Origin of the sequence: Blautia sp. MCC283, from assembly GCF_018785565.1 — a bacterium.
Classification (GTDB): domain Bacteria; phylum Bacillota; class Clostridia; order Lachnospirales; family Lachnospiraceae; genus Blautia_A.
Window position 1 is genome coordinate 57,672 of sequence record NZ_WQQB01000001.1, and the last position, 57,671, is coordinate 115,342.

Genomic DNA, 57,671 nt, shown 5'->3' on the forward strand with positions numbered 1-57,671 from the left:
GGATGAAGCCATCCGAAAGAAACAGCAGGCAAGAAGAGAGGCGGCAGCTGCCTGTGATGGAAAAAAGAATAAAAGAAACAGAAAAGGCTGCCGGTAAACCGGCAGCCTCATTCGTTACGGTAGCTTATCAAGCAAATGGTGCATTACTCAGCAGAGATAGCACCAACTGGACAGGCCTCAGCGCATGTTCCGCAGTCAACACAAGCGTCTGCGTCGATTACATAATGCTCATCTCCCTGAGAAATAGCTTCGTTCGGGCACTCACCCTCGCATGTTCCACAGCTAACGCACTCGTCAGAAATTACATATGCCATAATTGATATCCTCCTTTAAAATGGTGTATTGTATGTATCCCCTACCAGGGATTCTATTCCCATTCTAATATATATGTACAAAGAATACAAGTATAAATTTATATACAAAATAAAAATCAGAGAACCAGAGAAGCGCCGGTAAATAAAGGAAGCGATAAGGCGTTGATTCCCCTGGGATTTCGTATTATAATAGCAGAACGAAGTGGAAACATTTCGATAAATCAGTAAAGGAGAGTACGCACATGGCAAAGGTTACAAAGAGTATGCTGATCGGAGAACTTCTTACAGTAGACCCTAATATTGCACCAATCCTGATGCGGGCAGGAATGCATTGCCTTGGATGCCCGTCTTCTCAGATGGAATCTCTGGAAGAGGCAGCTATGGTTCATGGACTGGACGCAGATGTTCTTGTAGCACAGATCAATGATTTTCTCGGAGAGTAAGCAGTATCTGCTGTTTTACTGAAAAAAGACCGCTGTTGGAAATATGGATCAGCCATATCAGGGATGATCGTATTTCTGACAGCGGTTTATTTTTTGAAAATTTAAAGTTTAAGAAGTTTCTGAAGGGCATCATCTGCGATCAGTGTACCATGTTCACGAAGATAAGCCTCCGCGGCAGGAGTAAATGCACGACCAACTCCGTACTCAGAAAGAATGTTGCATACTTTATTAAACTCTTCCGGAGTGCAGTCAGACTGATGGAGAACAAGCTGGTATACTCCATCCTCGCCTTCGCGATAAAGGGTATTGTTTCCGGTAAAGAAACCGTTCATACCATGAGAAGCAGCGATAACATCGTCAAGTCCTGGGAAAGAGTACAGACGGATAAGCCGTACAGAATTCTCGGAAGCCTGTGAAGCATCCGGATTTTCCGGATTCGGTGATGCTGCGGGTTCGGATTTCTTTTCTTCCGGCTTCTGGGGAAGATTCTTAAGTTTGGATTCACAGAGTTTCTGGAAGATATCAATGATATTATCGGCTCCGTCAATCTCAACGGTATCCGAAGGCTTATTTCCTTTAAATGGAGCAAATTTGGAAAAACGGGTATCCAGTTCTTCAGGATCTTCCACCTTGGTGATGATAAGAATGATACTTTCCGCACTTACGGGAATTGCTTCGATCATCAGTGGAATGTTATCAGCTTCAAAACCAAACTGTATCTGAGCCTGCTGCATCATATCACGGAAGAGACGTTTGGCCTTCTCTGTTCCGTAAGCAAGTTCACTGATACGGATCTGGTGACTGTCCAGATCTTCCTTCGTCAGTGTGCAACGGATCTGATTGTCGTTGATCTTTTCTATTTTCATATAATCACATCCTATGGTCAATAAATTTAATCTTTTACATACTGTATTATATAACAGTTATATACAAGATGTAAAGATGCAGAATCTGATGAAAAAATAAAATTTCCGGATAAAAATAAATTTTTTTTTATAATCGGATAAAAGACTTGCATCTGAAAAGAAAAACGGTATAATAAAAACAGAAAAGCTGTCCGATCCATAGAAACAGGAAGACAGTAAAGATAGCTTAAAGTCATACTTTTTCTGAAGATAAGATCTCTGTGCAGATTTCATCGGCGTTTCTGCCGCAGCACAGAATAAATTTTTCCCCCTTTTTATTTATGTTTATGCAATATAAATTGGATCAGGACAGCTTTTCAAGAACCGTTGCTGGTGTTTTCTGAAAATCAAACCAGGAAAGGAGGTCGGGATACGGAAAATATATCACAGGTAAAAAAGAAATCCGCAAAAACCCTTCGCAGGGAACTAAAGCTTTACCGTGAAAACGGAGTTTCCCTTTATCTCAACGGTGAGCCCAGTACTCCGAAAAAAATCGCAAAAGCCTGTCAGATTGCGGAAGATGGAGTTTACATGCGGGATTATACGGAAGATGAAGAAGGCCATATTGCCTGTGTAAGCTTTGATTTAATTCGAAAAATGTAATACAACTTAAGAGAAAGCGGTTCCCCGGACGCAGAAGTTCCCCGGAACTCATACATACCATGTGGGGAACCGAAATTATAAAGAAACTGTGAAAATTTATTAAAAGTCGATTTTTGTAACGAAACGCAGAAGAAATATGTTATAATGAAAAAAATTATGACATTTATACCGAAAGGAAAAAAACAATGATAAAAAAACATATGCCGGTCCTGGTGGTATGTCTGCTGATCGTTCTGGTTTCTCTTATAGGAGGAGCCGTTTATGGAATTAACAAACTGATTCCGACCAGTAAGCAGATGGATCTGACAGAGTATTACGGTCAGAATGCAGATGGAGAGGCTTCACTGGTAGCAGGAACACAGAAACTCGAACAGAAAGCTCTGATCTCAGGAGATGAGGTTTATATTCCGCTGGATGTGGTAAATGGATATCTGAATCAGAGATATTATTGGGACAGTGCAAATAAAAAGATCCTGTATGCGACACCAACCAGTCTTACAGAGGAGGCAGCATCGGATCAGCCTGGCGGAAACGTATGGCTGAAGGAGAGTACTGTTTATCTGAAACTGGATTATGTGAAGAAATATACAGATATCGATTCATATATATATAAAGACCCTGCGAGAATAGCAATTCAGTATAAATTCAGCAATGTGCAGACGGTAACTGTAAAGAAGGATACCGTGATCCGGTACCGGGGCGGGATTAAATCCAAGATCCTGACAAAAACAGCAAAAGATACAGTTCTCAGGCTGATGAACGAAGGAGAAGACTGGGATCAGGTAGCCACAGATGACGGATATATTGGATACATCCAGAAAAAGAAAGTAAGTGCAGCGGATACAACCGACTATAAGCGGAGTTTTAAAGCTGAAGCTTATTCTTATTTTACGATGGATGAGCCTGTAAATCTTGCATGGCATCAGGTTACGAGTACAGACGCCAACAACTATTTCGCGGATACTACCCAGAATATGACAGGGGTGAATGTGATCTCACCGACCTGGTTCTCTGTTTCGGATAATGATGGAAATGTGAGCAGCCTTGCATCAGGGGAATATGTGATGCAGGCACATGAGAAAGGCCTGAAAGTATGGGGCCTGGTGGATAATTTCAGTGAGAATATGAGCACAACAACGGTTCTTTCCAATACAGCCGCAAGGCAGAATCTGGAGAACCAGCTGGTTACATATGCACTGAAGGCAGGTCTGGATGGAATTAATGTTGATTTTGAATCCCTGAGTGAGGATGTGGGAATCCATTTTCTACAGTTTCTGAGAGAACTTTCCATTCAGTGTCATGAGAATAATCTGGTACTTTCTGTAGATAATCCGGTTCCGGAGGATTTTACAAGTCATTATGACAGAGCGGAACAGGGAAAAGTTGTGGATTATGTGATCATTATGGGATATGATGAGCATTATGTAGGATCCGATGCAGGATCCGTGGCTTCTCTTCCATGGGTGGAACAGGGAGTCAAGGATACACTTGCGGAAGTCCCGGCCAAGAGAACTATTCTTGCAATTCCGTTTTATACAAGACTCTGGAAAACAACAGATGGAGGAGCTCTGACCAGTGAAGCAATCGGAATGGATCAGGCACAGCAGGCAATCAGTGATAATGGAGCGGAGACTTACTGGGATAAGACAACCAGCCAGAATTACGGAACCTATGAAGGAGACGGCGCTACATACCAGATCTGGCTTGAGGATTCCAAGTCGATTGCGGAAAAAGTAAAACTTATCCCCAAATATAAACTGGCAGGCGTGGCGGAATGGAAACTGGGATTTGAGAACAGTGGAATCTGGAGCGTCATTACAGAAAATCTGTCCTGACAAAAGAAAACAATATATTTTATGCAATGAAAGCACTCCTGGCGACATATATTAAACTAAATACGCCGGGGGTGTTTTGCGTTGAAAAAGCGAGGGATAGAAATCGGAATGGCAGTTCTCATGCTGGTCTGCTTTTATATTCTGTCAAGGGAGGCAGCAGAGGCAACGGAGAAACTGAAAGATGTATCAGGGAATATACAGGCCGGACAGGTGATTCTGGTAGATGCCGGGCATGGAGGAATTGACTCCGGGATGGTAGGAATAGAGGGACTTAAAGAGAAGGGAATCAATCTGGAAATAGCAATAAAACTGAAAGCAGTTCTTGAGAAAAGGGGCTTTACGGTTATGATGACCCGGGAGGAAGATAAAGGCCTTTATAAAGATAATACACAAAATATGAAAGCGCAGGATCTGCAAAATCGGATTGCAATGATAAAGGAATATGCACCGGTGCTTTCTGTGAGCATCCATCAGAACAGCTACAGTGATCCCCAGGTAAAGGGACCACAGGTATTTTATTATGCGGATTCTGAAAACGGAAGAAATCTGGCTCTGGCAATCCAGGAAGAACTGAATCGACAGCTTTCAGTTGCACGTCCACGTGAAGCGAAAGGAAACAGGACCTATTATCTGCTGAAAAGAAGCCCCAGTGTGATCAATATTGTAGAGTGTGGATTTCTGACAAATCCGGAAGAAGCACAGCTGTTAAAAAAAGAAGAGTATCAGACGAAGATTGCCATGTCTGTGGCAGACGGTATTGATACATATCTTGCCAGCCAGGAAGAACACGAAAAAAATTGAAAAAAATGTGAATAGCCTTTTCACAGGAAGGCTATTCTGCTATACTTTACGTGAATTGAGGAGAATCTTATGTTTGGAATCTTTTATCTTATATTATGCGTGTTAACAGGAATGGAAATGGCGGGGTGTCTGTTTCCGCAGCAGATAACTGAAAAAGGAAATCGGATATGGGTGATCCTTCCGGCGGCTTTTGGAACGGGAGTTCTGATGCTGACTTGGGCAGTATATGTGGTTTCCTGGATGTTCAGTGTATGTGCGGGAGCAGAACATCCTCTTTTTTATGGAAATATTATTGTGATGTCGGTGACTGTGCTGTGTCTTCTTGGAATTTTCATCCGGAAGCGAAAAAGAACAGAAAAAATGTTTCCGGTATCGGAGAAGATGATCAGTAGAAAATGGATCCTGCGAAAAGAAATTTTACTTTTTGTGGTTCTGACGGCGTTTGTAACAGTAATGATGTTTTATGTCTTCCATATGAAAGACGGTCTTCTGTATTCGGGATTTTCCGTGTATGGTGATTATGCACCTCATACCGCAATGATGAGATCTTTTTCCAGAGGAAATAATTTTCCTACGCAGTATCCGCATTATGGAGGGCAGGACGTAAAGTATCATTTTATGTTTCAGTTTCTGGTAGGAAATCTGGAATATCTGGGGCTTCGGCTGGATCTGGGATATAATCTGGTAAGTATCATGTCTCTTTCCGGTTTTCTTATGGCCCTTTATGGAATCAGTTATCGGATGTTCCGGAGTTTCTGGGCCGGTGCTGCTGCTATGGTTTTCTTTTTCTTTCGCAGCGGAACTGCGTTCTGGCAGTATCTGTGGGAAAATGCGAAAGCAGGGAATCTTATCCAGGCACTGAAAGAGAACACAGCGTTCATTGGTTATACCACAAATGAAAACTGGGGATTATGGAATTTTAACGTATATCTCAATCAGAGACATCTGGCATTCGGGCTTCTGATCGTTGCAGTGGCTGTATGGATCTTCATGGACTGGGTAGAGGCTGGCTGCGGACACAAAGAGCATGGCTGGCTGTGGATCAGAAAACGTATTTTCTCAAAAGAAGCATGGGCATTCCGAAATGTGGAAATTGCAATTTTGCTGGGACTGTTCCTGGGTCTGACCGCTTTCTGGAATGGAGCTGCACTGATCGGGGGACTTTTGATCCTGGCTGGTTTTGCTGTATTTTCTGATGGAAAGCTGGATTATGCGGTGTGTGCGGCGCTGGCGGTATTCTTTTCGGAACTGCAGTCGAAGATTTTTGTGTCAGGAAGTGTGATGTCCCCTTCCTTTTACTGGGGATTTCTGGCAGAGAACAAGAGCATTTCAGGGGTACTCTGGTATCTGGTGGAGATCAGTGGATTTTTCTTTGTAGGACTGGTCGTGGCATCTGTATTTTTTAAAAGAAATGAGAGAGTGGTACTGGGGGGCTTTTTGCTTCCGGCAGTATTTGCGTTTGTGGTGTCCCTGACCCCGGATATCAATGTGAACCACAAATATATCATGATCTCCTATGCATTTGCGGCAGTGCTGTGGGGAGGGATACTCCGAAGCATATTTTTCGAGTTCAGAAAGAAAAGAATAAAATGGGCAGGCGCGGCCGTCTGTATTATTATGAGCATCTGTCTGACTGCAACCGGAGTTTACGATTATGTGATCATTTTGAGGGATAATGATTCCGGACACAGAATGACAGTAAACATGGAAAGCAGTCTTACAGACTGGCTTTCTGAAAATCTTGGGAAAAATGATCTTCTTCTGACCCCGGAATATACGATGAACGAGGTTACAATGTCTGGTGTGATGATCTACTGCGGATGGCCGTATTACGCCTGGTCGGCAGGATATGATACCAATTACCGCGCCGGACAGGCTGTGCTCATCTATACGACAGATGATCCGGAGATACTGAAAGCGACTGTGAAACAGGAGAAGATCACGTATATTCTGTTTGAGGACAACATGGAATTTGAGCAGCAGGAGTGTCGAGAGGATGTCATCAGGGAGACATATCCGCTGGTGTATACCTCGGAAGATGGGAGAATAAGAATCTATGAAACATGACAGCTTATATATCATTATGCCGGCATACAATGAAGAAAAAAATATCGGGACAGTGATCGAACAGTGGTATCCGGTCGTGGAGAGGATCGGAGGAGAAAGCCGCCTAGTGATCCTTAATGATGGAAGCAGAGATGGCACTTATGAAATGATTCGGAAATATCAGAAAAAATACGAGCGTCTTATCGGGATCGACAAACCAAATGAAGGACACGGGGGAACTATCCTCCGAGGATATCATTATGCAGTGGATGCCGGAGCGGATTATATATTTCAGACCGATTCCGATGGCCAGACACTTCCTGATGAATTCTGGCAGTTCTGGAAAAAGCGTAAAACATGCGGGTTACTGATCGGTTACAGAAAAAAAAGAGAAGATGGTTTTTCCAGGCTTTTTGTGACAAGAGTGCTGAGACTGGTACTGTTTCTGACCTTTGGGACATGGGTAAAAGATGCGAATACACCGTATCGTCTGATGAATGCGAAACAGTTGTCGAAAGTGCTGAAAAAGATCCCGGACGGATTTTTTCTTTCCAATGTTCTGATGACGGTAATTTATGAGAAGCATCATCTGCATGTGGAGTATATACCGATTACATTCCGTCCGCGTCAGGCAGGTAAAAATTCTATTAATATGAAACGCATCATAAAGATCGGCAGACAGGCATTTGGAGATTTTATCCGCCTTCGCCACAGAATCTGATACAGGAGGAAGAACGATGAAAATACAAATCAGAAAAATACTTCCGGAATCCATTGCGGCGGTAATTCTGATCGCACTTTCCGCATATCTCCTCGGAGGAGATGTGTGGACATTCTGGACCTGGTGGCTCCTTGCACTGTTTATGGGAATGGTTGCCATGCCAGTGACGGGAAGACTTTTTGAGGGATTTGAAGATAAAGGATGGCTGTTTTCAAAAGCACTGGCGATTGCAGTAACCGGATTTTTAACCTGGTTTCTGGCGGCAGTAAAACTTCTTCCGTTTACAGCTGCAACCTGCATAGGAGTATCTGTGATCTGCGGGATCTTCTGCGCCATTCTTTTTCATGTACAGCTGAAAAAGGGGATAGAATGTTACCCATCCGGAAAAATCCAGCTGATTGTTCGTGAAGAACTTCTTTTCTTCGGAATTTTTCTTCTCTGGACTTATCTGGCGGGATTCCGTCCACAGGCATATGGAACAGAGAAATTTATGGATTATGGATTTATGGAGGCGATGATGCGCAGCAAAACACTTCCTGCCCGTGATCTGTGGTATTCTCAGGGAACCATTAATTATTATTACGGAGGGCAGTATTTTGCGGTATTTCTCACGAAGCTTACAGGAAGCAGAGTAGAAGTAACCTACAATCTGATGCGTACTTTTGTAGCCGCTTTTGCATTTGTATATCCGTTTTCCCTGGTAAGACAGATGGCAAAGGACAGATTGTACGGACGCATGTCTGGGATAAAAAAATATCTTCCGTCACTGGCTGGAGTGACAGGTGGAATTGCGGTTTCCATTGCAGGAAATGTGCATTACATTGTATATCGCTGCGTGCTGCCTCTGATCCATAAAATTCAAGGAGTGGCAGAAACTGCCAGCTACTGGTTCCCGGATGCAACCCGATATATCGGTTATAATCCGGTGAATGAAAGTGACAAGACCATTCATGAATTTCCATGTTATTCCTTTGTACTGGGGGATCTTCACGCTCATGTGGTCAATGTAATGTTTGTTACCTTTCTTGTAGGGATGCTTTATGCATGGATGAAAAAAATCCGAAGTGCAGGTCCGGAACCGGAAAAACAGGATGTCAGGGATTTCTGGCTGAAGCAGCTTCTGATGCCGCATATCCTTCTGGCCGCAGTTCTTCTGGGAATGTTCCAGTGGACAAACTACTGGGATTTTGTGATTTATTTTGTTGTGACAGGCGGTGTCGTTCTGATCGCAAATATTATTCGATTTGAGGGGAAAGTAACCAGGATTCTGGCAGTAACAATTGCTCAGGCAGTGGAGATCATTGCGGTTTCCTATCTTGTGATCTTACCGTTTACTCTGAAATTTGAAACCATGGTTCAGGGAGTGGCTCTTGCACAGCATCATTCTCTGTGGTACCAGCTTCTGATCCTCTGGGGACTTCCGGTGTTTCTTACTGTGCTTCTGATCATCTCTGTTCTTACAGAAAAACTGAAAGGAATGAAGCACAAGAGCCTGTACAGACTTCTGGAGGCAGTTTCGGCTCCGGATCTGTTTGCTGTGATCATGGGACTTTGTGCGATTGGATTGATCCTTATTCCGGAAATTGTTTATGTAAGGGATATTTATGAGAATGGTAATGCGCGAGCCAACACCATGTTCAAACTTACCTATCAGGCATATATTCTGTTTGGGATGACTATGGGATATGGGATTTACCGGATGCTTGTAGTATCGAAGCAGAAAATCATCCGGATCTTTTCCGGTATTGGCCTTTTTGTGCTGATCTGGACGGTAGGATATTTTGGAAATGCTGTGCACTCCTGGTTCGGGGAGGTATGGAATCCTTCAAATTATCAGGGATTGAATGCTACTACATTTCTGGAAACAGATTTTCCGCAGGATGCGGCGGCAATCCGCTGGCTGAAAGATAACATTGAGGGATCGCCTGTGGTGCTGGAAGCTAATGGAGACAGTTACACAGGATATGAGAGAGTTTCGGCCACCACAGGACTTCCGACAGTGCTTGGCTGGTATGTTCACGAATGGCTTTGGAGAAATAATGTGCCGGATCTTAATGAGAAGAGTGCTGATATTCAGACAATTTATACTTCCACAGATGAAGAAAAGGTGAAGGAACTGATACAGCGATATGATATTTCGTATATCTTTGTAGGCGGACAGGAAAAAGAAAAATATGGCACAGAGCTGAATGACAGTCTCCTCCAGAGTCTTGGCAGTATTGTCTTTGAAGATGATACATCAGGAACTTATATTGTGAAAGTGGAGCAGGATTGACAATTTTTCCATAACAACGCTATAATAAAGTAACTATATGTATGGCAGCGAGAGGAGGATATTATGAACAGAATTGACAGGCTTTATATGGAAATGATACGTTACTATCAGGGTGACCCGAAGCATATTCAGCACTTTGTAAAGGTTCACAGCTTTTCAAGGCTGATCGGACAGGGAGAGGGACTGGACGAAGATACAATGTATATACTGGAAGCTGCAGCCCTTGTTCATGATATTGGAATCAAGGTTGGAATGGAGAAATATGGACGGTCTGACGGAAAGACGCAGGAAGCAGAGGGACCGGCAGCAGCCAGGGAGATGCTTACACACCTTGGATTTAAGGAGCAGGTGATCCGTAGAGTGGAATATCTGGTGGGACATCATCACACCTATAAAGACATTGACGGGCTGGATTATCAGATCCTTGTAGAAGCGGATTTTCTTGTAAATTACTTTGAGAACGGACTTGATAAAGAGCACATTAAAAAAAGTGCAGAAAAGATATTTAAGACAGAAACCGGTAAAAAAATTGTAAAAGAGATGTTTTTCCCGGAAGCTTTTCAGAAATCAGAGACCTGGGCACAGGATGCGCTGCAGGATCTGGAGGATTTTATTGAAGAACAGGGGATTTATATCAGACAGTAATGGAGTGTAAGATGAAAGCAGAAATAGCAGTTATGACAGCGGAAAATATAGACAGGGATGCGATAGCCAGAGGTGGCGAGATCCTGAAAAAAGGAGGTCTCGTGGCATTTCCGACAGAGACGGTATACGGCCTTGGAGGAAATGCGCTGGACCCGAAGGCATCCATGAAAATATATGCGGCAAAGGGCAGGCCTTCTGATAATCCTCTGATCGTACATATTGCGGATATTCATGATCTGGATAGGATTGTTACAGAGGTTCCCGAAAAAGCAAGGATCCTTGCAGAGAAATACTGGCCCGGTCCGCTGACTATGATTCTGCCGAAAGCAGATATCGTACCAAAAGAAACGACAGGCGGGCTCGACAGTGTAGCGGTACGTTTTCCAAGTGACCGTATCGCACAGGAACTGATTCTGGCGGCAGGAGGATATGTGGCAGCGCCAAGCGCCAATACTTCCGGAAGACCAAGTCCCACCACAGCAGGACATGTAGTGGAGGACCTTGGAAATGCCATTGATATGATCATTGATGGTGGACAGGTAAATATCGGACTGGAATCTACGATCGTGGATTTTACAGAGGAAGTGCCGGTTGTCCTGCGTCCGGGATATATTTCGCTCGAAATGCTGCGTGAAACGCTGGGAGATGTCCGGATGGATAAGGGTCTGATCAAACCGGACAGTAAGGTACATCCGAAGGCTCCGGGAATGAAATACCGTCATTATGCCCCAAAAGCAGATCTTGCGATCGTGGAAGGCCCGGACGAGAGAGTGATCGCAGAGATTGAAAATAGAGCGCTGGAAGCGGAGAAAAATGGAGATACAGTGGGAATTATCGCAACCGATGAAACAAAAGACAGATATTCCCATGGAATCATAAAAAGTATTGGAAGCAGAGAACAGGAAGAAACCATCGCACATCATCTTTATGAGGTGTTGCGTGATTTTGACAGCTGTAATGTAAGTGCCATTTATTCTGAGGCATTTTTTACACCCAAAATGGGACAGGCGATCATGAACCGCTTACTGAAGGCGGCTGGTCATAAAATTATTAATGTTGAGGAGGAAACAAAATGATAGCACTGGGATGTGATCACGGCGGGTACGAGCTGATGCAGGAGGTCAAAAAACATCTGGAAGAGAGAGGACTGGAGTATAAAGATTTCGGATGTAATGGCCCTGAATCTGTAGATTATCCGGTTTACGGAAAAAAAGTTGCCGAGGCTATTGTAAACGGTGAATGTGAGAATGGTATTCTGATCTGTGGTACAGGAATCGGAATTTCCATCACGGCAAACAAGTTTAAGGGAATCCGTGCAGCACTTTGTACGGACTGCTTTACAGCCGAGGCTACCAGACTTCATAATGATGCCAATATCCTTGCTATGGGAGGACGCGTGGTAGGTCCTGGACTTGCTCTGAAGATTGTGGATACATTTCTGGATACCCCGTTTTCCGGCGATGAGCGTCATATCAGAAGGATCAATATGATCGAGGACTAAGCTTATGGATAACAAAGGACAGAAACGGCAGGGATATCTTTCCTGGGATGAATATTTTATGGGTGTTGCCATGCTTTCCGGCATGCGCTCCAAAGATCCTCATTCACAGGTTGGTGCCTGTATTGTAAGTGAAGACAATAAGATCCTGTCAATGGGATATAATGGCTTTCCCAAGGGATGTTCCGATGATGAATTCCCGTGGGGAAGAGAAGGGGAGCCACTGGATACCAAATATCTTTATGTGACTCACAGTGAGCTGAATGCCATCTTGAATTACAGAGGCGGAAGCCTGGAGGGAGCAAAGCTTTATGTATCACTGTTCCCGTGTAATGAATGTGCCAAAGCCATTATCCAGGCAGGAATCAAAACAATCGTGTATGACTGCGACAAATACGCAGATACACCTTCAGTGATCGCATCAAAAAAAATGCTGGATGCGGCAGGCGTACGGTATTATAAATATAACCGGACAGATCGGGAGATTACGATCAAGGTGTAAAAAATAACAGAAATAAGAAAAAAATAGCAGCTGGACACCGGATGTATATATCATCAGGGTTTCAGCTGCTGTTTTTATGTGTATTTAGAAGAGCGGATCATCTGACCCGGATAAATCTGCGGGAGATATTTTCTGCGGAAACTTCAGGCATACTTTAAAGAGATCACCGTCCAGATAAAGCTCAAAAGTTCCACCCTGAAGCTGAGTCAGGCTCTGGGCAATGGACAATCCAAGTCCGCTGCCCTCTGTATTTCTGGCAACATCGCCGCGGATAAAACGTTCGGTCAGTTCTTCGGCAGGGATATTCAGAGGCTGTGCAGAAATATTTTTCAGAGTAAAGATAACCTGATCATGTTTCAGAAGTACTTCGGCATAGACTCTTGTATTTTCCATGGCATATTTCAGGATATTGCCGAAAAGATTTTCAAGAATACGCCACATACGTCTGCCGTCGGCAGAGATCATGGCCGGAGTATCCGGGAAATGCGTCATTAACGTCAGATGCCGGTCTGACAGACGTTCTTCAAATTCTCCCATCACCTGATAGAGCATTTCCACAAAATTGATATCAGTCATCTCCAGAGTCAGATTTCCGGTGCTTGCTTTGGAAGCTTCCACCACATCTTCTGTAAGACTTTTCAGTCGGTGAGCTTTTGCGTCCAGGACTTCCAGATATTTCAGGACTTCCGGATCTGTAAAATTTTTTCGTTTCAGAAGATCCACGTAATTGATGATGGAAGTCAGTGGTGTTTTCAGATCATGAGAAACATTGGTAATAAGTTCTGTTTTTAAGCGCTCATCTTTCAGACTTTTTTCTACGGCAGCATCCAGGCCGTCACCGATACGGTTGATATACTGGGCCATTGTTTTCTGATCTCCATGAAGCTTTTCTTTCGGGATCTTGTAAGAGAGTTCTCCATCCGTGATCCGCTTCAGACCATCAAGGAGAAGTTCCCGGCCAAGGGCTGTTTTGTAGACGAAGAAAAGTGCACCAAGATCCAGAAGAAAGAGAAGCAGAAATATCACAAACCAGCCATCAGATGCAGAAACCAGGATACTGAGGAAAAATTCAAGAAAAAGAAATATGCCAAGTGCCAGCAGCATACGGATCCGGCTGATGGTGTTTCTGGAGAAAAATTCGATCAGTTTACCGGCTTTCTGAAGGCACAGAAAGAGAAAATGCAGGCATTTGCGAAGCAGGCTGTTTTTCCAGAGGGTGTGTGCCTTGACTCTGCGGATCAGGCTTAAGTAACCGGTCCAGAACAGGCAGGAAATCAGAAAGATGATTATTCCAATGATGATCATGGAAGCGATATGGTTACTGGTGTTATACTGCAGATTTAGCCCTGTGGTTAATATGCCAAGTGCCGGGATACATACAAGTACTGTCGCTATTTCGGTATAGATCCGGTCAAAAAAGTTCAGATCCGGTTGCGTATTGCCTGTATTGGAGTTATCGGAATTCCTTCTTCCTGTATGGACAGTAAGCCAGATAAAATCTGCGATAAAGAGAAGAAAGCTGATCACGGAGATTACAGCAGCCGGAATAAATAAAGTACGGTAAGTCTGAAAATACTGTTTCGCAGTCCGGATGGAATCATATGCAGGAAGGCTGGTGTCTTCAATCCAGGCAAGGAAACTGCAGTTTTCATCATATGTGGAGTTTCGAAGGCAATCGATCCAGTTCCCCACAGAGGGGCTTGCAGCTGCGGAAAGGTTCAGATTTGTAAGACCGCCCTGAGTATCTTTTTCATCTCTGGCAGTGTCATTGACATTAAGGAGCACATAAGGCTTTTTGATTGAAAAACCGGAAATATGAGTCAGATCGGAAGTATAGCTGGCATCTGTGTTTGTGAAGATTTTTTTTGATATATTATCCGTATAGGCATAACGGATATTGGATTGCGCACTGTTGTATTCATCCAGTGCCTGAGAGGCCACAGTCCAGTTGGAAAAAAGCTCCCGGGCATTAGCAAGCTGCTCAAAGGCATCGGTCAGAGTTCCTTTGAATCTTCTGTTTTTTGATGAAGTGGAATTCATATAATCCAGAAGACTGTCATATCCTTCCGGTGCACAGGGAATTTCAAGGCTTGGAGTGAGCATATCTGCCACATCGGTGTAAACTACATTTCCATTTTTGCCGGTAATGTTTTTCAGAGGTTCCTGTGACTGAATTCCTTCGTCTGTATATTCAGCTTTCAAAGAAGAAAGAATCCGTTTTGTCCAGTCATTGTGGGAAATTCCTTCGGATTTCAGAGCACCTGGAGTGGCGTTTAACTGCAGGGTTCCATTTTCCAGAGCTTTTTTGAAATCAGAATAGTACATATATTTTGTTTCGCCTTCCGGGGTGGTGAGCCCCAGGACGATCCAGTCATCATTGGAAGTGATAATCTGCGAGCTCCATTCCTTAAGATCGTTGAAGGAGTAGGCAAGTCCGGAAGTGTTTTTAAAGGAGAGAGAATCTCCGTTATAAAGTTCTCCGAGATCAATGTATGCGCTTTCGGCTGTTTTATCCAGGATTTCCCTGGCAGAGATTCCGGTCAGGATCGCAGAAGCTTTTGAGTAGAAGTTGTCAGCAAAAGCAGAAGTCTGGAAATAATCTTTTGTTTTCAGATCATCCACAGAGTCCATCTGGATACCCGCCCGAATCACCAGTGTCGCTGAAAAGAACATGATCAGAGGCAGGATCAGAGCAAGGACAAGAGCAGGAATTCCCATGAGCGATCTGCTTTTTCCTACAGGTTTGTTTGTATTCATAATACCCCTTTCTGAAGTGCGAAGACTTCATGTACCGGATGGTTTACCGGCTCAGTTTTTCGATTTTGTAACCCAGTCCCCAGACAACTTTCAGATAACGGGGTTCTCTGGGATTGATCTCGATCTTTTCACGGATATGGCGGACGTGGACAGCTACTGTGTTGTCTGCTGCCAGAGCGTCTTCATTCCAGATACTTTCATAAATCTGTGTTGTGGAAAAAACACGTCCGGGATTTTTCATGAGAAGAAGGAGAATGTTATATTCAATAGGTGTCATACGTACAGGCTCGCCGTCTATCAGAACTTCTTTTTTATCGTCATTTACAGTAAGTCCGCCAGTTGTATAGATATGTTCTGATGTGGCAGATGCGGCTGAACCAAGCTGTGTGTATCGACGCATCTGAGATTTCACTCTTGCGATCAGTTCCAGCGGATTGAAAGGTTTGGTGATGTAGTCATCCGCACCGATGTTAAGTCCGAGGATTTTGTCCGTGTCCTCAGATTTTGCGGACAGGATAATAATAGGCAGCGGATTGCTTTCCCGGATCTTCACGGTTGCCCGGATCCCGTCAAGACGGGGCATCATTACATCAATGATAAGAAGATCCACTTTTTCTGTATGGAGGATATCCAGGGCTTCCTGCCCGTCATAAGCTTTCAGAATGTGATATCCCTCCTGTGTAAGATAGATTTCAATTGCCTCCACGATGTCTTTGTCATCATCGCAAACAAGTATGTTAGCCACTTTTTTGTACCTCCCTGATGTTCTTAGAATAGCAGCCGGAAATTAAGACGAAAGGGGTAAATTCTTAAGATTCCATGAAATCTATTGTACTATATCACATAGGGAGTGTAAATAAAGCGCATGGATTGTTTGTGAAATGAGAAACTCATAGTATGCACAGCAACTCTCAAAAAAATATGAAAGTACAGAACAAACATTCGGTTTACCCTGTACTTTTTTTATATAGGATGATATACTGAAAATATAACCATACTAAAAGAAAACTACCTTAATTTTGGATAAATGAAATTTGATTAAAACAGGAGAAATCACATGGATCATTTCAAATTACACTCCGAATACCAACCCACCGGCGACCAGCCTCAGGCAATCGAGAAACTGGTCAGGGGATTTAAAGAAGGCAACCAGTTTGAGACTTTGCTTGGTGTCACCGGCTCCGGTAAGACCTTCACCATGGCGAATGTCATTGCCCAGTTAAACAAGCCAACTCTGGTACTTGCCCATAATAAAACACTGGCGGCACAGCTTTACGGCGAGATGAAAGAATTCTTCCCGGAAAACGCAGTAGAATATTTTGTCTCCTACTACGATTACTATCAGCCGGAGGCTTATGTCCCGTCCACAGATACCTACATCGCTAAGGACGCATCCACTAACGATGAGATCGATAAGCTCCGTCTCTCCGCTACAGCAGCCTTATGTGAGCGCAAGGATGTGATCGTGGTTTCGTCGGTATCCTGTATCTATGGCTTAGGTGCACCTCAGGAGTTTTTTGATATGATGATCTCTCTTCGCCCTGGAATGGAGAAGGACCGTGATGAGGTTATCAAACAGCTGATCGATATCCAGTACACAAGAAATGAGATGGATTTTCATAGAGGAACTTTCCGCGTGCGTGGCGATGTGCTGGAAATCTTTCCAGCTAACTCTACAGACCGGGCAGTGCGTGTGGAATTTTTTGGCGATGAGATCGAGCGGATCACAGATATCGATGTGCTTACCGGTGAGATCAAAAGTGTGGAAAGCCATGCGGCGATTTTTCCGGCGTCCCATTATGTTGTGCCTCAGGAGCAGATCCGTCGTGCAGCAGATGCCATTTTGGAAGAGATGAAGCAGCAGGTGGAATACTTTAAAAGTGAGGATAAGCTGATCGAGGCTCAGAGAATTGCGGAGCGTACCAACTTTGATGTGGAAATGATGAAGGAAACGGGATTCTGCTCCGGGATCGAGAACTACTCCAGGCACCTGACAGGGCTTGCACCGGGGCAGCCACCGTATACACTGATGGATTACTTCGGAGATGATTTTTTACTTATTATAGATGAGTCCCATAAGACAGTTCCCCAGGTTGGCGGTATGTATGCCGGTGATCAGAGCCGTAAACAGACACTGGTGGATTACGGCTTCCGACTTCCGTCTGCCAAGGATAACCGTCCATTGAGCTTTGATGAATTCGAGAACAAGCTTGACCAGGTAATGTTTGTATCTGCGACACCGGGAGAATATGAATATGACCATGAGCTTCTCCGCGCAGAGCAGATCATCCGTCCTACAGGGCTTCTTGATCCGAAGGTGGAGGTGCGTCCGATCGAAGGACAGATCGATGATCTTGTAGCAGAAGTAAATAAGGAAATTGAAAAGAAAAATAAAGTCCTGATCACGACCCTGACCAAACGTATGGCAGAGGACCTTACCGATTATATGAAGGATCTGGGAATCCGTGTCCGATACCTTCATTCAGACATTGACACTCTGGAACGTGCGGAAATCATCCGCGATATGCGCCTGGATGTGTTTGATGTGCTAGTCGGGATCAACCTTCTGCGAGAAGGACTGGATATTCCGGAGATCACGCTGGTAGCGATCCTGGATGCAGATAAGGAAGGCTTCCTTCGTTCGGAAACATCCCTGGTACAGACTATCGGCCGTGCTGCCCGGAACAGCGAAGGCCATGTGATCATGTATGCAGATAATATGACAGAATCCATGGAAAAAGCAATCTCGGAGACAGAAAGAAGGAGAGCGATACAGGAGGCTTACAACAGGGAGCATGGCATCACTCCAACCACGATCAAGAAGGCGGTCCGTGATCTGATCGCTGTTTCGAAGAAGGTGGCAGAGACAGAAGTGAAGCTTAAAAAGGATCCGGAATCCATGAACCGAAAAGAACTGACGAAGGTGATCGCTCAGGTAGAGAAGCAGATGCGTGCTGCGGCAGCAGACCTGAATTTCGAGCAGGCTGCTGAGCTGAGAGACAAGATGCTCGAATTAAAAAAGAATTTGGAAGAATTAACGGAATAGGCTGCGAAGCAGCTGACAGTACAACACCCCTGGCTGTTACAGCCAGGGGTGTTGCCGGGTATGCTCGATCTGTTTTTAGGAAAAGCTTATTTTGTAGTTGAAAAGCCCAGGGAGCGCAGGGTGATGCCGGAGCCCTTGAGAAGATCAGCCCAATATGGAACAGCCATATCCAGAGTGTCATTTGCAATTTCGGAAGCATCTTTTTGTGTCAGGATCTCATAAGGATCTGTAAGCTTGGAAGAACTGATCCTGGGAGCGGCCTCTGTAACACAGACTGTGCCAGGCAGAATTGCCGATTCTGCCGGAAGCATGGCCAGTACAAAGACTGTTATCAGAGATATCAGGATTTTTTTCCATTTTTTCATAGCGATCCCTCCTTCGAAAAAATATGATGGTTCTCTTTATTGATTGATTATAAGTAAAATTCCGGAGAAGGGCACTGGCATTTGTGCCAGTAACTTTGTTATAAAGAAGAGAGGAAGTTATGTATGCTGTTCCCGATAGGCGGAAGGTGTGATCCCCATTTTCTTTTTGAAACTGGTGCTGAAATAATATTGATTGGCATAACCACATTTCAGGCTGATCTCCTTCAGACTCATAGTAGTCGTAGTCAGGTAACGGGCGGCTGCGGAAATTCGCTGAGATGTGATAAAGTCACTGAGACTGATTCCCTGATTTTTTTTGAAAAGAGCACTTAAATAAGCAGGGCTTACATTGGCAGAGGCAGCAATATCATTGAGGCAGAGCGTATTGTCAGTGTAGTGCTCGTTGATATAGGAAATCACCAGTTCACAGAGCTTCTGGTGATAATCATTCATGGAGGAATCAAGCTTCCGACATAAAAGATGGCACAGATCCTTCAGCCATTGACATAGCTCTTCCGTATTATGAAACTCATTTATGTGGTTGTAAACATACAAAATTTTAGCTTCAAGGTCATACGTATCCAGATTTAATTCATAGAAAAATTTCAGGATCCGGCCAAGAAGAGAATAAATCTGTATGAAAGCGAAATTCTTTGTGCGAAATTTCTGAGTGAGCCAGTCGGAAAAATTCTGAAACCAGAGATCTATGGCAGCGGTATCCTTTTTGCAGAGAAGCCGGATCAGTTCATCCTCCTTTGTATCTGAAAAATCTGCAACAGACAGATCGGAACCCAGAGCCTCTCTTCCGTCAAAGATATTCTGATGCGGGAAAAAGAATCTGTATTCCAGTGCATGTACGGCGCTTTTATAAGAATGGTTCAGGTTCCAAAAATCCTGGACAATTGTTCCAATGCCTGCGTTGAGAGAAAGGCCCAGTGGCTGGCAGGCATCTGCGATTGAGGAAATAAGTCCGCTGGTAAGCTGGCGGAAGCTGTTGGACTGACAGCCGCTGTGTCCCAGAATGCACAGATAGCCATCCATATCCGGGAGAAGATACACAAAATCAAGAGAAGCGGTTTCCTCAGTTATCAGATCCTGAAGGTTGAAAAGCTCCATCTGAAACTTTTCAATCCCGTAAACAGCTTTTAGATCCGGAGCATTTTCAAGCTCCAGAATAACAACTGCATAAAAATCATAATTCAGCTCCAGATTCAGATACTTAAGATAAGGCTTCAGTCGGTAGGCTGCTTCAGAAGACGGAAGGTGTGTGATCTCGCGGAAAAACTTTTCCGTAAGAAGAGGCCTGCTTTGCTTCAGAAGCTGGAGATTTTTCTGTTCCTTTTCCATCAGTGCAAAAGCGTTTTTTACCTTCTGGATAAGATAGGCATAATCCAGCGGCTTTTCGATATAATCCAGAGCACCGAGGAGCAGAGCGCGTCTTGCATATTCAAATTTATCATAGGCACTGATCAGGATGATCTTCACCATAGGATTGATCTCAAGAGCTTGACGGCTCATGGAAATGCCGTCAAGATCAGGCATTTCAATGTCAGAAATGATCAGATCTGCCGGTTCTTTTTTCATGGCTTCGATAGCAGAGGTTCCATTGTAGCAGACATGGATGATCTCTGCATTCAGTGTTTCCCAGTCTATGTTTTTTTCGATACCTTCTGCAGATAAGTAATTATCATCTACGATCATTATTTTTTTCATCGATATCTTCCTCCATCTGTTCGAATTCAATGGTGACGTATGTGCCGTTTCCGGGGTTGCTGCGGATCCTTACGGAACCGTTTCCGTATAATGGGTTGGAAATACGGGAACTTACGTTGGAAATTCCAAAATGCTTCTCATAATCAATAACATTATGCTCAATAGCATGGCGCAGCTGTGCAAGGGTTTCAGAGTCCATGCCGGCACCGTTGTCCTCAATGGAGATCACAACCGTATCATCGCCATAAAGAACATGGATCGAAATGAAAACAGCTGGTGTGCCCGAAGAAATCCCGTGCAGAATGGAATTTTCGAGGAATGGCTGAAGTGTAAACTTGCAGATCAGGAAATTTTCGATTCCATCTTCTGCTTCGATTTCCCAGTCCAGATTATCTTTATGACAGAGCTTTTCCATTTCCAGATAAAGCCGGGCAATTTCCAATTCATCTTTAATAGGAATAAGTTCCTTTGATTTACGCAGGGTAAGACGGTAAAAGGCAGTCAAATCTGCGATCATCTGATCAGCAATGTCAAGCTTTCCAAGGGACTGGCAGGTACGGATCGATCCCAGGATATTGTAAAGAAAATGCGGATTGATCTGTGACTGGAGCAGCTGGTATTTCAGACGTTCTTCGTTTACGGAAAGATTTACAATGGATTTCAGGTTTCCGGCTATTGTGTGCTGCATATCTTCAAAGGTGATGCCCAGTCTGTCAATCTCATCATACCTGGAAGGATCATCCGGGTGGGGAACAGTAACGATAGATAGATGTTCCGGGTCATGTCCCAGCTGAAAGGCTTCCATTGCATAGGAAAGTGCAGTGATCTTCCGGGTAAGATTTTCGGAAAACAGGATAACGATGATAACAGTAAGGGGCAAAAAAATAAGGACAGTGATCAGTAAGGCACGGATCAGGATGTGCGTATTGCCCTGAATATAGCTTTCCGGGATTTCGGTAACATGGAGCCAGCCATTGCTTAAGGTGCAGCAGTTATAGTATTTGTCGCCGCTGTGAAAAGAAGAATCTGCATTTTCTTTGAGTTTCTGAAACTGTGCTTTAGAAATTCCGGATAAATTCAGTGAGGATGTATTTTTTGCTGCAATCTCTCCGTGATCTGTGAGAATGTAGCTGTATATGCGGGAATCCAGAGCAGCAGGCTGCAGATAAGTGGTAAGCTCTGAGGTGTCCAGAGCAATGCCGTAGGCGTATTCCAGAATACCGGTGGCCTGATTTTTCAGTGCCCGGACGCAGAGGATCACATCGGCGGATGATTTTTTTGTGGACAGTATTTTAGGCAGCGGCATATTGGAAACCGGTATCCAGACAGAGGAAAAGCCTGAACCGGAAACAGTATTTTTATCCAGACCATATGCAGAAAGCTCATCTGTGGAAAAGAAGTACAGGCCTTCTTTTGAACCGAGCTGAGCGGGCTGCAGAAAAACATATATATGGAAGAAATCGAATGTGGATTTATACAGCGAAATATTGTTTTTTACAGCGGTGAATTTTTTCAGTGCATCTACCTTATTAGAGGAAGGCTGATTTAGGGAGTACATTTGAAACTGTATGGTATCTGCTACATTTTCAACCTGACCAAGGCGGTCGTTCAGCTGAGAGACCAGCTGCTTGTCAGTCATTACGGCAGAATCGATGATACGATCTCTGGCAATGTTATAGGAAATGTGATAGCTGATGAAGGTCAGGGAAATCAGAGGTACCATAGTTGCGATCAGAAATGCGAGCAGGAGCTTATAGCGAAATGAGGAAAAACTGGGTGGGATACATTTGTGGAATTTCATAGTACATATTCTCCTTTATGTCAAAAACAAATTAATGAAACCGAATTCAGCTGTGAAAAAAGCCGTTACAAATATAGATTATATAAAAGGATTATAAAAAATTAACAACAAAAATACAAGAGAACGAAAAATAATATAAATAAATCATAAAATATTGTATTTAGAATGAGGGGGCTCTCTGGTATCCTTAAACCATCAAAAACAGGTGTGGACAAACACGAAAATGTCCAGAAAGGAAGAAAGATATGAAGAAAAAAGTAATGAGTGCAGTTTTGGCAGCAGCGATGGTTGTGGGTATGGCAGGTAACGTGGTTACTGTTTCCGCAAAGGAAAAATATGATCTTACCTTATACAGCGTCAACACCACAGACCCGGATTTTGAGGACTGGCTTGCAAATGTGGAAGATGCCACGGGCCTGAACATTAATGTAATTGCGGCACCTACAGATACAGATACCCGTCAGCAGAAGATCACTACAATGCTTTCCACAGGAGATACTTCCGTGGATGTCATTGAGATCAACGATGAGATGAGCGCGGCATTTAAAAATTCCGGATGGCTGGAAGGACTGAATGATACAGTAATGACAGATGATATCATTGATCAGTTTGCTCAGGGATATGTAAAGGATATGATCACAGATAAGGACGGAAACATCGTCGGTGTTCCAGGCTATGCAGGATATCTTGCATTCTGGGTAAATCAGGAGATCATGGATGAGGTCGGAATCAAGTCCATTGATACAAAAGAGGACTTCATGAAGTATATGAAGGCTGTTTCCAAGGATGGAAGATTCGGTTACGGCGGTTCCTGGGAGAAAACTTATGCATTTAACGAGCTTGCACAGTTTGTAAACATGTTCGGCGGCGATTATTTTGACTGGACCAAAGAGGAAAACAAGGAAGCAGTTCAGTTCCTCCATGATCTGGTTGCTGATAAAGAAACCTCCATTGAGCAGATCGCTGATAAATATGAGCAGATGAATCCGAAGATCAATGACGGAAAATACGGATGCTGGTTCATGTGGGGCCTTGGAACCGATTATGCAAAGGCAGATATGCTTGGCGCAGATAAGATCCACATGGAAATGGTACCGGATTTCAGCGGTAAGGGAGAGCGTGCGATCTTTACAGATTCCTGGAGCTATGTTCTGAACAAAGCATCCAAGAATAAAGATGCAGCTGTGAAATTCCTCCAGTATATGGCTGATGAAGGCGGAATGGAAGCTTCCTATAAAGCATTTGACAGATATCCTGCAAGAAAGGATGTTGCAGAGAAGGTAGTTCCGGATTCTGACCCGGCAAAAGAAATGTACAGCAGATATGCAAATGAATGCAATGTACAGGGACGTCCGATGGTGGCACAGACAATGGAATTTATCAGCGATATGGGAACGATCTTCCAGTCCTGTATGAAAGACGAGATCACAGTTGATGAGTTCTGCAAGAAGGCTCAGGATGTGGTAGATATGTATAATAAGTAAAAGATATAAAAACAGTAATGTAAAGCAGGGATAAAAGTCTGCTTTACATTGCTTGATGAACAGGGAGGAAAGTTCCATGACAATAAGCAAAAAAAATATGAAGTGGATACCATGGCTTTTGATCCTGCCGGTTGTACTGATTCGAGGCTTTACAACAGTATATCCCATTCTGATGACTGTGAAAAACAGCTTCTTTAATATCAGTATCCTTGCAGGTATCAATGAATTTATAGGCTTCAAGAATTACCTGAAGGTATTTTCTGATCCTAAAGTGCTCACATCGATCAGCTTTACGGCAATATTTGTGGTTGCTTCCATGATCCTGCATGTAATCCTCGGAGTTATCCTGGCACTGATCCTGAATATGAAATTCAAAGGCCGCCGTTTTCTGAGGACCATCGTGCTGATTCCGTGGGCTATGCCTGCAGTAGTAGCCGGTATGGCTGCAAAATGGGCATTTAACAATGATTATGGTCTGATCAATGATTTTATCCGCTGGTTTGTACCGGGATACCAGAATAGCTGGCTGATCAATACAGGTACTGCAAGAGCAGCGGTAATTGCAATGGACCTGTGGAAGGATCTTCCGTTCTTTGCAATCCTTGTACTTTCCGGACTTCAGTTTATTTCCGGCGATATCTATGAGGCAGCAAAGGTAGACGGTGCAAACGGGATCCAGAGCTTTTTCCGGATCACACTTCCGCTGATCGCAAAAAATGTCCTGACTTTATGTATTCCGTTCACACTCTGGAGACTGACAACCTTCGATCTGGTTTATTCCATGACATCTGGAGGCCCTGGAGAGGATACTGCGCTGATCGCATACAGAATCACAACAGAAGCATTTACAAATCTAAACGTAGGATATGCTTCGGCGCTGGCTATGCTGCTGTTTGTTGTAATGGCGATCTTCAGCTGGCTGAATATACGTGTTATGAATAAGTTTGACAGTTAGGGGGAATTATCGTGAAGAATACAGGAAAATATAATGTTTATCATGGAGTGGTAGCCGTTGGAAGATGGGTTCTGTTTGCAGTTGTGGCTTTTCTGATCCTGTTCCCGGTTTACTGGATCTTTATTTCTTCGATCACACCGTCAGGAGAACTGTTTAAAACACCGATCGATTATCTTCCGGATCATCCCACACTGGAAAGCTATAAATTTCTGATACAGAATGTAGGACTGCTTTCAAAGATCGGAAATACAGTTCTGATCGTAGGCCTTACACTTGTGATCAGTACCGTGCTGTGTGCAATGGCTGCCTATGGCTTCTCAAGATTTAACTCAAAGGGAGTTTCTGTTGCATTTGCGTTTGTTCTGGCTACCATGCTGATCCCTGAGGTTGTCACAGCCCGCCCGCTGTATGAGTTTATGCAGAAGGTAAAGCTGTATGATACATATCCGGGACTTATCCTTCTTTATATCAGTACCGTTATACCGTTTACGGTTCTGATCCTCAGAAACTTTGTCGGTGAGATCCCGATCTCACTGGAGGAGGCAGCTGCTATTGACGGCGCATCTTTTTCACAGAGACTGTTTACGATCGTTCTGCCGCTGATGAAGCCGGCGATCGCTACGGTTTGCATTATCAACTTTATTACCTGTCTGAATAACTTTTTCACACCGTTGTTTTATTCAAATGGTATTCAGGTACTTTCTGTTTCCATCGTACAGCTTCCGTTACGTGACAACATGTATGGAGTTCCGTGGGATCTGGTCAGCGCCATGGGATGGATCATCCTTCTTCCGATCATTATCTTTGTAGCTGTTTTTGAGAAACAGATCATGGATGGTATCATGGCAGGTGGAGTAAAAGCGTAAATATAATATTTTTAATTTCCAAAAGAGAGGAGAAAACAGATATGTATCAGGCATTTACAGGCGGACTGGGAGGAATCGCACTTGCAAAGCATGGAAAAAGCCGTGCGATCAACGCGGAAAATCCGCATGGAGAAAAAGGCAGAGGCGGTATGGCTGCAAGTCATCTGGGACCGTCCAGAAAAGGAAGCCCGTGTCTCAGGGATATTGAGCCGGGAGCTGTGGTAACTCTGGCAGAAATGGAAGGACCGGGACAGATCAATCATATCTGGATCACCGTCGACAACAAGACTACAGAGGCAGATTGCTTTGTACTGAGGGATCTTGTGATCCGTATGTACTGGGATGACGAGGAAACTCCTTCCGTGGAAAGTCCTCTGGGTGATTTCTTCTGCTGCGGATTCGGAAGGGAATGTTTTGTAAATTCTGTTCCTGTGGCTGTTGTTCCAAACAGGGGATTTAACTGTTATTTCCCGATGCCATTTAAAAAGAAAGCAAAGATCACACTGGAAAACCAGCATGCAAATAAAATCCCGGCTTTCTTCTATCAGGTAGATTACTGTCTCTATGATGAGCTTCCGGATGATATTGCGTATTTCCATGCGCAGTGGAAACGGGAACGGTTGACAGAAAAAACAAAAGATTATACAATTTTGGATGGAGTAAAAGGAAAAGGCCATTATATAGGAACCTACCTGGCACTTACCACACTGGAACGTTACTGGTGGGGCGAGGGAGAAATGAAGTTTTATATTGACGGGGATGAGGAGTATCCGACCATCTGCGGAACAGGAACGGAAGATTACTTTGGAGGTTCCTGGAGCTTTGCTAAACAGGTGGATGGAAAAACCGTGGAACAGAATTATAACACACCATATCTGGGATATCCGTATTATTCTGCCCATGACGAACTGATCCACAATTTTTATCATAATGATGACTGCCCGCCAATGCGAGGCTTTTACAGATGGCATTTACAGGATCCGATCTGCTTTGAAGAGGATCTTCGCGTTACGATTCAGCAGATAGGCGTCGGATACCGTGGCCTGTTTGAACGACAGGATGATGTGGCAAGTGTAGCGTACTGGTATCAGACACTTCCTCATGCACCGTTCCAGCCGTTGATGTCAAAAGAGGATAGATGGCCCAGATAAAAAGGGTGGTAGAGATTGAAAAAACAGGTATTTTGCGGGGTATTTGCCCTGGCTCTGGCAGTGACAGGATGTGGAGTCCAGAAGAAGGAGGCTGCATCTGATATTGTGCCGGAGAACAGACAGGAACTGACGATTCTTCATATGGATGCAGACACAGAGGGCTTTGATTCTTTTATCAGCCAGGCGGAAAAGGAGCTTGGAATAGAGATCCATATCGAAAAATGTCCGGCTAATGCGGACAATCGCCAGGCCAAAATAGCAACTCTTCTGACATCAGGAGATGATTCGGTGGATCTGATCACAGTAAATGATGAGATGATATCCGAATTTAAACATAAGGGATTTCTTCTTCCGCTGGAAGATACGGTTATGACAGAGGAGACAGCGGCGAATTTTCCACAGGAATACCTGAAAGAAATATGCATGTCAGACGGACATATTTTTTCGGTACCGTTCAGGATGGATATCATGGCATTCTGGGTGAATCAGGAATTGCTGGATCAGGCTGGTCTGGACAGACTCTCCGGTCTCAGTGATCTTGAGATCCTTCAGAAAAAGCTTCAGAATACGGGAAAATATGCATACGGGGATGCATGGGAGATTTCTTACATATATAATAGTATCAGCGAGTATGTCAATTTTTTCGGAGGAGATTATACAGACTGGACGGATCCGAAAACAAGAGAAGCGGCAGAATATATGAAGCGAATGCTGGATACAGGGATGATATCAGAGGAGAATCTGATCGACCAGCATGATCAGCTGAATGAAAAATTTATAAACGGCCAGTATGGATGTATGTTCATGTATACCGGTGCGTTGAGGACCTTTCAGAATGCAGGCGTATATGGAAAAGATAAGATCCATATGGCACTATTGCCGGAATTTGCCAAGAAGGTGACCAATATCGCAACCTGGCAGTATGTACTGAATAAAAATTCTGATCATAAAGAAGCAGCTCTGAAGTTCCTTCAGTATGTGTCCGGATATGAGGCCAGCAAAAATTACGGACAGCTGACCAAAATCTGTCCGGCAAGACTGGATGTGATCGAGGATAAGAATTTTGATCTGGATGGCATTGAAATGATCCGGCAATATCTGAAAGATTATAAGCTGAAGGCAAGACCACTGTGCACTGATTCCATAGAAGCTGTTTCGGCTATGGGTACGGAATTTCAGAAATATGTGCTGGGACAGAAAACAGAAGCGGAATTTTTTGCCGTGGCACAGAAATGCATAGACCAGTATTACAAAAAAGCATCGTACTGATGCTTTTTTTGTTTTGAAAAAATAAGAACTTTTTTTCAAAACATATTGACAAATATTTTACATGGTGATATCTTAAAGACTGTAGATGTTAGCACTCCACTAAAATGAGTGCTAACAGATATAAAAAAAGAATCAACATCCGTCAGGAAAGAATGAAAAGGAAAGGAGATGGCTTCATGGAAGAGGTGTTGAATGAGCGCAAGCAAAAAATCTTAAAAGCAATCATCAAGACCTATATGGAGACCGGAGAACCGGTTGGTTCCAGGACCATTTCCAAGTATGCGGATCTCAATGTCAGTTCCGCAACGATCCGAAATGAAATGTCAGACCTGACAGATATGGGCTATATCGTTCAGCCTCATACCTCAGCAGGAAGGATTCCTTCAGATAAAGGCTACAGACTTTACGTCAATGAGCTGATGAAGGAGAAGGAAGCAGAGGTTGCAGAGCTGCGAGATCTGATCATTGAGAAGACAGATAAGATGGATAAGGTGCTTAAGAAGGTTGCGAAGGTTCTTGCTTCCAATACCAACTATGCTACCATGGTTTCCGTTCCGCAGTACAGCGGCAACAAGATCAAGTTCATCCAGCTGTCGAGAATGAGCGAGCTTCAGCTTGTGGCAGTGGTTGTCAGTGACAACAACACAGTCCGGAACCAGATCATCAATCTGGATGAGGAAATGGACGACCAGACGATCCTGAAACTGAATCTTCTTCTTAACACCAATCTCAATGGGATCCCGATCCAGGATATCAACCTTGGGATGATCGCCAGACTGAAGGAACAGGCAGGCAGCCACAGCAGTGTGGTGGCAACGGTTTTGGATGCAGTGGCAGCCACCATTCACGTGGAAGAGGAAGATATGGAGATCTATACTTCAGGTGCAACTAACATCTTCAAGTATCCGGAGCTTGCCGATAAAGAGAAGGCAACGGAGCTGATCTCCGCATTTGAGGAGAAGCATGAACTTGCCGATCTTGTAAAAGAACAGATGTCAGATGGAGAGAATACAGGAATCCAGGTTTACATCGGTGATGAGATGCCGATCCAGACCATGAAGGACTGTAGCATTGTAACTGCCAGATATGAACTGGGAGACGGAATGTACGGAACCATCGGGATCATCGGTCCCAAACGAATGGATTATGAGAATGTAGTGGACAGTCTGAAGGAACTGAAGAATCATCTGGATGACGTTTTGAAAAAGAAGAAAACTTAGAAAGGCGGTAGAAAAAAAGTGTCGGAGGAAACAAAGAAAACATCCGAAGAGCAGGAAGCGGAGAAGGAAATCCCCGTAACTGACGGAGATCAGGAAGAAGAAAACCTGACACCGGAGGGAGAAGATCTGCCGGAGGAAGAAAACAATACTCCAGGCGAAGAAGCTGCCTCAGAGGATAAAAAAGAAGAAAAATCAAAAACTTCCTTCTTCGGAAAGAAGAAAAAAGATAAATCTGAGCAGAAGGTGGAGGAACTTACCGATCGCCTGAAGCGTACCATGGCTGAATTTGATAATTTCCGTAAAAGAACGGAAAAAGAAAAATCCAGCATGTACATCATCGGAGCAAAAGAGATCGTTGAAAAGATCCTGCCGGTTGTGGATAACTTCGAAAGAGGTCTTGCACAGGCACAGGAAGGCGATGCTTTTGCAGATGGAATGAAAATGATCTACAAGCAGCTTACCACAACACTGGATGAGCTTGGTGTGAAGCCGATCGAAGCAGTGGGAAAGGAATTCAACCCGGATTTCCATAATGCAGTGATGCATGTGGAGGATGAAGAGGTTGGAGAGAACATCGTGGTGGAAGAATTCCAGAAGGGTTACACCTACAAGGATTTCGTAGTACGCCACAGTATGGTAAAAGTTGCCAACTGATTGATTACAAGTTGTAATTTTACAGATACAGAATAAAACAGGAGGAAAAAATCATGGGAAAGATTATTGGTATTGACTTAGGTACAACAAACAGCTGTGTAGCCGTAATGGAAGGTGGACAGCCAACAGTTATCGCAAATACAGAAGGCGCAAGAACAACACCATCCGTTGTAGCATTCACAAAGACAGGAGAGCGTCTGGTAGGTGAGCCTGCAAAACGTCAGGCAGTTACAAACGCAGACAGAACAATCTCCTCAATCAAAAGAGAGATGGGTACTGATTACCGTGTAACTATCGACGACAAGAAATATTCTCCACAGGAGATCTCCGCAATGATCCTTCAGAAACTGAAAAAGGATGCAGAGGCTTATCTTGGTGAGAAAGTAACAGAGGCTGTTATCACAGTTCCGGCTTACTTCAACGACGCTCAGCGTCAGGCAACCAAAGATGCAGGTAAGATCGCAGGTCTTGATGTAAAACGTATCATCAACGAGCCTACAGCAGCAGCTCTTGCATATGGTCTTGACAATGAGAAAGAGCAGAAGATCATGGTATACGACCTTGGTGGTGGTACATTCGATGTATCTGTTATCGAGATTGGTGATGGCGTTATCGAGGTTCTTTCCACAGCTGGTAACAACCGTCTTGGTGGAGATGACTTTGATAAGAAGATCACAGACTACATGCTTTCCGAGTTCAAGAGAACTGAGGGCGTAGATCTTAGCAACGATAAGATGGCTCTTCAGAGACTGAAAGAGGCAGCTGAGAAAGCTAAGAAAGAGCTTTCTTCCGCAACAACAACAAACATCAACCTTCCGTTCATCACAGCAACTGCTGAGGGACCGAAGCATTTTGATATGAACCTTACAAGAGCTAAATTCGATGAGCTGACACATGATCTTGTAGAGATGACAGCTGAGCCGGTTCGCCGTGCACTGTCTGATGCAGGTATCACAGCTTCCGAGCTTGGCCAGGTACTTCTGGTTGGTGGATCTTCACGTATCCCGGCAGTACAGGATAAGGTAAGACAGTTAACAGGCAAAGAGCCAAGCAAGAACCTGAACCCGGATGAGTGTGTTGCACTTGGTGCTTCCGTACAGGGTGGTAAACTTGCAGGTGATGCAGGTGCCGGTGATATCCTTCTTCTGGATGTTACTCCGCTGTCCCTGTCCATCGAGACAATGGGTGGTATCGCAACTCGTCTGATCGAGAGAAATACTACAATTCCTACAAAGAAGAGCCAGATCTTCTCCACAGCAGCAGATAACCAGACAGCTGTAGATATCAACGTTGTACAGGGTGAGCGTCAGTTCGCGAAAGACAACAAATCCCTCGGCCAGTTCCGTCTGGATGGAATTCCGCCAGCACGTCGTGGAGTTCCGCAGATCGAGGTAACATTTGATATTGATGCCAACGGTATCGTTAATGTATCCGCTAAAGACCTTGGAACAGGCAAAGAGCAGCACATCACTATCACAGCTGGTTCCAACATGTCCGATTCCGATATCGACAAAGCTGTCAAAGAAGCAGCTGAGTTCGAGGCTCAGGATAAGAAACGTAAAGAAGCTATCGACACAAGAAACAATGCAGACTCCATGGTATTCCAGGTTGAGAATGCACTGAAAGAAGCTGGCGACAAGCTTGACGCAAACGATAAAGCAAGTGTTGAGGCTGACCTCAATGCACTGAAAGATCTCCTTGCACAGACAGCAAACGCTCAGGAGCTTACAGATTCTCAGGTTGCAGATATCAAGGCTGCACAGGAGAAGATGATGGAGAGTGCTCAGAAACTGTTCTCCAAGATGTATGAGCAGACTCAGGGAGCTCAGGGTCAGGCTGGTCCTGGACCGGATATGGGCAACATGGGCGGAAACGCTGGTGCTCAGGGCGGAAATGAAGCAGGATACGGCGATGATGTTGTAGATGCTGATTACAAGGAAGTCTAAGACAAGTAGGAAATAATTACAATGGCTGATAAAAGAGATTATTATGAAGTCTTAGGTGTGGATAAAAACGCCGACGACGCAACATTAAAAAAAGCATATCGTAAGCTGGCCAAGAAATATCACCCGGATGTAAATCCGGGTGATAAAGAGGCTGAGGCGAAATTCAAAGAGGCGACAGAGGCGTACTCCGTTTTAAGTGATGCCGATAAGAGAAGACAGTATGATCAGTTTGGTCATGCAGCATTCGAAAACGGCGGCGGAGGCGGTGCCGGCGGCTTTGGCGGATTCGACTTCAACGGTGCGGATATGGGAGACATCTTCGGAGATATCTTCGGAGACCTGTTCGGCGGCGGAGGCAGAACCAGACGGGCCAACAACGGACCGATGAAGGGTGCCAACCTTCGTGCACGTGTAAACATTACTTTTGAGGAAGCGGTTTTCGGATGCGAGAAAGAGCTGGAGATCGTTCTGAAAGATGAGTGTACCACATGTCACGGAACCGGAGCAAAACCGGGAACATCACCGATTACCTGTCCGAAATGTAAAGGTCAGGGACAGATCGTTTATACTCAGCAGTCCATGTTTGGTATGGTACGTAATGTTCAGACCTGTCCGGACTGTAACGGAACCGGTAAGGTGATCAAGGACAAATGCAGTGCCTGCCGTGGAACCGGATATACTTCTTCCAGAAAGAAGATCCAGGTATCTGTACCGGCCGGTATCGACAATGGCCAGTGTATCCGTATCCGTGAAAAAGGTGAGCCGGGAACCAACGGCGGACCGAGAGGAGATCTGCTGGTTGAGGTAAATGTGGCCCGTCATCCGATTTTCCAGAGACAGGATATGAATATCTTTTCAACAGCTCCGATCACATTTGCACAGGCTGCACTTGGCGGTGAGATGCGGATCAATACCGTTGACGGTGAGGTTTCCTATGAGGTGAAGCCGGGAACACAGACGGATACAAGAATCCGCCTGAAAGGAAAAGGTGTTCCGTCATTACGTAACAAGAACGTTCGTGGTGATCACTATGTAACACTGGTAGTCCAGACTCCGACCAACCTTAATGAGGAGGCAAAGAAAGCTCTGGAGGCTTTTGATGCTGCATGCGGCAACCGTCCGGCAGCAGACAGTACAGCCGAGACTTCCGAAAAATCTGAAAAAACAGAAAAGAAGAAAAAAGGTTTCCGTGAGAAAGTCAAGGAAATGTTTGAGGAATAAATGAACATAAAACAGGAAAGAGGCATAAAAAGCCTCTTTCTTTTTTTTCTGTATTCGTGTATATTAAAAGAAGTGCCCGTTTTCGGGACAACAGAAAACAGGCGACAGACAGGAACGAAAATCCGTAAATGTGTATACAGCATAAGGAGATATAGAAATATGAAATGGAACCGTTTTACACTTAAGACAAAAACAGAGGCAGAGGATATCGTGATCTGCACACTTGCCGAAGTGGGAATTGAAGGAGTGGAGATCCAGGATAAACAGCCGCTGACTGATGAGGACAAGGCGCAGATGTTCGTGGATATCATGCCGGAGGGACCGGCAGATGACGGCATCGCATATCTGAATTTCTATCTGGAAGAGGATGCAGATACAGAAGCCATTTTGAAAGATGTAAAAGAAGCACTGGAAGATTTAAGAAGCTTTGTGGATATCGGAGAAGCTACCATCACAGAATCCCAGACAGAGGATAAAGACTGGATCAACAACTGGAAACAGTATTTCCATCAGTTCTATGTGGATGATATCCTGATTGTACCGTCATGGGAAGAAGTGAAGGCAGAGGATAAGGACAAGATGATCCTTCACATTGATCCGGGAACAGCTTTTGGTACAGGAATGCATGAGACTACACAGCTTGTGATCCGTCAGCTGAAAAAATTTGTGAAACCGGGAATGGAAATCCTGGATGTGGGAACCGGAAGCGGTATTCTGGGAATCGTTGCCTTGAAGCTTGGCGCAGGCCATGTGGTTGGTACAGACCTTGATCCATGTGCAGTTCCGGCTGTTTCTGAGAACAAGGAAGCCAACCAGATCGAGGAGAAATCTTTTGACATGATGATCGGAAACATCATCGATGACAAAGACGTTCAGGATCAGGTAGGATATGAGAAATATGATATCGTAACTGCAAATATTCTGGCAGATGTTCTGGTACCGCTGACACCGGTGATCGTTGCACAGATGAAAAAAGGCGCTTATTACATTACATCTGGCATCCTGGATGTAAAAGAAGACGTTGTAGTGCAGGCTGTGAAAGACGCCGGACTGACTCTGGTAGAAGTGACTCATCAGGGCGAGTGGGTATCTGTGACAGCAAGAAAGGACTGATCTCATGCAGCGATTTTTTGTGGAACCTCATCAGATCGACGGGGAAAGACATGAGATCCACATCACAGGAAGTGATGTGAACCATATCGTGAACGTGCTCCGCATGAAAAAAGGCGAGGAGCTCTGGATCAGCGACAAGGAGAAAGAATATCACTGTGTGATCGAAAATGCCGGGGAGGATGAAGTGCTGCTCCACATCCTCTATGTCCAGGAGCCGGATTATGAGCTGAAAAACCGCATTTATCTTTTTCAGGGCCTGCCGAAAGCGGATAAGATGGAGCTGATTATCCAGAAAGCTGTGGAACTTGGGGCGTATTCCGTAGTTCCGGTTTCAACCAGACGATGTGTGGTAAAACTGGATAACAAGAAAGCGGAGAAAAAAGTATCCCGCTGGCAGCAGATCGCGGAAAGTGCGGCAAAACAGTCCAAGCGCATGCTTGTTCCGGAAGTCCATTCCGTGATGACATTTAAGGAAGCCCTTGCTTACGCGAAAGAACTGGATGTTCTGCTGATCCCTTACGAACTTGCAAAAGGAATGAAAGAGACAAAGGAACTGATCCAGGCAATCGAACCGGGAAAAAGCATCGGTGTTTTTATCGGCCCGGAGGGTGGATTTGAAGAGCAGGAAGTGGCAGATGCCATGGAAGCCGGTGCAAAACCCATTACACTGGGACACCGGATCTTACGGACAGAAACTGCAGGACTTGCGGTACTTTCTGTTCTGATGTTTCAACTGGAGGATGAATAAATTATGGAAGCATATTTTGACAATTCCGCGACAACGAGATGCTTCGATGAAGTAAAGGATATTGTCTGCAAAACCATGACAGGAGATTTCGGAAATCCTTCTGCCATGCATAAAAAGGGAGTGGAAGCGGAGAATTACGTCCGCAAAAGCGCCCAAACCCTTGCAAAATTATTGAAAGTTAACGAAAAAGAGATTCTTTTTACCTCCGGTGGAACAGAATCAGATAATCTTGCCATTATCGGCGGCGTGGAAGCCAACAAGCGTATGGGAAACCATATCATTACAACGGCAGTGGAGCATGCGGCAGTGGCTCAGCCTTTTGCCTATCTGAAAGACCAGGGTTATGAGGTGACCATCCTTCCTGTGGATCATCAGGGAGTTGTGAAACTGGAAGCGCTGGAAGCAGCTCTGCGCCCGGATACGATCCTGGTGTCTGTGATGTACGTGAATAACGAAGTGGGAGCTGTGATGCCGGTAGAAGAGATCGGAAAGCTCGTCCACGAAAAAAGCCCGAAAGCGCTTTTCCATGTAGATGCCATCCAGGCTTTCGGAAAGTACCGTATTTACCCGAAAAAACTGGGAATCGACCTTTTATCTGTAAGCAGCCATAAGATCCACGGACCAAAGGGTGTGGGCTTCCTCTACATCAACGAAAAAGTAAGAGTACAACCACAGATCCTTGGAGGCGGACAGCAGAACGGCATGCGTTCCGGAACAGACAATGTACCGGGAATTGCAGGCCTTGGCGTTGCCGCAGAGATGGTATATACAGATTTTGATAAAAAAATACAGCACCTTTATGACCTGAAAGAACGGATGGCAGAGGGACTTTCAAAGCTTGGAGACATCACCATCAACGGAATGCCTTTAAGAGAAGGGGCACCGCACATCATGAGTGTGACTTTCCACGGGGTCCGAAGCGAAGTCCTGCTCCATACACTGGAAGAATTCGGAGTATATATTTCCGCAGGAAGTGCATGCTCCAGTCATAAGAGAAAACCAAGTGCAACACTGACAGCTATGGGACTTTCAAGAGCAGATGTGGAGAGTACCGTCCGCATCAGTTTCTGTGAGGAGAATACTTTCGAAGAAGTAGATTACTGCCTGGAAGCCCTGGGAAAAACCATCCCGATGTTACGCAGGTATGCACGTCGATAGAGAACACACAAGAAAGGAATTTTTATGTTAGTACATGCATTTTTGATCAAATATGCGGAAATCGCCCTGAAGGGAAAAAACCGCTACCGTTTTGAAGATGCTCTCGTACATCAGATGGAGATTGCGCTCTCCAAGATCGAGGGAGATTTTGAAGTAAAAAAAGAGCAGGGAAGAGTCTATGTATTCTGCCCGGAGAATTATGATTACGATGAGGCTGTAGACGCACTGCAGCACGTATTCGGTATCGTAGGTATCTGCCCGGTTATGATCTACGAAGAGCAGGGCTTTGAGAAACTTGCCGAAGACGTAGTAAGCTATATGAAACAGTGGCATCCGGACTTTAACGGAACCTTTAAGGTTTGGACACGCCGTGCAAAGAAATCCTATCCGATTAGCTCCATGGAAGTTAGCGCAGAGCTTGGCGGACGTATCCTGGATGCGTTCCCGGAGGCAAGTGTAGACGTTCATCATCCGGAATTGGATCTTTCTGTGGAGATCCGTGACAAGATCTATGTATATTCCCAGACCATTCCGGGCGCAGGCGGAATGCCTATCGGAACAAACGGAAAAGCCATGCTGCTTCTTTCTGGCGGAATCGACAGCCCGGTTGCCGGTTACATGATCGCAAAACGTGGCGTTAAGATCGATGCGGTATATTTCCATGCACCGCCTTACACCAGCGAGCGTGCAAAACAGAAGGTCGTGGATCTTGCCCGCCTGGTAGCCAAATACAGCGGACCGATCCGTCTCCATGTAGTTAATTTTACAGATATCCAGCTTTATATTTACGACCAGTGCCCACATGATGAGCTTACCATCATTATGAGAAGATACATGATGCGTATTGCCGAGCATTTTGCAAAAAAAGACCGCTGTCTCGGATTGATCACAGGTGAGAGTATCGGTCAGGTTGCAAGCCAGACATTACAGAGTCTTGCTTCCACAAACGAGGTCTGCACACTTCCGGTATATCGTCCGGTGATCGGTTTTGATAAAGAGGAGATTGTTCGGATTTCCAGAAAGATCGATACTTTTGAGACATCCATTCAGCCGTTTGAGGACTGCTGTACCATCTTTGTTGCAAAACATCCGGTAACCAAGCCGAATCTTAAGGTGATCCGCCGTTCCGAGCAGAAACTTTCTGAGAAGATCGATGAGCTGATGGAGACTGCTCTGAATACCACAGAGATCATTGAAATTCAGTGATTGTTTTTCCGTAAGAAAAAACAATCAGGGAACCCCGCTTTGGAGGTTCCCTGGGATTATCAAACGGTATCAGAAAAAGGGAGATCATTGAGATCAGAAAAATTCTGAAAACATGAAAAAAGAGGAACTGTATCCAATACAGTTCCTCTCAAATATACATCATAGATTAGTCGATTGTATATTTGGAAATAATCTGCATTACGTTATCCAGAGCAGCGCCGTCTGCGTGGATGTTGAGGTCGATCGGCTTGGAAAGATCCAGGCTGAAGATACCCATGATGGATTTTGCATCGATCACATATCTTCCGGATACTAAATCAAAATCGCAGTCGAATTTGCTGATCTCGTTTACGAATGCCTTCACCTTGTCGATGGAGTTCAGTGAGATTTTAGCTGTTTTCATTATAATAACCTCCCTTGATAGATTTTTGTATTTACAGCTTTCATCTTACCTGTCGGCCCCAGAAAAGTCAAGGTAAAAAGAGATAAAAATTGTTTTAATAATTAGTTAAAGTGTAAAAAAAGTGAGGAAAAATGGGAAATAGAGTTGCATTACACAACCTGGGCTGCAAAGTAAATGCCTATGAAATTGAGGCCATGCAGCAGCTTCTGGAGGAGGCAGGATATGAGATTGTGCCTTTTGAGCCGGGAGCGGATATTTATGTAATCAATACCTGTACGGTAACGAATATTGCAGACAGAAAATCAAGACAGATGCTTCATAAAGCAAAAAAAATGAATCCGGAAGCAATCGTGGTAGCAACGGGATGTTATGTACAGACCGGTGGTGATAAGCTGGAAAAAGACGAAGCCATTGACCTTGTACTTGGAAATAACCAGAAGATCAATATTGTGGAAGCACTGGCAGAATATGCGGAAAATAAACCGGGACATGGCTCCCATGTGATTAAGATCAACCAGACAAAAGAGTATGAGGATCTTTCCATTGATCATACAGCAGAACATGTAAGGGCATACATCAAGGTTCAGGACGGATGTAATCAGTTCTGTACGTACTGTATTATTCCTTATGCGAGAGGCCGTGTCAGAAGCCGTAACATTGAAAGTGTGCTGAAGGAAGTCCATTCCCTTGCAGAAAAAGGGTATAAGGAAGTAGTTCTTACAGGAATTCATTTAAGTTCCTACGGCGTAGATTTTCCGGAGGAGAAAAAAGAGACACTGCTTTCCCTGATCCGCGCTGTACATGAGATCGAAGGAATTCAGCGTATCCGCCTGGGATCTCTGGAACCGGGAATTGTTACGAGAGAATTTGCCGAAGGGATTGCGGCACTGCCAAAAGTATGCCCGCATTTCCATCTTTCCCTGCAGAGTGGCTGTGATGAGACTCTGGAGAGGATGAACCGCAGATACAGAAGCGGAGAATACAGAGAACGGTGTGAACTTTTAAGAGAAGTATATGAAAATCCAGCACTGACTACGGATGTGATCGTAGGTTTTCCACAGGAATCCGAAGAAGAATTCCAGAAGTCCTATGATTTTGTGGATGGTATTCATTTTTATGAGACCCATATCTTTAAATATTCCAGGAGACAGGGCACAAAGGCAGCAGCCATGGACGGCCAGCTGACAGAGGCTGAAAAAGCCCGGCGCAGCGAAAAAATGATCGAGATGCATCACCGTCATGCAAAGGATTACGAAAGGTCCATGCTGGGAAAAGAACTGGAAGTTCTTATTGAAGAGGAATATACAAAAGATGGCCAGATCTGGTATCTGGGACACAGCCGTGAATATATAAAAACAGCGGTACCGAAATCCGAAAATTATGGCGTAAATGATATCGTAAGAGTAAAGGCAGAGAGTTTCCTTGAAGAGCATATCATGACCGGTGAAGTTGTAAAATAAAGCACGGAATCGTATGTTGACAGTTTGCATTCGCAATCCGCGTTAAATTTAAGATTGTAATTTATGTAAATTTATATTAAAATAAAAAAGAATATATTTTAAGGACGTGAGAGACAATGGCAGAAAATAATCTGGGAAATACACAGTATTTCAGAACAAAACCGGATCAGGAGCTTCAGGTAAAGGAAGTCCTGGATCTGGTGTACAATGCAATGGATGAGAAGGGATACAATCCGGTGAATCAGATCGTAGGATATATTATGTCCGGAGACCCGACTTATATCACAAGCCACAAGGGTGCGAGAAGCATGATCATGAAAGTGGAGCGTGATGAGCTGGTAGAGGAACTTCTTACCGAGTATATCAAGAACAAGTCCTGGGAACGGTAATATGAGAGTACTGGGACTGGATTATGGCTCGAAGACTGTGGGAGTTGCAGTAAGCGACCCTCTTGGTCTGACAGCCCAGGGCGTGGAAACGGTATGGCGCAAGCAGGAGAACAAGCTTCGCCGTACACTGGCACGTATTGAAGAAATTATTTCGGAGTATCAGGTTACGGAGATCGTTCTGGGATACCCGAAAAACATGAACAATACCGTAGGGGAGCGGGCCGAGAAATCTCTGGAATTTAAGGAAATGCTGGAGAAACGTACAGGCCTGCCTGTTATTATGTGGGATGAAAGACTGACTACCATGGCAGCGGACCGCACACTGGAAGAGACCGGCGTGCATAAGGAAGACCGTAAACAGTATCTGGATCAGGTAGCTGCAGTCTTTATTTTGCAGGGATATTTGGACTCTGTTGCACATAAGAAGGCGCAACAGGAAAGTGAGAAAGAATAAACCGGAAATACGGATATTTTCATAAGAACGGATAAGGAAGAATTAAATATGGAAAAAATAATATTTCAGTCAGACGACGGCACAACTGCTGAGTTTTACGTAGAGGAGCAGACCAACATTGCGGGTGTGACTTATCTTTTGGTGTCCGATTCACAGGATGAGGAAGCAGACGCATATATTTTGAAGGATATTTCTGCTCCGGGAAGCACGGAAGCTTGTTATGAGATGGTCGAGGATGAGGACGAGCTTCAGGCTGTTTACGCAGTTTTTCAGCAGATGCTGGATGACGTGAATTTTGAATGGAGGAGCGATTTTTGAAAAGCGAAAATAACGGTGACAACAGAAATGCGGAGAACAGAACAGTAAGTTCCGCAGGCGGCGCCAGAAAACAGGCACCAAGACAGAAGAACGCTGGATCAAGGACAAGACAGTATCGTGGCGGAAATAAGAACCGCCAGGATAAGCCGTTCCGCCCGACAGCGAAGAAAGCAGCCACAGGCGGTGCTGTAAAGAACAGCAGCAGAAACACACAGAGACCGGTTAAGAACAGCGGCAGACCATCCGGACGGAAAAACAGCCGCAGATCATCCTCGAAACTTAAAATCATACCACTTGGCGGTCTGGAACAGATCGGAATGAATATCACCGCTTTTGAGTATGAAGACAGCATTGTAGTTGTGGATTGCGGACTTTCTTTCCCTGAGGATGATATGCTGGGAATTGATCTTGTTATCCCGGATGTGACTTATCTTAAGGAAAACATTTCCAAAGTGAAGGGCTTTGTGATTACTCACGGACATGAGGACCATATTGGAGCTCTGCCTTATGTACTGAAGGAGATCAATGTTCCAATCTATGCTACCAAGCTGACGCTGGGACTGATCCGCAACAAACTGAAAGAACACAATCTTGTGCGTTCCACCAAGCTGAAAGAAGTAAAGCACGGACAGGTGATTAATCTTGGAGATTTTGCTGTGGAATTTATTAAGACCAACCACAGTATTCAGGATGCCTCAGCACTGGCCATTTACTCTCCGGTGGGAATTGTGGTACACACAGGAGACTTTAAAGTCGATTATACACCGGTATTCGGAGATGCCATCGATCTGCAGCGTTTTGCGGAGATTGGTAAGAAGGGCGTTCTTGCACTGATGTGTGAGAGTACCAATGCGGAGAGACCGGGATTTACCATGTCCGAGCGCACAGTGGGACATGTATTTGACAATCTTTTTAATGAGTACCGTACATCCAGAATCATCATTGCGACCTTTGCGTCCAATGTGGATCGTGTGCAGCAGATTATTAACACTGCATACCGTTTCGGAAGAAAAGTTGCAGTAGAAGGCCGCAGTATGGTCAATGTTATTTCGGTAGCATCCGAACTTGGATATCTGCAGATCCCTGAGAATACTCTGATCGAGATTGATCAGGTGAAGAATTATCCGGATGACAAGGTAGTTCTGATTACAACTGGAAGCCAGGGTGAGTCCATGGCGGCACTTTCCCGTATGGCAGCCAACATCCATAAGAAGATTACCATTAAGCCAAACGATACCATCATCTTCAGCTCCAATCCGATTCCCGGAAATGAAAAAGCAGTTTCCAAGGTTATCAATGAGCTGTCCATGAAGGGGGCCAAAGTTATTTTCCAGGATGTCCATGTTTCCGGACATGCCTGCCAGGAAGAGATCAAGCTGATCTACTCCCTTGTAAAACCGAAATATGCGATCCCGATCCATGGTGAGTACCGTCATCTGACTGCACAGAAACATATTGTGGAAGATCTTGGAATTCCGAAAGAGAATATCTTTATCCTTTCTTCCGGAAATGTACTGGAACTGGACGGACAGGATGCCAAGGTAACAGGAAGTGTTCACACAGGAGCGATCTTCGTAGACGGACTTGGTGTGGGCGATGTTGGAAATATTGTACTCCGTGACCGTCAGCATCTGTCAGAGGACGGAATTATGATTGTTGTTATGACACTGGAGCGCCACAGCAATGTGGTTCTTGCAGGACCGGACATTGTTTCCAGAGGTTTTGTATATGTAAGAGAATCCGAGGATCTTATGGAACATGCCAGACAGGTTGTGGAAACCGCACTGGATTCCTGCCTGGAAAACAATATCACAGACTGGGGCAAAATTAAGACAGAAGTCAAAGATGCACTTGGTGAATATCTGTGGAAACGCACCAAGAGAAGTCCGATGATTCTGCCGATCATTATGGAGGCATAAGAGGATGGACGAAATCAGCATGGACATTGAGAAACTTCTCGATGCTGTGCACAGAAGTGATGAATACCAGGAATATCAGAAACAGGCAGCCCAGCTTGAGAAAGATCCTGAGCTGAAGGCGAGGGTGATGAAATTCCGGGGAGATAATTTCAGACTTCAGAGTCAGGCAGACAAGGATGAGCTGTTCCAGATAGCGGAACAGCTCAACTGTGAATCTGCAAGTCTGAGACAGAACCTGAAAGTAAATGCCTATCTTGATGCCGAGCTTGCGCTGTGCAGACTGATGCAGCGAATCTGCAGAACACTGGTAGCCGGGATAGACATACAGATTCCTGACTTATAGGAGGAAGAAAGACTATGGCAGACACAAGAGACAAGGCAGGCAGAGCCGGGGTTTTTCTGGCTGGAGGGGCATTTAAGATCGCTCTGTATATCTGTATCCTTGTATTTCTGATCTGGGTTGGAAAATCCGCATATCAGTTTGGATATGATGTATTTAATCAGCAGGCCATGAGTCCGGGAGAAGGACAGCAGGTAACTGTAGTCATAAAAGAAGGTGCGTCTGCATATAAGGTAGGTAAGACTCTGGAGCAGAAAGGGCTTATCAAGGATGCAGCTGCTTTTGTAGTGCAGGAGAGAATGTCCGCGTACCACGGTCAGATCAAGGCCGGTACATACCTTCTCAGTACAGCTTATACACCGACCAGGATCATAGCGGTACTGTCCGGAGAAGAGAGTGAGGAAGGATCGAACAGCCAGTGATCGTAGAAGAACGCATGAAGACCTATATCAATTCTCTTGATATGGGGAATACTCCGTTTCTGCAGGAGTTGGAATCAAGGGCACTTGCGGACCGGGTGCCGATCATCCGAAGGGATATGCAGAGTTTTATGAGGATGCTTCTGGCAGTAAAACAGCCGAAGCGAATTCTGGAGGTGGGGACTGCCGTAGGCTTCTCCACACTTCTTATGTGTGAATACGGCCCGAAAGATCTTAAGATCGTTACCATAGAAAATTACGAAAAAAGGATTCCTGTGGCAAAGGATAATTTCAGGCGTGCAGGAAGGGAATCCCAGATCACACTTCTGGAGGGAGATGCCGGTGAGATCCTGAAAACCCTTACCGGAACATTTGACATGATCTTCATGGACGCGGCCAAGGGACAGTATATCCACTGGCTTCCGGATGTGCTGCGTCTGATGAAAGAGGGAAGTGTACTGGTATCAGACAACGTGCTGCAGGAGGGAGACATTATCGAATCTCATTATCTTGTGGAACGGAGAAACCGGACAATTTATAAAAGAATGAGAGAATACCTCTGGCAGCTGACCCACAGCCCGGTGCTTCGTACATCGGTACTGCCACTTGGAGACGGGGCGGCTGTAAGTGTAAAAACAGGAGAACAGGCTTATGAAACGACCAGAACTTTTAGTTCCGGCGAGCAGCCTTGAGGTTTTAAAGGTTGCCGTCATATATGGTGCAGATGCCGTTTATATCGGCGGAGAAGCCTTTGGACTTCGTGCAAAGGCTAAGAATTTTTCAAAAGAGGACATGCGCGAGGGCATTGCTTTTGCCCATGCCCATGGTGTAAAAGTTTATGTGACAGTAAATATCCTGGCCCATAACCGGGATCTTGAAGGCGTAAGAGAATATCTTCAGGAACTGAAGGAAATCGGTCCTGACGCACTGATTATCGCAGATCCGGGAATCTTTATGTATGCAAAGGAAATCTGTCCGGAGATTGAGCGCCACATCAGTACACAGGCGAACAATACCAATTATGAGACATACCGTTTCTGGTATAATCTGGGAGCAAAACGTGTGGTAAGTGCAAGAGAACTTTCTCTGGAGGAAATCCGGGAAATTCGGGCACATATTCCGGATGACATGGAGATTGAGACGTTTATCCATGGAGCTATGTGTATTTCCTACTCCGGAAGATGCCTTCTGAGTAACTTTATGGCAGGCAGGGACGCCAATCAGGGAGCCTGTACGCATCCGTGCAGATGGAAATATTCCGTTGTGGAGGAGAAACGCCCGGGAGAATATATGCCGGTATTTGAAAATGAGAGAGGGACTTTTATTTTCAATTCCAAGGATCTCTGCATGGTAGAACATATGGAAGATATCCTTACCAGCGGTATTGACAGCCTGAAGATCGAAGGCCGCATGAAAACAGCTCTTTATGTGGCAACGGTAGCCAGAACTTACCGTAAGGCCATTGATGACTGTATGGAAAGTCCGGAAAAGTATCATGCCAATATGCCATGGTATCAGGAACAGATCTCAAACTGTACCTACCGTCAGTTTACGACCGGATTTTTCTATGGAAAACCGGATGAGAACACACAGATCTATGACAGTAATACCTATGTAAGAGAATATACTTATCTTGGATTTGCGGAAGAGATCGATGAGAGAGGTCTGGCAAGACTGACACAGAGAAATAAATTCTCTGTGGGGGAAACCATTGAGATCATGAAACCGGATGGAAGAAATATCCCGGTTACAGTGGAAGCCATTTATAACGAAGAAGGAGAATCCATGGAAAGTGCACCACATGCACAACAGAGAATTTATGTGAAACTGAACGAGACACCGGAGGTATTTGATATTCTTCGAAGAGGTGAGTAAAACAGATATTTAAGGGGAGAACGAAAAGAACGTTCTCCCCTTACTGTTTTTCGGGAAAAAGTGTTCGGAGTTTACGGAGCGCATTTTTTTCAATGCGGGATACATAGGAACGGCTGATGGAAAGATTTCTGGCAATTTCACGCTGTGTCAGAGGATCCTGACCGTTCAGACCGTAGCGGCAGCAGATCACTTCATATTCTTTTTGGGTAAGGATCTGAGGGATATGACTGAGAAGATGGGAAATACTGTCTTTCTGGAAACAGTCTTCCACAACATCTACGGGTGGACTTTCAATGATATCAAGAAGGCTGATCTCATTACCTTCCCGGTCTGTTCCGATAGGCTCATAAAGGGAAACTTCCCTGGATCGTTTTTTTCGGGCGCGGAGCATCATGAGAAGTTCGTTGTCAATGCAGCGTGCCGCATAGGTGGACAACTTGGAAGTACGGCAGGGATCAAAAGTAGAGATTGCTTTGATCAGGCCGATGGTGCCGATGGATATCAGATCATCGGGATCTTCGTCGCAACCCTGGTATTTTTTTGCGACATGGGCCACAAGACGGAGATTACGTTCGATGAGAATGTTTTTTGCCTCCGGATCGCCCCTTTGGAACTGCAGAAGATAAAATTTTTCTTCCGCAGCAGACAGCGGTTTCAAAAATGTTTTCAAAGATTCACCTCAAAGGGGATTTCCATACAGTTTATGAAATGGACGTGCTTTTCGTGCTTTTCCAACAGAATATTTACAGGGGTGTCATCCTGTTGCGCCAGTTTCTGATCTGGTGTATAATCATAAGATATGAGTGTTAATAATCAACGTACATTGACGAGGAGTATATATTTTGAAAAAGAGGATAGAACAGCTTCTTAACGGAAAATTTATTTATGAACAGCCGGAACTTCTGTTTTCCCAGGAGGAGATTTCCGTCACTCTGAAAGCAGGAGAAACGACGAAAGACGAACTTTATTTTGGCACAGATGACAATCGCAGAATCAGTGGATTTGTAACATCCTCTGATCGGAGACTGGTGCCTGGATTTGACCGCTTTTCAGGTACGACAGTACGTATGCCTTATGGCGTGGATGCAGAAGGAATGAAACCCGGGGAAAGTTTTGCGGGATGGTTGTGTTTTACTACCAGCATCGGAGAATACAGGCTGCCTTTTAAGGTAACAGTGCAGACAGAAGAAGTGAAGAGTTCAGGCAGAAAAGTGACTTCCATGGAAGAATTTATCCGGATCGCAAAGGAGGATTTCCATGAAGCATACAGGCTTTTTACGGAACGCCATTTTTCCCTGATCCTGAAAGAACAGAGTGAGAAGCTCCGTTCTCTTTATGAAGGAATGTCTCAGCAGCCGGTAACATACCAGCATCTGGAGGAATTTCTGATCACAGCCGGTGCCAAAGATAAGGTGACACTGGATCTGAACAGAGAAGAGGCGAATTTCTATGAGGTCAGTGAATCCATACAGGAGTCTTTTTATATTCACAGAAGCGGCTGGGGCCATCTGCGTGCAGATATTGAAGTGAATGGGGACTTCCTGGAAACAGGGAAACATGTTGTGACGGAAGAAGATTTTATTGGAAGTACCTGTGAAGTGGAATATGTGATCCATAAGGAAAAACTGGGAAAAGGTAACCAGTATGGTGAGATCATTGTACGGACTCCTTATCAGAAACTGGTGTATCATGTGTTGGCGTCCAGGGGAAACGGAAGCTCTGTCAATCTTGACCTTTTGGAGAAACAGTACCGCGTATCCATGCTCAGGGAGTATCTGACTTTTGCATGCGGGAAAACCGGCTTTCAGACATGGGCAGCCGAAGCACATGAAAAACTGGATAAAATGGGAGAGAGCGGACTGAAATATCCGGAATATCAGCTTCTGGAAGCGTATATTTTCCATCTGGAAGGAGAAGACCAGAAAGCAGAAGACATTCTGGTACGTTATCAGAATAAATCTTTTAATCATAATGAACTGGAACAGGCAGGGCTTTATCTGTATCTGTGTACCCTGACAGGACTGTACAGAGATGAGGAACAGGCGCTTCGTAAGATCCAGAATTTTCAGATGCAGAAAGAGGACAGTTACATTCTTCTGAAACTGGTATTTGAGATGGATCAGACTCTTTCCCCATCCAGAAAGATCTTTTTGATGGAAGAGCTTTTTGAAAGAGGATGTACCAGCCCGTTTCTGTATCTGGAAGCATGGAACAGCATCTGCCGGGATATGTCATTGCTTCACCGGATGAATCGTTTCTGGGCGCAGGTATTTCTTTTTGCCGGAAAAGAGAACATGCTTACAGAGGAACTTGTGATGCGGCTTGCTTATCTTTCCGGTTATGAGAAATCATTTAATGAAAGCCTGTACCGGGCTATGGTACTGGGGTGTGAGGCTTTTCCGTCGGATGACACAGTAGAAGCGATCTGTAAATATATCATGAAGGGAAATCCACGAAAAGCAGAATATTTCCGCTGGTTTTCCGCGGCAGTAGACCAGGGAATCCGGATCACACGTCTTTATGAATATTATGTAGAGACACTGGACACTTCTTACAGAAGAGTACTTCCGAAGCCGCTGCTTATGTATTTTACTTATAATAACAATAATCTCGGAGATTCCAAGAGAGCGTATCTTTATGCCTGCATCATCGCCCGGAAAGAGCAGGATCCGCAGACTTACGAAAGCTATCGGGACAGCATGAGAGATTTTGCCATGCGCAAGCTGAGAGAAGGAAGAATGAATGAAAATTATGCTGCTGTCTATCAGGAATTTATGCGCGAACCGGCAAATACGGAGGAAGCACAGGTTATTGCTTCAAGGATGTTTACGTACCGCCTGTATACAGATGATCCCAAGGTACGCAGCGTGATCATTCGTCACAGACAGATGAAACAGGAAGAAATTTATCCCTGTGTGCATGGAATCGCCTATCCGAGGATCTATACAGAAGATGCTGCAGTGATCTTTCAGGACGAAAAACAGAGACGCTATGCGTCAACAGTGGATTATAACATGACACCACTTTTTGACGACAGGGAAATGGTACCGACAGTATTGGAAAAGGGCGCAGATGAAGCAGGTGTGCTGCTTTATTATTGCCAGACACAGGATATTTGCCGCACAAATCTGGGGATTTTTCAGAAGCTGGTCCTTTCATCTGCGTTTACAGGAGAATACAGAGATGCTGTTCGAAAACGGATCCTGGAATATTACAGGGATCATGTACAGGGAGAAGATCTGGATGCCTGCCTGGAAATGATGGACTATCGGGAATATGCTATGGTCGATAAGAAGATACTGCTGGAAATCCTCATCCAGAGAGGCTTGTTCCCACAGGCAATGAGCGTTGTGGAGGCATTTGGCTTTGAAGGAGTAGAGGAATGTGAGCTGCTGAAACTGGCAAGCCGGATGATCATTCGCTGTGACTGTACGGAAGATGAAGAGCTGATCGCACTTTCTTCCCATGTATACAGAAATGGAATTTATGATGAAGTGATCCTTCAGTATCTGATGAAATTCCGGTTTGGTCCTGTGGAAGAACTTCTGGATATCTGGAAAAGTGCCTGCGGTTTTGAGATGGATACGTACAGCCTGGAGGAAAGGATACTTTCGCTTCTGATGTTCACTGCAGATTACCGGGAAGAAGGCGAAAAGATCCTGAAATCTTATATCAGTCATTCCGGAAAGGAACAGGTGATCGGAGCTTACCTGACACAGATGGCTTATGGAATGTTTGTAAAGGGGATGCCGGAGACTCCGTGTCTCAGAGAATATCTCAAAATCTGCAAACGGAAAGAATGGCCAACAGACAGAATCTGTGACCTGGAACTTCTGAAAATACTTTCCGAAGAAAAAGCATCCGATGAGGAAGAACTTGCTCTGGAGGAAGAAATTCTGGCTTCCTGCGTAAAAGATGATATGGTATTTGAGTTTTTCCATGATCTGGATCAGAGGATCCTGCGCCCGTATCAGCTGGATGATAAGACTTTTGTAGAATATCATGCTTCGCCTGAGACTTCTGTTACTTTGTATTATTTGTTGGATACAGGACTTGGAACCATGCCGGAATATAAGAGCGAGCCGCTGCGTAATGTCTATGAGGGAATTTTTACCAAGACGTTTACTCTGTTTTACGGTGAGACTCTGCACTATTATTTTCAGACAGAAGATGAAAACGGTGTGCACAGGACTGAAGAGAAAATGCTGACCATGAATCTGACGGATGACAGAGCTTCCAGTAAATATCAGCTGATCAATCAGATCCTCTGTGCAAGAAAACTGGAGAAAGATCCGGAAGTGAAGGAGAAACTTTCACAGTATCTCCGGCAGGAACAGTACGTCAATGAAATGTTTGTCATAGAGAAGGAACCGGAAAGATGAATGAAATTCGAGATTTGCTGATAGGAATCGATATTGGAAAAGAATATACACAGATCTGCTATTATGACAGAAAAGCAGAAGAGGCCCGTTCTCTTTCCATGAAAGTGGGAACCAGCCAGTATGAGGCTCCGGGCTGTATCTGTTACCGTACAGAGCAGAACGATTACTGTGTGGGCCTGGAAGCACAGTATTTTTCCAGAGAAAAAGGCGGGATCATGCTCGGAAATATTTATGATATCTGCCAGAAGGAAGAAAGCATACAGGTGGCGGGAGAGGATAAGGAGCCGGCAGAGCTCCTTGCTCATTTCCTGAAAGGAATGCTGAAATTTCTTGGAATTCAGGACATTGTAAAAAACACAAAGTGCATGTGTATCACTTCTCCTGAGCTTGATGCCATACAGGTGCGTAATTATCAGAAGGCCTGTGGAATTGCCGGTTTTCCGGCAGAGAAATACATGCTTATGGATTACGGGGAAAGTTTTTATTACTATGCATTGGGCCAGAAAAGAGAAACCTGGAACCGAAGTGTGGCCTGGTATGCGTTTGATGGAGATAAAATTGCGTTTCGTAAGCTGACGATCAATGCTGCATCCAGACCTATACTTGTCAATCTCGAAGAACCGGTGAGTACAACGCTTGAAACGGAGGATGAGATCCGTGATGTGGAGTTTTGCCGTTTTATAACAAAAACTCTTGGAAAAGAACTTTTTTCCAGTGTGCAGATCACAGGAGAAGGGTTCGACCAGCAGTGGGCACAGCAGTCAGTAAAGCTTTTGTGTCATCAGGGACGCAAAGTATTTTACGGAAACAATCTCTTTGCAAAAGGAGCCTGCATCGCCGGTAAGGACAGACTTGAAGACAAAAAATTAAAAGGGTACAGATATTTAAGCGATTCCCTGGTTACTGCGGATGTGGGAATGGATATGCGGGTGATGGGTTCTCCTGCGTATTATCCGCTGATCGAAGGCGGCAGCAACTGGTATGAATGCAATGCAGAGTGTGAACTGATCCTGGATGATACGGAAGAATTGGTCTTTGTAGTAAATCTTCCGGATGAAACGGAGAGAAAGCGGGTGGCAATGGCGCTTAAAGGTTTGCCAAAACGACCAAACCGGACGACCAGACTTGCACTTACGTTGAAATACGTATCATCGAAAGACTGTGAGATCACAGTAAAGGATCTTGGATTTGGGGAAATGTATCCATCCAGCGGGAAGACATGGAAAGAACTGGTACGCTGGGATGAGACAGAAGAAAGGAAACAGGTATGAGCGGATATATTTTATGCCAGGTAAAGAAAGCAGAGAAACCATTTTACATTGAAAATATCAGCACGAATATTTATTCCATAGAAGAACTCTGCTATTATCTTTATAATAATCTTTACCTTGTGGATCGTTCTCTTATCAGTAATAAGCTGTGTACCTGGCTGGATGAGGAACTGAAACTTCCAAAACTTGCGGCGAAGCTTCGACCTTTCATTGGAAAAGAGGCAGGTCTGGAGGAAATTCTGTATCCGATATTTAAAGAGATCAATTATCTGGCTTATGAAGAACTTCGTATCCTGAATGGAAGGATTGAAAGAAGAAATAAGGAATCCGAGGAGATACGGGAAAAGAGAAAAGGGGATGCCCTCATGGAAAACCGGATGTACGTGAACGCAATCCGTGTTTATCAGAAGCTTCTGGAAAAAGATTCCAGAGAAATCTCCAGAGAAATGAGAGAGCGGATTCTGCATAATCAGGGATGTGCTTACAGTTATCTGTTTCAGATGGATAAGGCACTGGACTGTTTCTTTGCTGCATGGAAGGTAAACCAGTCAGAAAAGGCACTGAAGATTTATCTTCTGGCTTACCGAAGTGTGCATACACCGGAAGAATTTGAAAAGATACAGGAAGATCTGAAGGCAGAGGATTCCGTAAAAAAAGAAACTGCCAGAGCTCTGGAACAGTTTATCAGCCTCCCGGAGCAGAAGATTGCACCCGGAGAGACTGACAGGATATTGGAGGATCTTACAAGAGAATATCACAGAAGTACAGGCTCTTAAAGCTGTTCAAGAAGTCCCAGCAGGATCTGCCGGGCTTCTTTTTTTGTGTAGACAGCTTCTTCTTCGGAAAGAGAAGAGAGATAGTCGTCCAGAGCCTGTCCGATACTGGTTTCTTTCAGATAAACGCACATAAAAGTATCTTCTTTGGAAAGAAAACAGAGAAAAACAGAATAATCGGACAGAACTTCAAGATGGATTCCCGTTTCAGGGAGGACAGAATGCTTAAGGATCTTGCATTTTTCACCGCCCATATCTGTGTCAAGAATGTGCTGGATCGATTTTCTACGTTCTTCTTTTGGAAGTGGTGTCTGATGATAGGAATATGGACCGTCCAGAAGACCGGTCTGTGCAAACTTCCGGATTCCATTCAGGGTGAAATAGTTACAGGAAGTGTCGTTTTCTGTAAAGGCAAACTGCGGCTGTTTTAAAATAGAAACCAGTTGTGTATAAACAGAGTTGGAATGATCAATATCTCTGTTTTCAAAGAGGGCCTGTACAAAGTCGGGTCCATAGGACATCAACGCAAGACATGGATGAGACTCCAGCGCAAAGTTTGTTGTAATATTGGTGTTCATAATGGAACCGAAAATCTCCAGGATCTGTGAAGGAGAATCCGACTGCTGGAAAAAACGGCTGGAGTTTTCCAGGATTTTCTGAAATTCCTGCTGATAGGAATGTATAACTTCCGGATTTTCTGTAGATATGAAAGTTGACATATCAGAAGAAATAAGCAGGAGTTTCTTTTCTGTAATAAAGAAAAACGGAAACAATTCATAACAGGAAAGTTCTCTTCCGGCCTGGGTGTAATAATAGTAGGGCTGATAATTGAGAAAGCCGCACAGGATCGGAAGAATGGTACACAAAAAAGTTTCCAGGTTCATATTATAGTCCGGTGATGCGGTAGGATTCTGGTGAAGCGGAAGAATCTGGATAACAGGAGGAAGCTTTTGATATTCCGGATAGAGATGTGCAGAAACTTGTACAATAAGCCGACAGTTTGCAGGAATGTTGGTGCAGATCTTTTCGTCGGAACCGGAGAGCAGGATATCTTCAAAAAGGTTTAAAACTTTTTTTTCCACATCAAGTGAAAAGTCTCCACTGTAAAACGGAAGAGAAGTAAGACTGTGAAAACCAGAGGAGAAAAGCATCTGCTGGGTGCTGATCACACGGAGAAGTTCCTGGATGTATTTCCGATTATAGTAAATTTCTTTTCCAATTTTTTCGATTTTATATAATTCAATCAGTTCCTGACGCTGGGATGGATTAATCCGGATCGAATCGCAGAACTGACGGACAAAATCCATTCCAGGCAGACGTTTGCCTGTGATCATACGCTGCAGAGAGGTACGGTCAAGGCCTGAGGATGCAGATAACTGGTATACCGTTTCTCCTGTATTTTTTAGATATTCACGGCATTTGCTGCTGAAGTCAGACATAATAATTCTCCTTTTTTCATACTTGTGGCATTATTATACAAAAACAGATCAGGAATTGCAATTATTTGTAAAAAATCCGAGCACAATTGGTGGCACATATTGCGAGACAGTTTTTTTGAAAATAGAATAGATCATATCAAGAAAGAACAGGGCGGAGGGAACCAGAACCATGGCAGTGATAACTATTGCGGTATGTGATGAAATACGAAAAGATGCTCAGAAGCTTTACAGACAGCTTTCAACGCTGCTTCTGGATGCAGAGATCCTGATATACCGTAGCAGGCAGAGCCTTCTTGACGGACTGACGGAAGGGCATAAGATCTGTAATGTGGTATTTATGGGGCTGGATGGTGAAAATGGAAAGAGCCTGGAGACAGTCCGTGCGATACGGCTTCGGGGAAATTATATTCCGGTCATCATGGTAGCGGAAAATGAGAAATTTTATAAAGAAGCTTTTGAGGTATTTGCTTTTAATTATCTGACGAAACCTGTAGAAAGCGGAGAACTGGAGCATGTGCTGTTACCTATCCTGACCACCTGTGAAAGAGAAGGCGGAAAGGCGCTGCATTTTCATTACAGAACTCAGGTTTATACACTCCAGCATAACAGTCTGGCGTACATATCCAGCAGCCTCCATAATGTAACCTTCCACCTTACCGACGGAAAGAAACTCAGCTGCAGAGCGCGTCTGGGAGATTTTGCGGGACAGCTTTCCGACAGTAATTTTATGAGATGCCATCAGAGCTTTTGCATCAATCTGGAGAAAGTGAACACACTCAAAAAGAACAGTTTTGTAATTGGACAGACTGAGATCCCTATTTCCAGGGCCTATTTAAAAACCGCAAGAAAGAAATACAAAGATTATCTGGCAGAGCAGAAGGTTTGCTCTTGACAGCTCCTTTTTGGTATGTTACTATAACCATACGCTTTCACGTAGTAGAGTGACCACGTGATAAAGGAATAACGAAAAAAAGGAGAACGATCATGAAGAAGAGAACAGTTGCAGTAGTAATGGCGGCAGCGATGACAATAGGAATGATGGTAACAGGAGTAAGTGTACAGGCTGGTGTTGAGGATAAGACACTGATCGTCGGATTTGACGCAGAGTACCCTCCATTCGGATATAAGGATGATAATGGAGAATATGTGGGATTTGATCTTGACCTGGCTCAGGAAGTATGTGATAATCTTGGCTGGGAGCTTGTCAAGAAGCCGATCAACTGGGATTCCAAGGATATGGAGCTGAATTCCGGAACCATCGACTGTATCTGGAACGGATTTACCATTAACGGCCGTGAGGATGATTATACATGGAGCGATCCTTATATCAACAATGAGCAGGTGATCGTAGTTGCCAAGGATTCCGGAATTGAGAAGCTTGCAGACCTTAAGGGTAAGAACGTAGTTGTACAGGCTGCATCCGCTGCACTGGACGCACTGAATAACGACGATAACAAGGATCTGAAGGACAGCTTTGCATCTCTTACAGAGAACCCGGATTACAACACCGCGTTTATGAATATTGATTCCGGTGCTGCAGATGCGGTTGCTGTTGATATTGGTGTTGCCAATTATCAGCTTTCCCAGAGAGGCAAGGATAAATATGTGATCCTTGACGAGCCGATCCAGAATGAGCAGTATGGCATCGGATTTAAGAAGGGTAACGATGAACTGAAAGATCTGGTATGGGATGAAGTCAAGAAACTTGACGAGTCCGGTGAAGTTGACAAGCTTGCAGATAAATATGAGCTGGATAAGAGTATGCTCTGCATCAGCGAGGATAAGGAGGACTCAGATTCCGATTCCACAGAAGCTGACACAGAAGAAAGTGCAGATAGCACAGAGAAAGAAGCGGATTCTGAATCTAAGTGATCCAGTCTCAGATTACAGCAAAAACTGTGAAGATATTTTTCAGAAACTATCAAACAGCAGGAGAAATAAGAAACATAGCAGAAGTTTTTGAAGCTTTTGCATAAAAAGGAAATGAGGGTGCTTCGGCGTTGGAAGAGCTGCCGGGCACGCTCATTTCCTGTTGTTTACAGGAATTACAGGTATCAGTCCGATAAATGGGACAGATACTCCGAACCAGGAGGAAAAAAATGAGTTTTAGTGTAATGCTTCAGCAGCTGGCAGGAGGAATGCTGGTCTCCATTGAGATCTTTTTTGTAACTTTGCTGTTTTCTCTGCCGCTGGGACTTCTGATCTGTTTTGGCAGAATGTCCAAAAACAAAGTGATCCGTGCCATTGTATCCGCTTACATATCCATCATGAGAGGAACTCCTCTGATGCTGCAGCTGATGGTTGTATATTTCGGTCCATATTTTATCTTTGGAATCCGTATTTCCATGGGATACAGCCTGATCGCTGTATTTATCGCATTTGCCATCAACTATGCGGCCTATTTTGCAGAAATCTACCGTGGCGGCATTGAGTCCATGCCGGTTGGACAGTATGAGGCTGCAAAGATCCTCGGATACAATAAAGTGCAGACGTTTTTCCGCATCATCCTTCCACAGGTGATCAAGAGGATCCTGCCATCCATTACCAATGAAGTTATTACACTGGTCAAGGATACTTCCCTTGCCTTTGTTGTGGCAGTAGCGGAGATGTTTACCATTGCCAAGCAGATCGCAAGTGCACAGACGACCATGATGCCCTTTGTGATCGCTGCCGTATTTTATTATGTATTCAATCTGATCGTGGCAGTTGTGATGCAGAAGGTTGAAAAGAGCATGAATTACTACCGTTAACCGGAATGGAGAGTATATAATATGAAATTATTTGAAATGAAACATATCAAAAAAAGCTTTGACGGACTGGAAGTCCTCAAAGATATCTCTCTTGATGTGGAAGAGGGAGAAGTGTTAAGTATCATCGGTCCTTCCGGTTCCGGCAAGTCCACCATCCTGCGCTGTGCCACAGGTCTTGAGACACCGGACAGCGGCGAGATCATCAAAACCGGAGATGTGGGACTGGTGTTCCAGCAGTTTAATCTGTTCCCGCATTTTTCCGTAATGAAAAATATCGTAGACGCACCCTTAAAAGTGCAGAAAAGAAAAAAAGACGAAGTCTATGCCCAGGCAAGAAGTCTTCTTAAAAAAATGGGTCTTGCAGATAAGGAAAATGCGTATCCTTTCCAGCTTTCAGGAGGACAGCAGCAACGAGTATCCATTGCCCGTGCCCTCTGCATGAATCCGAAGATCCTGTTTTTTGATGAACCGACATCTGCACTGGATCCGGAGCTCACCGGGGAGATCCTGAAGGTTATCAAGGATCTGGCACAGGAGCATATCACCATGGTGATCGTCACCCATGAGATGAATTTTGCAAGAGATATTTCCGACCGCATCATCTTTATGGACAAGGGTGTGATCGCGGTGGAGGGAACCCCACAGGAGGTATTTTCTTCCGATAATGGCAGAATGAAGGAATTTCTGGGAAAATTCCATCAGGGTATGGAGTAACAAACGGTTGCTTTTGAAGAGGCAATGTTATATAATTTCAAGAGGCGTGAATTAACCAGATCCGGGCAGATAACGGATCATTCGCCATTCCGGCCCGGATGTATGTAATCAGGAGGATAATAATGAATACAGACAGATATGTAAGCCCGCTGTCAGAGCGGTACGCAAGCAAAGAGATGCAGTACATTTTTTCCCCGGACATGAAATTCCGCACATGGAGAAAGCTGTGGATCGCACTTGCTGAGACGGAACGTGAGCTTGGCCTTAACATCACCCAGGAGCAGATTGATGAGATGAAAGCTCATGCGGATGATATCAACTATGATGTGGCTAAGGAGCGTGAGCGTCAGGTTCGCCATGATGTAATGTCTCACGTGTATGCGTTTGGTGTACAGTGCCCGAAGGCAAAAGGCATCATCCATCTGGGAGCAACCTCCTGTTATGTAGGAGATAACACCGACATTATCGTTATGACAGAGGCACTGAAACTTGTCCGCAAGAAACTTGTGAACGTGATCGCGGAGCTTTCCAAGTTTGCAGCACAGTATAAAGATCAGCCAACTCTGGCATTTACTCATTTCCAGCCGGCACAGCCCACAACCGTAGGTAAGAGGGCAACTCTCTGGACACAGGAATTCCTGATGGATCTTGAGGACCTTGAGTATGTATTAAGCACTATGAAACTTCTTGGTTCCAAGGGAACAACCGGTACACAGGCAAGCTTCCTGGAACTCTTTGACGGAGATCAGGAGACTATCGACAAGATCGATCCGATGATCGCCGAGAAGATGGGATTCAAGTCCTGCTATCCGGTTTCCGGACAGACTTATTCCAGAAAAGTGGACACCCGTGTGCTGAATATCCTTGCGGGAATCGCTGCAAGTGCACATAAGATGTCCAACGACATCCGTCTTCTTCAGCATCTGAAAGAAGTGGAGGAGCCATTTGAGAAATCCCAGATCGGATCTTCCGCCATGGCATATAAGAGAAACCCGATGAGAAGTGAGAGAATCGCTTCCCTGTCCAGATATGTGATGATCGATGCCCTGAATCCGGCTATCACATCTGCGACACAGTGGTTTGAGAGAACTCTGGATGACTCTGCAAACAAGCGTCTCAGCGTTCCGGAAGGATTCCTTGCAATTGACGGAATCCTGGATCTCTGCCTCAATGTTGTAGACGGACTAGTTGTTTATCCGAAGGTTATTGAGAAGAGACTGATGTCCGAGCTTCCGTTCATGGCGACTGAGAATATCATGATGGATGCAGTTAAGGCAGGTGGAGACCGTCAGGAGCTTCATGAGCGTATCCGTGAGCTTTCCATGGAAGCAGGCAAGAACGTGAAGGTAGAAGGCAAGGATAACAACCTTCTTGAACTGATCGCTGCGGATCCGGCATTTAACCTGACTCTTGAGGATCTTCAGAAATCCATGGATCCGTCCAGATATACAGGACGTGCAAAAGAGCAGACAGAGGCGTTTATTGCCAATGTGGTACAGCCGGT

At 44.5% G+C, this 57,671-nt stretch carries 53 protein-coding genes (2 of these 53 cut by a window edge); 43 read left to right on the forward strand and 10 right to left on the reverse strand.

From position 1 onward, the window contains the following. A protein-coding gene (locus GPK81_RS00250; RefSeq protein ID WP_021977101.1) for a MerR family transcriptional regulator crosses the window boundary here: on the forward strand, window positions 1-97 show its 3' portion. The gene continues 473 nt to the left of window position 1, outside the view; 97 of the gene's 570 nt are visible here — the last part of the coding sequence; its start codon lies off the left edge, out of view; it ends in the stop codon at window positions 95-97. A 46-nt stretch (window positions 98-143) separates the two neighbouring features. On the opposite strand, the gene GPK81_RS00255 is transcribed toward GPK81_RS00250, so the two are convergent. Beyond that, window positions 144-314: a DUF362 domain-containing protein gene (locus tag GPK81_RS00255; RefSeq protein ID WP_015527180.1), complete on the reverse strand. Its 171-nt coding sequence runs from the start codon at window positions 312-314 to the stop codon at window positions 144-146. 242 nt (window positions 315-556) lie between these two features. On the opposite strand from GPK81_RS00255, the gene GPK81_RS00260 reads away from it, so the two are divergent. Then, window positions 557-757 (forward strand): DUF1858 domain-containing protein, encoded by a 201-nt coding sequence (locus GPK81_RS00260; protein ID WP_015527179.1) that lies wholly within the window; start codon window positions 557-559, stop codon window positions 755-757. Window positions 758-858: 101 nt separating this feature from the next. Here GPK81_RS00260 and GPK81_RS00265 read toward each other — a convergent pair whose 3' ends face one another. Continuing rightward, window positions 859-1,623 carry an adaptor protein MecA gene (locus tag GPK81_RS00265; protein ID WP_215706335.1) on the reverse strand — a complete coding sequence of 255 codons (765 nt, stop codon included), beginning with the start codon at window positions 1,621-1,623 and terminating at the stop codon, window positions 859-861. Between the two features lie 372 nt (window positions 1,624-1,995). Here GPK81_RS00265 and GPK81_RS00270 point away from each other — a divergent pair, with 372 nt between their 5' ends. From GPK81_RS00270 to GPK81_RS00315, 10 genes are all read left to right on the forward strand, one after another. Next, complete coding sequence (locus GPK81_RS00270) at window positions 1,996-2,265, forward strand: hypothetical protein (protein ID WP_242996938.1); 270 nt, start codon at window positions 1,996-1,998, stop codon at window positions 2,263-2,265. A 185-nt stretch (window positions 2,266-2,450) separates the two neighbouring features. Then, window positions 2,451-4,100 carry a glycosyl hydrolase family 18 protein gene (locus GPK81_RS00275; RefSeq protein ID WP_118062769.1) on the forward strand — a complete coding sequence of 550 codons (1,650 nt, stop codon included), beginning with the start codon at window positions 2,451-2,453 and terminating at the stop codon, window positions 4,098-4,100. An 81-nt stretch (window positions 4,101-4,181) separates the two neighbouring features. Next, window positions 4,182-4,901, forward strand: coding sequence for an N-acetylmuramoyl-L-alanine amidase (locus GPK81_RS00280; RefSeq protein WP_243003857.1), 720 nt, complete (start codon window positions 4,182-4,184; stop codon window positions 4,899-4,901). A 69-nt stretch (window positions 4,902-4,970) separates the two neighbouring features. Continuing rightward, complete coding sequence (locus tag GPK81_RS00285; RefSeq protein ID WP_215706336.1) at window positions 4,971-6,968, forward strand: hypothetical protein; 1,998 nt, start codon at window positions 4,971-4,973, stop codon at window positions 6,966-6,968. Beyond that, window positions 6,958-7,668 carry a glycosyltransferase family 2 protein gene (locus GPK81_RS00290; RefSeq protein ID WP_021976689.1) on the forward strand — a complete coding sequence of 237 codons (711 nt, stop codon included), beginning with the start codon at window positions 6,958-6,960 and terminating at the stop codon, window positions 7,666-7,668. Before GPK81_RS00285 ends, GPK81_RS00290 begins: the two co-directional genes overlap by 11 nt. A gap of 16 nt (window positions 7,669-7,684) precedes the next feature. Then, a complete protein-coding gene (locus GPK81_RS00295; RefSeq protein WP_215706337.1) occupies window positions 7,685-9,943 on the forward strand; it encodes a DUF2298 domain-containing protein in 2,259 nt (752 codons plus the stop codon). A 63-nt stretch (window positions 9,944-10,006) separates the two neighbouring features. Then, on the forward strand, window positions 10,007-10,588 hold the full coding sequence (locus tag GPK81_RS00300) for an HD domain-containing protein (RefSeq protein ID WP_021976687.1): 582 nt from the start codon (window positions 10,007-10,009) through the stop codon (window positions 10,586-10,588). An 11-nt stretch (window positions 10,589-10,599) separates the two neighbouring features. Beyond that, complete coding sequence (locus GPK81_RS00305) at window positions 10,600-11,664, forward strand: L-threonylcarbamoyladenylate synthase (protein WP_215706338.1); 1,065 nt, start codon at window positions 10,600-10,602, stop codon at window positions 11,662-11,664. After that, a complete protein-coding gene (gene rpiB / locus GPK81_RS00310) occupies window positions 11,661-12,089 on the forward strand; it encodes a ribose 5-phosphate isomerase B (protein ID WP_021976685.1) in 429 nt (142 codons plus the stop codon). The genes GPK81_RS00305 and rpiB overlap by 4 nt, the downstream gene beginning before the upstream one ends. 4 nt (window positions 12,090-12,093) lie before the next feature. Then, window positions 12,094-12,588, forward strand: a complete 495-nt coding sequence (locus GPK81_RS00315) for a deoxycytidylate deaminase (RefSeq protein ID WP_021976684.1) — start codon at window positions 12,094-12,096, stop codon at window positions 12,586-12,588. Between the two features lie 84 nt (window positions 12,589-12,672). Here the strand turns inward: GPK81_RS00315 and GPK81_RS00320 are convergent, their stop codons facing one another. Next, the gene (locus GPK81_RS00320; RefSeq protein ID WP_215706339.1) at window positions 12,673-15,345 is read right to left on the reverse strand and encodes a sensor histidine kinase; all 2,673 of its coding nucleotides are present in this window, start codon (window positions 15,343-15,345) and stop codon (window positions 12,673-12,675) included. A gap of 43 nt (window positions 15,346-15,388) precedes the next feature. Then, entirely contained in the window at window positions 15,389-16,090 is a 702-nt protein-coding gene (locus tag GPK81_RS00325) for a response regulator transcription factor (RefSeq protein ID WP_021976682.1), read from the reverse strand. A 312-nt stretch (window positions 16,091-16,402) separates the two neighbouring features. On the opposite strand from GPK81_RS00325, the gene uvrB reads away from it, so the two are divergent. After that, window positions 16,403-18,391: an excinuclease ABC subunit UvrB gene (gene uvrB, locus GPK81_RS00330; protein ID WP_215706340.1), complete on the forward strand. Its 1,989-nt coding sequence runs from the start codon at window positions 16,403-16,405 to the stop codon at window positions 18,389-18,391. Window positions 18,392-18,477: 86 nt separating this feature from the next. Here uvrB and GPK81_RS00335 read toward each other — a convergent pair whose 3' ends face one another. The 3 genes from GPK81_RS00335 to GPK81_RS00345 all read right to left on the reverse strand — a co-directional run bounded on the left by GPK81_RS00335 (window position 18,478) and on the right by GPK81_RS00345 (window position 22,270). Further along, a complete protein-coding gene (locus GPK81_RS00335) occupies window positions 18,478-18,756 on the reverse strand; it encodes a hypothetical protein (RefSeq protein ID WP_215706341.1) in 279 nt (92 codons plus the stop codon). Between the two features lie 117 nt (window positions 18,757-18,873). Next, complete coding sequence (locus GPK81_RS00340; protein ID WP_252196562.1) at window positions 18,874-20,469, reverse strand: response regulator; 1,596 nt, start codon at window positions 20,467-20,469, stop codon at window positions 18,874-18,876. Further along, on the reverse strand, window positions 20,444-22,270 hold the full coding sequence (locus GPK81_RS00345; RefSeq protein WP_252196563.1) for a sensor histidine kinase: 1,827 nt from the start codon (window positions 22,268-22,270) through the stop codon (window positions 20,444-20,446). The genes GPK81_RS00340 and GPK81_RS00345 overlap by 26 nt, the downstream gene beginning before the upstream one ends. A gap of 245 nt (window positions 22,271-22,515) precedes the next feature. Here GPK81_RS00345 and GPK81_RS00350 point away from each other — a divergent pair, with 245 nt between their 5' ends. From GPK81_RS00350 to thiI, 13 genes are all read left to right on the forward strand, one after another. Further along, window positions 22,516-23,754, forward strand: coding sequence for an ABC transporter substrate-binding protein (locus GPK81_RS00350; protein ID WP_215706342.1), 1,239 nt, complete (start codon window positions 22,516-22,518; stop codon window positions 23,752-23,754). Window positions 23,755-23,830: 76 nt separating this feature from the next. After that, the gene (locus tag GPK81_RS00355) at window positions 23,831-24,709 is read left to right on the forward strand and encodes a carbohydrate ABC transporter permease (protein ID WP_215706343.1); all 879 of its coding nucleotides are present in this window, start codon (window positions 23,831-23,833) and stop codon (window positions 24,707-24,709) included. A gap of 11 nt (window positions 24,710-24,720) precedes the next feature. Next, window positions 24,721-25,575 carry a carbohydrate ABC transporter permease gene (locus GPK81_RS00360; protein ID WP_215706344.1) on the forward strand — a complete coding sequence of 285 codons (855 nt, stop codon included), beginning with the start codon at window positions 24,721-24,723 and terminating at the stop codon, window positions 25,573-25,575. A gap of 41 nt (window positions 25,576-25,616) precedes the next feature. Beyond that, entirely contained in the window at window positions 25,617-26,726 is a 1,110-nt protein-coding gene (locus GPK81_RS00365; protein WP_215706345.1) for a glycoside hydrolase family 172 protein, read from the forward strand. A 15-nt stretch (window positions 26,727-26,741) separates the two neighbouring features. Beyond that, a complete protein-coding gene (locus GPK81_RS00370) occupies window positions 26,742-27,995 on the forward strand; it encodes an ABC transporter substrate-binding protein (RefSeq protein ID WP_252196564.1) in 1,254 nt (417 codons plus the stop codon). Between the two features lie 176 nt (window positions 27,996-28,171). Beyond that, complete coding sequence (gene hrcA, locus GPK81_RS00375; protein WP_215706346.1) at window positions 28,172-29,215, forward strand: heat-inducible transcriptional repressor HrcA; 1,044 nt, start codon at window positions 28,172-28,174, stop codon at window positions 29,213-29,215. Between the two features lie 18 nt (window positions 29,216-29,233). After that, window positions 29,234-29,869, forward strand: coding sequence for a nucleotide exchange factor GrpE (gene grpE / locus GPK81_RS00380; protein ID WP_059085388.1), 636 nt, complete (start codon window positions 29,234-29,236; stop codon window positions 29,867-29,869). A 53-nt stretch (window positions 29,870-29,922) separates the two neighbouring features. Continuing rightward, window positions 29,923-31,815, forward strand: coding sequence for a molecular chaperone DnaK (dnaK, locus tag GPK81_RS00385; RefSeq protein WP_148447345.1), 1,893 nt, complete (start codon window positions 29,923-29,925; stop codon window positions 31,813-31,815). Window positions 31,816-31,836: 21 nt separating this feature from the next. After that, window positions 31,837-33,036 (forward strand): molecular chaperone DnaJ, encoded by a 1,200-nt coding sequence (dnaJ, locus tag GPK81_RS00390; RefSeq protein ID WP_148447343.1) that lies wholly within the window; start codon window positions 31,837-31,839, stop codon window positions 33,034-33,036. A 159-nt stretch (window positions 33,037-33,195) separates the two neighbouring features. After that, window positions 33,196-34,149 carry a 50S ribosomal protein L11 methyltransferase gene (gene prmA, locus GPK81_RS00395; protein WP_118071205.1) on the forward strand — a complete coding sequence of 318 codons (954 nt, stop codon included), beginning with the start codon at window positions 33,196-33,198 and terminating at the stop codon, window positions 34,147-34,149. A gap of 4 nt (window positions 34,150-34,153) precedes the next feature. Continuing rightward, window positions 34,154-34,897: a 16S rRNA (uracil(1498)-N(3))-methyltransferase gene (locus tag GPK81_RS00400; RefSeq protein ID WP_195566907.1), complete on the forward strand. Its 744-nt coding sequence runs from the start codon at window positions 34,154-34,156 to the stop codon at window positions 34,895-34,897. Between the two features lie 3 nt (window positions 34,898-34,900). Further along, window positions 34,901-36,055, forward strand: coding sequence for a cysteine desulfurase family protein (locus GPK81_RS00405; RefSeq protein WP_195566904.1), 1,155 nt, complete (start codon window positions 34,901-34,903; stop codon window positions 36,053-36,055). Window positions 36,056-36,079: 24 nt separating this feature from the next. Continuing rightward, window positions 36,080-37,261: a tRNA uracil 4-sulfurtransferase ThiI gene (gene thiI / locus GPK81_RS00410; RefSeq protein ID WP_021977655.1), complete on the forward strand. Its 1,182-nt coding sequence runs from the start codon at window positions 36,080-36,082 to the stop codon at window positions 37,259-37,261. 166 nt (window positions 37,262-37,427) lie between these two features. Here the strand turns inward: thiI and GPK81_RS00415 are convergent, their stop codons facing one another. Further along, a complete protein-coding gene (locus tag GPK81_RS00415; protein WP_015527084.1) occupies window positions 37,428-37,664 on the reverse strand; it encodes an HPr family phosphocarrier protein in 237 nt (78 codons plus the stop codon). A gap of 131 nt (window positions 37,665-37,795) precedes the next feature. Between GPK81_RS00415 and mtaB the strand changes: the two genes are divergently transcribed. From mtaB to GPK81_RS00460, 9 genes are all read left to right on the forward strand, one after another. Beyond that, window positions 37,796-39,124: a tRNA (N(6)-L-threonylcarbamoyladenosine(37)-C(2))-methylthiotransferase MtaB gene (gene mtaB / locus GPK81_RS00420; protein WP_195566902.1), complete on the forward strand. Its 1,329-nt coding sequence runs from the start codon at window positions 37,796-37,798 to the stop codon at window positions 39,122-39,124. A gap of 116 nt (window positions 39,125-39,240) precedes the next feature. Next, complete coding sequence (locus tag GPK81_RS00425) at window positions 39,241-39,513, forward strand: IreB family regulatory phosphoprotein (protein WP_015527087.1); 273 nt, start codon at window positions 39,241-39,243, stop codon at window positions 39,511-39,513. Window position 39,514: 1 nt separating this feature from the next. Continuing rightward, on the forward strand, window positions 39,515-39,967 hold the full coding sequence (ruvX, locus tag GPK81_RS00430; RefSeq protein ID WP_118062785.1) for a Holliday junction resolvase RuvX: 453 nt from the start codon (window positions 39,515-39,517) through the stop codon (window positions 39,965-39,967). Between the two features lie 48 nt (window positions 39,968-40,015). Continuing rightward, a complete protein-coding gene (locus GPK81_RS00435) occupies window positions 40,016-40,285 on the forward strand; it encodes a DUF1292 domain-containing protein (protein ID WP_118062786.1) in 270 nt (89 codons plus the stop codon). Next, on the forward strand, window positions 40,267-42,204 hold the full coding sequence (locus tag GPK81_RS00440) for a ribonuclease J (RefSeq protein WP_420314377.1): 1,938 nt from the start codon (window positions 40,267-40,269) through the stop codon (window positions 42,202-42,204). Before GPK81_RS00435 ends, GPK81_RS00440 begins: the two co-directional genes overlap by 19 nt. Before the next feature lie 4 nt (window positions 42,205-42,208). Next, window positions 42,209-42,547 carry a YlbF family regulator gene (locus GPK81_RS00445; protein ID WP_148447335.1) on the forward strand — a complete coding sequence of 113 codons (339 nt, stop codon included), beginning with the start codon at window positions 42,209-42,211 and terminating at the stop codon, window positions 42,545-42,547. A gap of 14 nt (window positions 42,548-42,561) precedes the next feature. Further along, entirely contained in the window at window positions 42,562-42,966 is a 405-nt protein-coding gene (locus GPK81_RS00450; RefSeq protein WP_021977649.1) for an endolytic transglycosylase MltG, read from the forward strand. Continuing rightward, on the forward strand, window positions 42,963-43,655 hold the full coding sequence (locus GPK81_RS00455; protein WP_021977648.1) for an O-methyltransferase: 693 nt from the start codon (window positions 42,963-42,965) through the stop codon (window positions 43,653-43,655). Before GPK81_RS00450 ends, GPK81_RS00455 begins: the two co-directional genes overlap by 4 nt. After that, complete coding sequence (locus tag GPK81_RS00460; protein ID WP_021977647.1) at window positions 43,615-44,838, forward strand: peptidase U32 family protein; 1,224 nt, start codon at window positions 43,615-43,617, stop codon at window positions 44,836-44,838. The genes GPK81_RS00455 and GPK81_RS00460 overlap by 41 nt, the downstream gene beginning before the upstream one ends. 40 nt (window positions 44,839-44,878) lie before the next feature. On the opposite strand, the gene sigK is transcribed toward GPK81_RS00460, so the two are convergent. Next, window positions 44,879-45,508, reverse strand: a complete 630-nt coding sequence (gene sigK / locus GPK81_RS00465) for an RNA polymerase sporulation sigma factor SigK (protein ID WP_021977646.1) — start codon at window positions 45,506-45,508, stop codon at window positions 44,879-44,881. A gap of 172 nt (window positions 45,509-45,680) precedes the next feature. On the opposite strand from sigK, the gene GPK81_RS17800 reads away from it, so the two are divergent. The 3 genes from GPK81_RS17800 to GPK81_RS00480 are packed head-to-tail and all read left to right on the forward strand — an operon-like array spanning window position 45,681 to window position 51,267. Then, a complete protein-coding gene (locus GPK81_RS17800) occupies window positions 45,681-49,220 on the forward strand; it encodes a DUF5717 family protein (protein WP_252196565.1) in 3,540 nt (1,179 codons plus the stop codon). Beyond that, window positions 49,217-50,491, forward strand: a complete 1,275-nt coding sequence (locus tag GPK81_RS00475; RefSeq protein WP_021977643.1) for a DUF5716 family protein — start codon at window positions 49,217-49,219, stop codon at window positions 50,489-50,491. The genes GPK81_RS17800 and GPK81_RS00475 overlap by 4 nt, the downstream gene beginning before the upstream one ends. Then, a complete protein-coding gene (locus tag GPK81_RS00480; RefSeq protein WP_118170419.1) occupies window positions 50,488-51,267 on the forward strand; it encodes a hypothetical protein in 780 nt (259 codons plus the stop codon). Before GPK81_RS00475 ends, GPK81_RS00480 begins: the two co-directional genes overlap by 4 nt. Here GPK81_RS00480 and GPK81_RS00485 read toward each other — a convergent pair. Then, on the reverse strand, window positions 51,264-52,703 hold the full coding sequence (locus GPK81_RS00485; RefSeq protein ID WP_021977641.1) for a helix-turn-helix transcriptional regulator: 1,440 nt from the start codon (window positions 52,701-52,703) through the stop codon (window positions 51,264-51,266). The genes GPK81_RS00480 and GPK81_RS00485 overlap by 4 nt on opposite strands. A gap of 169 nt (window positions 52,704-52,872) precedes the next feature. On the opposite strand from GPK81_RS00485, the gene GPK81_RS00490 reads away from it, so the two are divergent. The 5 genes from GPK81_RS00490 to purB form a co-directional block, all read left to right on the forward strand. After that, window positions 52,873-53,595 carry a LytR/AlgR family response regulator transcription factor gene (locus tag GPK81_RS00490; RefSeq protein WP_215706347.1) on the forward strand — a complete coding sequence of 241 codons (723 nt, stop codon included), beginning with the start codon at window positions 52,873-52,875 and terminating at the stop codon, window positions 53,593-53,595. Window positions 53,596-53,687: 92 nt separating this feature from the next. Then, window positions 53,688-54,575 carry an amino acid ABC transporter substrate-binding protein gene (locus GPK81_RS00495; RefSeq protein ID WP_021977639.1) on the forward strand — a complete coding sequence of 296 codons (888 nt, stop codon included), beginning with the start codon at window positions 53,688-53,690 and terminating at the stop codon, window positions 54,573-54,575. A 227-nt stretch (window positions 54,576-54,802) separates the two neighbouring features. After that, window positions 54,803-55,453, forward strand: coding sequence for an amino acid ABC transporter permease (locus GPK81_RS00500; protein ID WP_021977638.1), 651 nt, complete (start codon window positions 54,803-54,805; stop codon window positions 55,451-55,453). A 21-nt stretch (window positions 55,454-55,474) separates the two neighbouring features. After that, window positions 55,475-56,167 (forward strand): amino acid ABC transporter ATP-binding protein, encoded by a 693-nt coding sequence (locus tag GPK81_RS00505; protein WP_021977637.1) that lies wholly within the window; start codon window positions 55,475-55,477, stop codon window positions 56,165-56,167. A 122-nt stretch (window positions 56,168-56,289) separates the two neighbouring features. Then, on the forward strand, window positions 56,290-57,671 hold the 5' portion of the coding sequence (gene purB, locus GPK81_RS00510) for an adenylosuccinate lyase (RefSeq protein ID WP_015527100.1). It continues 52 nt past the right edge of the window; only the first 1,382 of its 1,434 coding nucleotides appear in the window; it begins with the start codon at window positions 56,290-56,292; its stop codon lies beyond the right edge, outside the window.

Excerpts from the sequence above, each read along its gene's own strand:
- GPK81_RS00255 (WP_015527180.1), bottom strand. The coding sequence starts at position 314 with ATGGCATATGTAATTTCTGACGAGTGCGTTAGCTGTGGAACATGCGAG.
- GPK81_RS00260 (WP_015527179.1), top strand. The coding sequence starts at position 557 with ATGGCAAAGGTTACAAAGAGTATGCTGATCGGAGAACTTCTTACAGTA.
- GPK81_RS00265 (WP_215706335.1), bottom strand. The coding sequence starts at position 1,623 with ATGAAAATAGAAAAGATCAACGACAATCAGATCCGTTGCACACTGACG.
- GPK81_RS00275 (WP_118062769.1), top strand. The coding sequence starts at position 2,451 with ATGATAAAAAAACATATGCCGGTCCTGGTGGTATGTCTGCTGATCGTT.
- GPK81_RS00285 (WP_215706336.1), top strand. The coding sequence starts at position 4,971 with ATGTTTGGAATCTTTTATCTTATATTATGCGTGTTAACAGGAATGGAA.
- GPK81_RS00290 (WP_021976689.1), top strand. The coding sequence starts at position 6,958 with ATGAAACATGACAGCTTATATATCATTATGCCGGCATACAATGAAGAA.
- GPK81_RS00295 (WP_215706337.1), top strand. The coding sequence starts at position 7,685 with ATGAAAATACAAATCAGAAAAATACTTCCGGAATCCATTGCGGCGGTA.
- GPK81_RS00300 (WP_021976687.1), top strand. The coding sequence starts at position 10,007 with ATGAACAGAATTGACAGGCTTTATATGGAAATGATACGTTACTATCAG.
- GPK81_RS00305 (WP_215706338.1), top strand. The coding sequence starts at position 10,600 with ATGAAAGCAGAAATAGCAGTTATGACAGCGGAAAATATAGACAGGGAT.
- rpiB (WP_021976685.1), top strand. The coding sequence starts at position 11,661 with ATGATAGCACTGGGATGTGATCACGGCGGGTACGAGCTGATGCAGGAG.
- GPK81_RS00315 (WP_021976684.1), top strand. The coding sequence starts at position 12,094 with ATGGATAACAAAGGACAGAAACGGCAGGGATATCTTTCCTGGGATGAA.
- GPK81_RS00320 (WP_215706339.1), bottom strand. The coding sequence starts at position 15,345 with ATGAATACAAACAAACCTGTAGGAAAAAGCAGATCGCTCATGGGAATT.
- uvrB (WP_215706340.1), top strand. The coding sequence starts at position 16,403 with ATGGATCATTTCAAATTACACTCCGAATACCAACCCACCGGCGACCAG.
- GPK81_RS00335 (WP_215706341.1), bottom strand. The coding sequence starts at position 18,756 with ATGAAAAAATGGAAAAAAATCCTGATATCTCTGATAACAGTCTTTGTA.
- GPK81_RS00340 (WP_252196562.1), bottom strand. The coding sequence starts at position 20,469 with ATGAAAAAAATAATGATCGTAGATGATAATTACTTATCTGCAGAAGGT.
- GPK81_RS00345 (WP_252196563.1), bottom strand. The coding sequence starts at position 22,270 with ATGAAATTCCACAAATGTATCCCACCCAGTTTTTCCTCATTTCGCTAT.
- GPK81_RS00350 (WP_215706342.1), top strand. The coding sequence starts at position 22,516 with ATGAAGAAAAAAGTAATGAGTGCAGTTTTGGCAGCAGCGATGGTTGTG.
- GPK81_RS00355 (WP_215706343.1), top strand. The coding sequence starts at position 23,831 with ATGACAATAAGCAAAAAAAATATGAAGTGGATACCATGGCTTTTGATC.
- GPK81_RS00365 (WP_215706345.1), top strand. The coding sequence starts at position 25,617 with ATGTATCAGGCATTTACAGGCGGACTGGGAGGAATCGCACTTGCAAAG.
- hrcA (WP_215706346.1), top strand. The coding sequence starts at position 28,172 with ATGGAAGAGGTGTTGAATGAGCGCAAGCAAAAAATCTTAAAAGCAATC.
- dnaK (WP_148447345.1), top strand. The coding sequence starts at position 29,923 with ATGGGAAAGATTATTGGTATTGACTTAGGTACAACAAACAGCTGTGTA.
- dnaJ (WP_148447343.1), top strand. The coding sequence starts at position 31,837 with ATGGCTGATAAAAGAGATTATTATGAAGTCTTAGGTGTGGATAAAAAC.
- prmA (WP_118071205.1), top strand. The coding sequence starts at position 33,196 with ATGAAATGGAACCGTTTTACACTTAAGACAAAAACAGAGGCAGAGGAT.
- GPK81_RS00400 (WP_195566907.1), top strand. The coding sequence starts at position 34,154 with ATGCAGCGATTTTTTGTGGAACCTCATCAGATCGACGGGGAAAGACAT.
- GPK81_RS00405 (WP_195566904.1), top strand. The coding sequence starts at position 34,901 with ATGGAAGCATATTTTGACAATTCCGCGACAACGAGATGCTTCGATGAA.
- thiI (WP_021977655.1), top strand. The coding sequence starts at position 36,080 with ATGTTAGTACATGCATTTTTGATCAAATATGCGGAAATCGCCCTGAAG.
- GPK81_RS00415 (WP_015527084.1), bottom strand. The coding sequence starts at position 37,664 with ATGAAAACAGCTAAAATCTCACTGAACTCCATCGACAAGGTGAAGGCA.
- mtaB (WP_195566902.1), top strand. The coding sequence starts at position 37,796 with ATGGGAAATAGAGTTGCATTACACAACCTGGGCTGCAAAGTAAATGCC.
- GPK81_RS00425 (WP_015527087.1), top strand. The coding sequence starts at position 39,241 with ATGGCAGAAAATAATCTGGGAAATACACAGTATTTCAGAACAAAACCG.
- ruvX (WP_118062785.1), top strand. The coding sequence starts at position 39,515 with ATGAGAGTACTGGGACTGGATTATGGCTCGAAGACTGTGGGAGTTGCA.
- GPK81_RS00435 (WP_118062786.1), top strand. The coding sequence starts at position 40,016 with ATGGAAAAAATAATATTTCAGTCAGACGACGGCACAACTGCTGAGTTT.
- GPK81_RS00440 (WP_420314377.1), top strand. The coding sequence starts at position 40,267 with ATGGAGGAGCGATTTTTGAAAAGCGAAAATAACGGTGACAACAGAAAT.
- GPK81_RS00445 (WP_148447335.1), top strand. The coding sequence starts at position 42,209 with ATGGACGAAATCAGCATGGACATTGAGAAACTTCTCGATGCTGTGCAC.
- GPK81_RS00450 (WP_021977649.1), top strand. The coding sequence starts at position 42,562 with ATGGCAGACACAAGAGACAAGGCAGGCAGAGCCGGGGTTTTTCTGGCT.
- GPK81_RS00460 (WP_021977647.1), top strand. The coding sequence starts at position 43,615 with ATGAAACGACCAGAACTTTTAGTTCCGGCGAGCAGCCTTGAGGTTTTA.
- GPK81_RS00475 (WP_021977643.1), top strand. The coding sequence starts at position 49,217 with ATGAATGAAATTCGAGATTTGCTGATAGGAATCGATATTGGAAAAGAA.
- GPK81_RS00480 (WP_118170419.1), top strand. The coding sequence starts at position 50,488 with ATGAGCGGATATATTTTATGCCAGGTAAAGAAAGCAGAGAAACCATTT.
- GPK81_RS00485 (WP_021977641.1), bottom strand. The coding sequence starts at position 52,703 with ATGTCTGACTTCAGCAGCAAATGCCGTGAATATCTAAAAAATACAGGA.
- GPK81_RS00490 (WP_215706347.1), top strand. The coding sequence starts at position 52,873 with ATGGCAGTGATAACTATTGCGGTATGTGATGAAATACGAAAAGATGCT.
- GPK81_RS00495 (WP_021977639.1), top strand. The coding sequence starts at position 53,688 with ATGAAGAAGAGAACAGTTGCAGTAGTAATGGCGGCAGCGATGACAATA.
- GPK81_RS00500 (WP_021977638.1), top strand. The coding sequence starts at position 54,803 with ATGAGTTTTAGTGTAATGCTTCAGCAGCTGGCAGGAGGAATGCTGGTC.
- GPK81_RS00505 (WP_021977637.1), top strand. The coding sequence starts at position 55,475 with ATGAAATTATTTGAAATGAAACATATCAAAAAAAGCTTTGACGGACTG.